52 protein-coding genes (2 of these 52 running past the window's edge) are annotated in these 55813 nt (G+C 68.1%); 21 read left to right on the plus strand and 31 right to left on the minus strand.

Annotation, left to right across the window (positions count from 1 at the left end):
• The 6 genes from RHCRD62_RS07600 to RHCRD62_RS07625 all read right to left on the minus strand — a co-directional run.
• Nucleotides 1-509, minus strand: the 5' portion of a protein-coding gene (locus RHCRD62_RS07600; protein ID WP_050064089.1) for a PaaI family thioesterase. Its footprint begins 148 nt before the window's first position; 509 of the gene's 657 nt are visible here — the first part of the coding sequence; its start codon is at nucleotides 507-509; its stop codon lies beyond the left edge, outside the window.
• Entirely contained in the window at nucleotides 506-1375 is an 870-nt protein-coding gene (locus tag RHCRD62_RS07605; RefSeq protein ID WP_050064090.1) for a MaoC/PaaZ C-terminal domain-containing protein, read from the minus strand. Before RHCRD62_RS07605 ends, RHCRD62_RS07600 begins: the two co-directional genes overlap by 4 nt.
• A gap of 5 nt (nucleotides 1376-1380) precedes the next feature.
• Nucleotides 1381-2586, minus strand: coding sequence for a lipid-transfer protein (locus RHCRD62_RS07610; RefSeq protein ID WP_050064091.1), 1206 nt, complete (start codon nucleotides 2584-2586; stop codon nucleotides 1381-1383).
• Between the two features lie 10 nt (nucleotides 2587-2596).
• Entirely contained in the window at nucleotides 2597-4786 is a 2190-nt protein-coding gene (locus tag RHCRD62_RS07615) for an acyl-CoA dehydrogenase family protein (protein ID WP_050064092.1), read from the minus strand.
• A gap of 81 nt (nucleotides 4787-4867) precedes the next feature.
• Nucleotides 4868-6031, minus strand: coding sequence for a steroid 3-ketoacyl-CoA thiolase (locus RHCRD62_RS07620; protein WP_050064093.1), 1164 nt, complete (start codon nucleotides 6029-6031; stop codon nucleotides 4868-4870).
• Between the two features lie 105 nt (nucleotides 6032-6136).
• A complete protein-coding gene (locus RHCRD62_RS07625) occupies nucleotides 6137-6739 on the minus strand; it encodes a TetR/AcrR family transcriptional regulator (RefSeq protein WP_050064520.1) in 603 nt (200 codons plus the stop codon).
• Between the two features lie 154 nt (nucleotides 6740-6893).
• On the opposite strand from RHCRD62_RS07625, the gene RHCRD62_RS07630 reads away from it, so the two are divergent.
• Nucleotides 6894-8417, plus strand: coding sequence for an FAD-dependent oxidoreductase (locus tag RHCRD62_RS07630; protein ID WP_050064094.1), 1524 nt, complete (start codon nucleotides 6894-6896; stop codon nucleotides 8415-8417).
• Between the two features lie 101 nt (nucleotides 8418-8518).
• On the opposite strand, the gene fahA is transcribed toward RHCRD62_RS07630, so the two are convergent.
• Genes fahA through RHCRD62_RS07645 form a run of 3 tightly spaced genes read right to left on the minus strand, consistent with a single transcriptional unit; the run spans nucleotide 8519 to nucleotide 11777 of the window.
• On the minus strand, nucleotides 8519-9694 hold the full coding sequence (fahA, locus tag RHCRD62_RS07635; RefSeq protein WP_050064095.1) for a fumarylacetoacetase: 1176 nt from the start codon (nucleotides 9692-9694) through the stop codon (nucleotides 8519-8521).
• Entirely contained in the window at nucleotides 9691-10569 is an 879-nt protein-coding gene (locus RHCRD62_RS07640; RefSeq protein WP_050064096.1) for a hypothetical protein, read from the minus strand. Before RHCRD62_RS07640 ends, fahA begins: the two co-directional genes overlap by 4 nt.
• Entirely contained in the window at nucleotides 10566-11777 is a 1212-nt protein-coding gene (locus RHCRD62_RS07645) for a homogentisate 1,2-dioxygenase (RefSeq protein ID WP_050064097.1), read from the minus strand. Before RHCRD62_RS07645 ends, RHCRD62_RS07640 begins: the two co-directional genes overlap by 4 nt.
• A 297-nt stretch (nucleotides 11778-12074) precedes the next feature.
• Between RHCRD62_RS07645 and RHCRD62_RS07650 the strand changes: the two genes are divergently transcribed.
• Nucleotides 12075-12845, plus strand: a complete 771-nt coding sequence (locus RHCRD62_RS07650; protein ID WP_050064521.1) for a thioesterase family protein — start codon at nucleotides 12075-12077, stop codon at nucleotides 12843-12845.
• Between the two features lie 15 nt (nucleotides 12846-12860).
• Here RHCRD62_RS07650 and RHCRD62_RS07655 read toward each other — a convergent pair whose 3' ends face one another.
• Nucleotides 12861-13427 carry a MarR family winged helix-turn-helix transcriptional regulator gene (locus RHCRD62_RS07655; RefSeq protein WP_050064098.1) on the minus strand — a complete coding sequence of 189 codons (567 nt, stop codon included), beginning with the start codon at nucleotides 13425-13427 and terminating at the stop codon, nucleotides 12861-12863.
• Nucleotides 13428-13639: 212 nt separating this feature from the next.
• Here RHCRD62_RS07655 and RHCRD62_RS07660 point away from each other — a divergent pair, with 212 nt between their 5' ends.
• The 4 genes from RHCRD62_RS07660 to RHCRD62_RS07675 all read left to right on the plus strand — a co-directional run bounded on the left by RHCRD62_RS07660 (nucleotide 13640) and on the right by RHCRD62_RS07675 (nucleotide 18765).
• Entirely contained in the window at nucleotides 13640-14317 is a 678-nt protein-coding gene (locus RHCRD62_RS07660; RefSeq protein ID WP_050064099.1) for an IclR family transcriptional regulator, read from the plus strand.
• Between the two features lie 162 nt (nucleotides 14318-14479).
• Nucleotides 14480-16798, plus strand: a complete 2319-nt coding sequence (locus tag RHCRD62_RS07665) for a cytochrome P450/oxidoreductase (RefSeq protein ID WP_050064100.1) — start codon at nucleotides 14480-14482, stop codon at nucleotides 16796-16798.
• A gap of 42 nt (nucleotides 16799-16840) precedes the next feature.
• Entirely contained in the window at nucleotides 16841-18181 is a 1341-nt protein-coding gene (locus RHCRD62_RS07670) for an MFS transporter (protein WP_050064101.1), read from the plus strand.
• A 164-nt stretch (nucleotides 18182-18345) separates the two neighbouring features.
• Nucleotides 18346-18765 carry a pyridoxamine 5'-phosphate oxidase family protein gene (locus tag RHCRD62_RS07675; protein ID WP_172671025.1) on the plus strand — a complete coding sequence of 140 codons (420 nt, stop codon included), beginning with the start codon at nucleotides 18346-18348 and terminating at the stop codon, nucleotides 18763-18765.
• 21 nt (nucleotides 18766-18786) lie between these two features.
• On the opposite strand, the gene RHCRD62_RS07680 is transcribed toward RHCRD62_RS07675, so the two are convergent.
• The 6 genes from RHCRD62_RS07680 to RHCRD62_RS07705 all read right to left on the minus strand — a co-directional run bounded on the left by RHCRD62_RS07680 (nucleotide 18787) and on the right by RHCRD62_RS07705 (nucleotide 24347).
• Entirely contained in the window at nucleotides 18787-19275 is a 489-nt protein-coding gene (locus RHCRD62_RS07680) for a nuclear transport factor 2 family protein (protein WP_050064102.1), read from the minus strand.
• A 71-nt stretch (nucleotides 19276-19346) separates the two neighbouring features.
• On the minus strand, nucleotides 19347-20702 hold the full coding sequence (locus RHCRD62_RS07685; RefSeq protein ID WP_253277238.1) for an MFS transporter: 1356 nt from the start codon (nucleotides 20700-20702) through the stop codon (nucleotides 19347-19349).
• Between the two features lie 42 nt (nucleotides 20703-20744).
• Nucleotides 20745-22205: an FAD-dependent oxidoreductase gene (locus tag RHCRD62_RS07690; RefSeq protein WP_050064104.1), complete on the minus strand. Its 1461-nt coding sequence runs from the start codon at nucleotides 22203-22205 to the stop codon at nucleotides 20745-20747.
• Entirely contained in the window at nucleotides 22202-22999 is a 798-nt protein-coding gene (locus RHCRD62_RS07695) for an SDR family NAD(P)-dependent oxidoreductase (protein ID WP_050064105.1), read from the minus strand. Before RHCRD62_RS07695 ends, RHCRD62_RS07690 begins: the two co-directional genes overlap by 4 nt.
• The gene (locus tag RHCRD62_RS07700; RefSeq protein WP_050064106.1) at nucleotides 22992-23828 is read right to left on the minus strand and encodes an SDR family NAD(P)-dependent oxidoreductase; all 837 of its coding nucleotides are present in this window, start codon (nucleotides 23826-23828) and stop codon (nucleotides 22992-22994) included. The genes RHCRD62_RS07695 and RHCRD62_RS07700 overlap by 8 nt, the downstream gene beginning before the upstream one ends.
• A gap of 69 nt (nucleotides 23829-23897) precedes the next feature.
• Entirely contained in the window at nucleotides 23898-24347 is a 450-nt protein-coding gene (locus tag RHCRD62_RS07705) for a nuclear transport factor 2 family protein (RefSeq protein WP_050064523.1), read from the minus strand.
• Nucleotides 24348-24558: 211 nt separating this feature from the next.
• On the opposite strand from RHCRD62_RS07705, the gene RHCRD62_RS07710 reads away from it, so the two are divergent.
• Nucleotides 24559-25224: an IclR family transcriptional regulator gene (locus RHCRD62_RS07710; RefSeq protein ID WP_253277239.1), complete on the plus strand. Its 666-nt coding sequence runs from the start codon at nucleotides 24559-24561 to the stop codon at nucleotides 25222-25224.
• A 52-nt stretch (nucleotides 25225-25276) separates the two neighbouring features.
• Here RHCRD62_RS07710 and RHCRD62_RS07715 read toward each other — a convergent pair whose 3' ends face one another.
• Complete coding sequence (locus RHCRD62_RS07715) at nucleotides 25277-25738, minus strand: hypothetical protein (RefSeq protein ID WP_050064108.1); 462 nt, start codon at nucleotides 25736-25738, stop codon at nucleotides 25277-25279.
• Between the two features lie 204 nt (nucleotides 25739-25942).
• Between RHCRD62_RS07715 and RHCRD62_RS07720 the strand changes: the two genes are divergently transcribed.
• The 4 genes from RHCRD62_RS07720 (at nucleotide 25943) to RHCRD62_RS07735 (ending at nucleotide 29232) form a co-directional block, all read left to right on the plus strand.
• Nucleotides 25943-26590, plus strand: coding sequence for a DUF998 domain-containing protein (locus tag RHCRD62_RS07720; protein WP_050064524.1), 648 nt, complete (start codon nucleotides 25943-25945; stop codon nucleotides 26588-26590).
• Between the two features lie 42 nt (nucleotides 26591-26632).
• Entirely contained in the window at nucleotides 26633-27001 is a 369-nt protein-coding gene (locus tag RHCRD62_RS07725) for a YciI family protein (protein WP_050064109.1), read from the plus strand.
• A complete protein-coding gene (locus tag RHCRD62_RS07730; RefSeq protein WP_050064110.1) occupies nucleotides 27001-28269 on the plus strand; it encodes an RNA polymerase sigma factor in 1269 nt (422 codons plus the stop codon). Before RHCRD62_RS07725 ends, RHCRD62_RS07730 begins: the two co-directional genes overlap by 1 nt.
• A gap of 120 nt (nucleotides 28270-28389) precedes the next feature.
• Nucleotides 28390-29232 (plus strand): MerR family transcriptional regulator, encoded by an 843-nt coding sequence (locus RHCRD62_RS07735; RefSeq protein WP_050064111.1) that lies wholly within the window; start codon nucleotides 28390-28392, stop codon nucleotides 29230-29232.
• 83 nt (nucleotides 29233-29315) lie between these two features.
• Here RHCRD62_RS07735 and RHCRD62_RS07740 read toward each other — a convergent pair whose 3' ends face one another.
• The 4 genes from RHCRD62_RS07740 to RHCRD62_RS07755 form a co-directional block, all read right to left on the minus strand.
• Nucleotides 29316-31232, minus strand: coding sequence for an FAD-dependent monooxygenase (locus RHCRD62_RS07740; RefSeq protein ID WP_050064112.1), 1917 nt, complete (start codon nucleotides 31230-31232; stop codon nucleotides 29316-29318).
• A gap of 4 nt (nucleotides 31233-31236) precedes the next feature.
• A complete protein-coding gene (locus tag RHCRD62_RS07745; protein ID WP_050064113.1) occupies nucleotides 31237-32568 on the minus strand; it encodes an MFS transporter in 1332 nt (443 codons plus the stop codon).
• 156 nt (nucleotides 32569-32724) lie between these two features.
• A complete protein-coding gene (locus RHCRD62_RS07750) occupies nucleotides 32725-33660 on the minus strand; it encodes a LysR family transcriptional regulator (protein ID WP_050064525.1) in 936 nt (311 codons plus the stop codon).
• Between the two features lie 90 nt (nucleotides 33661-33750).
• Nucleotides 33751-35181, minus strand: a complete 1431-nt coding sequence (locus RHCRD62_RS07755; RefSeq protein WP_253277240.1) for a DUF1254 domain-containing protein — start codon at nucleotides 35179-35181, stop codon at nucleotides 33751-33753.
• A gap of 175 nt (nucleotides 35182-35356) precedes the next feature.
• Between RHCRD62_RS07755 and RHCRD62_RS07760 the strand changes: the two genes are divergently transcribed.
• A complete protein-coding gene (locus tag RHCRD62_RS07760; RefSeq protein WP_050064114.1) occupies nucleotides 35357-37291 on the plus strand; it encodes an acyl-CoA dehydrogenase family protein in 1935 nt (644 codons plus the stop codon).
• A 5-nt stretch (nucleotides 37292-37296) separates the two neighbouring features.
• Here the strand turns inward: RHCRD62_RS07760 and hsaA are convergent, their stop codons facing one another.
• Nucleotides 37297-38463 carry a 3-hydroxy-9,10-secoandrosta-1,3,5(10)-triene-9,17-dione monooxygenase oxygenase subunit gene (hsaA, locus tag RHCRD62_RS07765; protein ID WP_050064115.1) on the minus strand — a complete coding sequence of 389 codons (1167 nt, stop codon included), beginning with the start codon at nucleotides 38461-38463 and terminating at the stop codon, nucleotides 37297-37299.
• A gap of 152 nt (nucleotides 38464-38615) precedes the next feature.
• Between hsaA and RHCRD62_RS07770 the strand changes: the two genes are divergently transcribed.
• The 4 genes from RHCRD62_RS07770 (at nucleotide 38616) to RHCRD62_RS07785 (ending at nucleotide 41762) form a co-directional block, all read left to right on the plus strand.
• A complete protein-coding gene (locus RHCRD62_RS07770; RefSeq protein ID WP_050064116.1) occupies nucleotides 38616-39761 on the plus strand; it encodes a 3-ketosteroid-9-alpha-monooxygenase, oxygenase component in 1146 nt (381 codons plus the stop codon).
• Nucleotides 39742-40002 carry a hypothetical protein gene (locus RHCRD62_RS07775; protein WP_050064117.1) on the plus strand — a complete coding sequence of 87 codons (261 nt, stop codon included), beginning with the start codon at nucleotides 39742-39744 and terminating at the stop codon, nucleotides 40000-40002. The genes RHCRD62_RS07770 and RHCRD62_RS07775 overlap by 20 nt, the downstream gene beginning before the upstream one ends.
• A 25-nt stretch (nucleotides 40003-40027) precedes the next feature.
• Nucleotides 40028-40816, plus strand: coding sequence for an SDR family NAD(P)-dependent oxidoreductase (locus tag RHCRD62_RS07780; RefSeq protein WP_050064118.1), 789 nt, complete (start codon nucleotides 40028-40030; stop codon nucleotides 40814-40816).
• Between the two features lie 103 nt (nucleotides 40817-40919).
• Nucleotides 40920-41762: an alpha/beta hydrolase gene (locus tag RHCRD62_RS07785; RefSeq protein ID WP_253277241.1), complete on the plus strand. Its 843-nt coding sequence runs from the start codon at nucleotides 40920-40922 to the stop codon at nucleotides 41760-41762.
• On the opposite strand, the gene RHCRD62_RS07790 is transcribed toward RHCRD62_RS07785, so the two are convergent.
• The 7 genes from RHCRD62_RS07790 to RHCRD62_RS07820 all read right to left on the minus strand — a co-directional run bounded on the left by RHCRD62_RS07790 (nucleotide 41751) and on the right by RHCRD62_RS07820 (nucleotide 48902).
• A complete protein-coding gene (locus RHCRD62_RS07790) occupies nucleotides 41751-42137 on the minus strand; it encodes a VOC family protein (protein WP_253277242.1) in 387 nt (128 codons plus the stop codon). The two genes, RHCRD62_RS07785 and RHCRD62_RS07790, sit on opposite strands and share 12 nt — an antisense overlap.
• Before the next feature lie 104 nt (nucleotides 42138-42241).
• Nucleotides 42242-42973, minus strand: a complete 732-nt coding sequence (locus RHCRD62_RS07795; protein ID WP_050064120.1) for a flavodoxin family protein — start codon at nucleotides 42971-42973, stop codon at nucleotides 42242-42244.
• A 194-nt stretch (nucleotides 42974-43167) separates the two neighbouring features.
• Nucleotides 43168-44088, minus strand: coding sequence for a VOC family protein (locus RHCRD62_RS07800; RefSeq protein ID WP_050064121.1), 921 nt, complete (start codon nucleotides 44086-44088; stop codon nucleotides 43168-43170).
• Nucleotides 44089-44123: 35 nt separating this feature from the next.
• The gene (locus RHCRD62_RS07805; protein ID WP_050064122.1) at nucleotides 44124-45302 is read right to left on the minus strand and encodes an acyl-CoA dehydrogenase family protein; all 1179 of its coding nucleotides are present in this window, start codon (nucleotides 45300-45302) and stop codon (nucleotides 44124-44126) included.
• 66 nt (nucleotides 45303-45368) lie between these two features.
• Nucleotides 45369-47060, minus strand: coding sequence for an FAD-binding protein (locus tag RHCRD62_RS07810; RefSeq protein ID WP_050064123.1), 1692 nt, complete (start codon nucleotides 47058-47060; stop codon nucleotides 45369-45371).
• A complete protein-coding gene (locus RHCRD62_RS07815; protein WP_050064124.1) occupies nucleotides 47060-47929 on the minus strand; it encodes an alpha/beta fold hydrolase in 870 nt (289 codons plus the stop codon). Before RHCRD62_RS07815 ends, RHCRD62_RS07810 begins: the two co-directional genes overlap by 1 nt.
• 88 nt (nucleotides 47930-48017) lie before the next feature.
• On the minus strand, nucleotides 48018-48902 hold the full coding sequence (locus RHCRD62_RS07820) for an IclR family transcriptional regulator (RefSeq protein WP_050064125.1): 885 nt from the start codon (nucleotides 48900-48902) through the stop codon (nucleotides 48018-48020).
• A gap of 214 nt (nucleotides 48903-49116) precedes the next feature.
• Between RHCRD62_RS07820 and RHCRD62_RS07825 the strand changes: the two genes are divergently transcribed.
• Nucleotides 49117-49986, plus strand: coding sequence for an LLM class F420-dependent oxidoreductase (locus RHCRD62_RS07825; protein WP_050064126.1), 870 nt, complete (start codon nucleotides 49117-49119; stop codon nucleotides 49984-49986).
• A gap of 38 nt (nucleotides 49987-50024) precedes the next feature.
• Complete coding sequence (locus RHCRD62_RS07830) at nucleotides 50025-50507, plus strand: nuclear transport factor 2 family protein (RefSeq protein WP_050064127.1); 483 nt, start codon at nucleotides 50025-50027, stop codon at nucleotides 50505-50507.
• 82 nt (nucleotides 50508-50589) lie between these two features.
• Here the strand turns inward: RHCRD62_RS07830 and RHCRD62_RS07835 are convergent, their stop codons facing one another.
• Nucleotides 50590-52191, minus strand: a complete 1602-nt coding sequence (locus tag RHCRD62_RS07835) for an acyl-CoA synthetase (protein ID WP_050064128.1) — start codon at nucleotides 52189-52191, stop codon at nucleotides 50590-50592.
• Nucleotides 52192-52386: 195 nt separating this feature from the next.
• Between RHCRD62_RS07835 and RHCRD62_RS07840 the strand changes: the two genes are divergently transcribed.
• Nucleotides 52387-53307, plus strand: a complete 921-nt coding sequence (locus RHCRD62_RS07840) for a 3-oxoacyl-ACP reductase (RefSeq protein WP_050064129.1) — start codon at nucleotides 52387-52389, stop codon at nucleotides 53305-53307.
• Between the two features lie 18 nt (nucleotides 53308-53325).
• Nucleotides 53326-54069 carry an SDR family NAD(P)-dependent oxidoreductase gene (locus tag RHCRD62_RS07845; protein WP_050064130.1) on the plus strand — a complete coding sequence of 248 codons (744 nt, stop codon included), beginning with the start codon at nucleotides 53326-53328 and terminating at the stop codon, nucleotides 54067-54069.
• A gap of 61 nt (nucleotides 54070-54130) precedes the next feature.
• Here RHCRD62_RS07845 and RHCRD62_RS07850 read toward each other — a convergent pair whose 3' ends face one another.
• Entirely contained in the window at nucleotides 54131-55288 is a 1158-nt protein-coding gene (locus tag RHCRD62_RS07850) for a lipase family protein (protein ID WP_050064131.1), read from the minus strand.
• A gap of 109 nt (nucleotides 55289-55397) precedes the next feature.
• On the opposite strand from RHCRD62_RS07850, the gene RHCRD62_RS07855 reads away from it, so the two are divergent.
• Nucleotides 55398-55813, plus strand: the 5' portion of a protein-coding gene (locus tag RHCRD62_RS07855) for a TetR/AcrR family transcriptional regulator (RefSeq protein WP_050064132.1). It continues 175 nt past the right edge of the window; only the first 416 of its 591 coding nucleotides appear in the window; the start codon lies at nucleotides 55398-55400; the stop codon falls past the right edge of the window.

A 55813-nucleotide genomic window follows, 5' to 3' on the forward strand; every position in this document is an offset into this window, starting at 1 on the left:
AGCGGCGTCGGACGGTGGTAGCGGACGTTCAACTGCGCGGTCGCGCCGCTACGCCCGGACCAGGCGTTCGCGACGCCGAGGAGATGGTCGAGCAGCAAAGCCGACACGCCTCCGTGCACGTGCCCGGGCGGACCCTGGTACGGCATGGTCAGACTGACGACGCTGCGCACCGACCCGTCGTCGTGACCGGTGACGACCAGCGGCGGCGCGAGCGCATTCTCGGGTCCGGTGACGGGGTCGTGACGGGTGACGCCCTCTCCGGCCCACATGTCGACGAGCCGTTCCGCGACGGCAGGCGCATGTTCCTCGAGGTGTTCGGCGATGCTGTTGAGTTCCTCCGCAACGCGTTCGAGGTTCGCGTTGGACCGGTCGGTGCGCAGCAGCGCATCCACGACGCGCCGCGCGGCGGCGGCGGCGTGGTCGACGGCGGTGTCCTGAGGAGCCGACGTCAGAACGGTGCCGTCCGGCGCATTCCCGACGGTCGGGTGGGTGCTCGGATCTACTCTCATCGGATCTCCATGCTCGCGTGGGTCAGCACCGGCTGCCCGTCCCGTTCGGGGCAGGTGGCCCGCAGGGTCAGGCGGTCGCCGTCCTGCCAGACGGCGGTCTCGATCGTCTCCCCCGGATAGAGAGACCCGGCGAACCGAACCGAGAACGACTGCACACGAGAGGGATCGCCGTCCAGGACGCCGTCGACGACGGCCTTGCACACGACGCCGTACGACGCGAGTCCGTGCAGGATCGGCTGGTCGAAACCAGCCATCTTCGCGAACGCCGGGTCGGCGTGCAACGGGTTCAGGTCGCCGCTGAGCCGGTACACCAGCGCCTGCTGCGTCGATGTCGGCGAGACCAGCACCTTGTCGGGGGCATGGTCCGGTGCCGCGGCGGGCACCTCCGGTCCGGCGTCCCCGCCGAATCCACCCTCGCCACGGGCCCAGATCTGCATTGCGCTGGTCCACAACGGATTTCCGTCGGCATCGGTTGCCGTCTGTTCCAGCACGACGACTGCCGCCTTGCCCTTGTCCCACACCGCGGGGATCCGCGACGAGATCGTCACGGTCCCCGAGGCCGGGATCGGTGCGTGCAGCGTCAACGACTGCCCGCCGTGCAGGATCTTGCGGAGATCGACGTCGATACCGGGCAGGTTCATCCCGGCCGGCTTCACCGTGCCGGCCGAGACGCCCTGCCCGGCGACCATCGCGAAGGTCGGCAGTACGCGCAGGTCCTTCTCGTACACCCATCCGAGTTCGGCGGGGTCGAGCGAGGCGGTACCCGCCCCCAATCCCAGGTGGTACAGGATCACGTCACGTTCGGTCCAGCTGACCTCGCGGACGGTGGGGGCTGCGGACAGCGCGGCCTTCACGTCGATCGGCATTGTGGTTACGACTCCTTGGAGATGGTTCCGGACTGGTAGAGCGTGACGACGCACGCGCCGCCGAGGCCCAGGTTGTGTTGCAGGGCAACGGAAGCACCGTCGACCTGTCGTGCATCGGCCAGACCGCGCAGCTGCCAGTTCAGTTCGGCACACTGGGCGAGGCCGGTGGCGCCGAGCGGGTGGCCCTTGGAGATCAGTCCGCCGGACGGGTTGACGACCCACTTGCCGCCGTAGGTGGTGGCGCCGGATTCGACGAGCTTGCCGCCCTCACCGGGCGCGCAGAGGCCGAGGCCCTCGTAGGTGATGATCTCGTTGATCGCGAAGCAGTCGTGCAACTCGATGACGTCGACGTCGTCGACGGTCAGGCCGGACTCCGCGAACACCTGCTCCGCGGCGGCGCGGGTCATCGGGGCACCGACGACGTCGATCATCGACTTCTCCGAGAACGCCTCGGTGGTGTCGGTGGTGATCGCCTGCGCGACGATCTCGATCGCCTGGTCCTCGAGTCCGTGCTCGCGGACGAACTTCTCGCTCACGACGATCGCGGCGCCTGCGCCGTCCGAGGTCGGCGAGCACTGCGACCGCGTCAGCGGCGCGTGGATCATCTTGTCGGCCAGGACCTGCTCGAGGGTGTACTCGTCCTGGAACTGCGCGTACGGGTTGTTCACGGAGTGCTTGTGGTTCTTCACGGCGACCGCGGCGATCTGCTCGACGGTGGTGCCGTAGCGCTCCATGTGCTCGACGGCGGCGTTGCCGAACAGCTGCGCCGTCATCGGGCCCTTGGCCCAGCCGTGCTTGCCGACCATCACCTTGAGCTGCTCGTCGAGAGTGGTGACCTTCGGCATCTCACCGGTTCCGGTCATCGACGTCTTCGTCATCTTCTCGAAGCCGACGGCCAGCGCGCAGTCCACGAATCCGGCCTGGACCCACTCGCGGGCCATCAGCAGCGCCGTGGAGCCGGTGGCGCAGTTGTTGTTGACGTTGACGATCGGGATACCGGTCAGTCCCGTCTCGTACAGGGCACGCTGACCTGCGGTCGACGCACCGAACACGTAGCCGGCTGCGGCGCGCTGGACCTGCGAGTAGTCGATGCCCGCGTCCGCGAGCGCCTTGCCGACGGCCTCGGTGACCATGTCCGGGTACTCCCAGTCCCGAGACTCGATCTTCTCGAACTTGGTCATGCCGACGCCGACGACGAAGGTGCGGTTCATGCTGTGGTGCTCACTTTCCGGGTTCTGGATCGCGAGGCAGACCGAGGATCCGCTCGCCGATGATGTTCAACTGAACATTCGTCGTACCACCGGCGATGGACATGCATTGGGCGTTCAGGAACATCTGTGTCGCGGATCTCCGGTCCTGCTCACCGAGCAGCGCCGTCGGACCCGCCCAGTCCATCGCGACCTCCCACACCTGCTGGATGTGCTCGACCCCGAGCAGCTTGGCGATCGACGACTCGGCACCCGGCTGCGCGCCCGACAGGGACCGCAACGTGGTCCGCAGACCCATCAGCCCGCCCGACTGGGCGTCGCAGAGCACCTTGCCGAGGACGGTGAGCTGGTCGTCGTCGAGGCCGCCCGGCACCGTCTCGGCGAGGCGCAGCAGAGCCTCGCCACCGGAACCGAGCGACGAGTCGTGCGAGAGCGAGACCCGCTCGTTGGCGAGGGTCGTGCGGGCGAGCTTCCAGCCGTCGCCCGGCTCGGCGACCAGGCAGTCGTCGGGGACGAACACGTCGTCGAAGAACACCTCGTTGAAGAGCGCTTCACCGGTGATCTCACGCAGCGGACGGATGTCGAGTCCGTCGGAGTTCCTGATGTCGATCAGGAAGTACGACAGGCCCTTGTGCTTGGGCACGTCGCCATCGGTGCGGGCCAGGCAGATGCCCCAGTGGGCGTCGCGGGCCATCGACGTCCACACTTTCTGTCCGTTCAGCCTCCAGCCGCCGTCGACCTTCGTGGCCTTCGTGGACAGGCCCGCGAGATCGGAACCGGCGCCCGGCTCGGAGAACAGCTGGCACCAGACGATGTCACCGCGCAGCGACGCGGGCAGGAATCGTTGCGTCTGCTCGTCGCTGCCGTGCGCGATGAGGGTGGGCACCACCCAGTTGCCGATGATCATGTCGTGCGGCGTGATCTTCACGGCCCGCAGTTCCTCGGCGATCACGAGTTGGGTGACGGCATCGGCGCCCTTGCCCCACGGGGCAGGCAGGTGCGGTGACGTGTAGCCCTTCTCGGCGAGGTAGCTCGTGCGCTCGGCACCGTCTAGTGCCACGGCCGCACCGAGTTCGGCGCGGACGTCCTCGCGGATCCGGTCGGCTTCATCGGGCAGGTCGATGCCGAGGACGCGACGTGCACCCTGGATGGTCAGGTTCGCGACGCGGCGCTTCCAGGAAGCGGTCGACCCCAACAGGATTCGCAGCGACTGTGCGCGCCGCAGGTACAGGTGCGCGTCGTGTTCCCAGGTGTAGCCGATGCCGCCGAGGATCTGGATGCAGTCCTTGGTGACCTGGAATGCGGCCTCCGGCGCGACTGCCGCGGCGACGGCGGCCGCCAGCGACGACTCGGCATCGGTGACGTCCTCACCGAGGGCACGGGCGGCGTCCCAGGCCGTGACGCGGGCCTGCTCGGTGAGGCTCAGCATGCGGGCGGCCTTGTGCTTGACGCCCTGGTACTGCCCGATGACCCGACCGAACTGCTGCCGGACCCGCGCGTAGTCGGCTGCGGTGGTCGTGGCCCAGTCCGCGAGGCCGGACGCCTCGGCGGCGAACAGCGTTGCGGCAATGTCGAGAATCCGCTGCGGGTCCAGCGTCAGGATGTCGCTGTCGACGAGGGGCAGGGTACGTGCGGTGATCTCGGCGTTGCGGCGCACGACGTCGTGGCTCGGCAGGTCGGTCACGTCGAGGCGGTCGCGGCCCAGGACCACGAACGCGAGCGAGCCGCGGTCGTCGGCCGCGAGCAGGAAGACGTCGCCGACCTGTCCGCCGAGGACGAGGCTCGACGTACCGGACAGGGTGAGCGCGTCACCGTCGCGATCGATGCGCAGCGAACCGGACTGCAGGGCAGCCGCGCCGGTCAGGGTGCCGTCGGCCAGGGCTGCCAGTTCGCCGGTGCGGCCGGCCTCCTGCAGAACGGCGGAGACGAGCACCGTCGGCAGGAACGGTCCTGGCACCATGGAGCGTCCGAGTTCCTCTGTCACGACAGCGGTTTCGAGGAGGCCGTATCCAGCGCCGCCGTTCTCCTCCGAGAGGTGCAGGCCGAGCATGCCGAGTTCGGCGAGGGAACCCCAGTACGACGGGCGCGTCTCGACCTTCGCCTCGACGGCGTCGCGGATGACGGTGGGGGTCGCGTGCCGGGCCGCCCAGCCGCGCACGGAGTCGCGGAGTTCGCGGTCCTCGTCGGTCAATCCAATGGTCACGGTATGTCCTTACCGGCGCTCCACGCATGTGCGCCTTTGGTAGTAGGAGCTGCCACAAAGGCGCACATGCGCCGTGGGCGCCTAGATGCGTTCGATGACGGTGGCGGTGGAGAGGGCGCCGCCTGCGCACATGGTGATCAGGGCGGTCGAGCGGTCGGAGCGCTCGAGTTCGTGCAGTGCACTGGTGATCAGACGCGCGCCGGTGGAGCCGACGGGGTGACCGAGAGCGATGGCGCCGCCGTTGACGTTGACCTTCGCCATGTCCGCACCGTGCACCTGCGCCCACGACAGCACGACGGACGCGAACGCCTCGTTGATCTCGACGATGTCGATGTCGGACAACGACATTCCGGTGCGATCGAGGACCGCGCGCGTGGAGTCGATCGGGCCGTCGAGGTGGTAGTACGGGTCGGAGCCGACGAGGGTCGATGCCAGGATGCGCGCCCGCGGACGCAGACCCGCCTCGCGGGCCTTCTCCTCGCTCATCAGCAGGACCGCGGCCGCGCCGTCGCTGACCTGCGACGAGTTGCCCGCGGTGTGGATGCCGCCCTCGATGACCGGCTTCAGGCCGGCGAGACCGTCCGCGGTTGTCTCGCGCAGCCCACCGTCGCGGGTGACGGTCGCGATCTCGCCGGTCGGCTCGCCCTCCTTGGTGACGACGGGTGCCTGCACCGGCACGATCTCGCGGTCGAAGCGCCCTTCGGACCAGGCGAGGGCGGCGCGGCGCTGCGACTCGAGGCCGAACGCGTCGACGTCACCGCGCTTGATGCCGCGCTTCGTGGCGATCCGCTCGGCAGAGGTGAACTGGTCGCCCATGTCGATGGTCCAGTCGTCCGGGTAGGGGTTGCCGGTGCCGGGGGCGTTGGCCTGCCCGAGGAACACGCGGCTCATCACCTCGACGCCGCACCCGATGCCCGCGTCGATCTGCCCGGACGCGATCAGTCCCGCGACCATGTGCACGGCCTGCTGCGAGGATCCGCACGCGCAGTCGATGGTGGTGGCCGCGGTCGTGTACGGCAGGCCTGCGTGGAGCCATGCCTGGCGGGTGACGTTGTTGGACTGCTCCCCGGCCTGCGTGACGGCGCCTCCGACGAGCTGGCCGACCTGGTCGGCGGGGAGTCCGGTGCGGTCGAGGAGCGCCTGCTGAGCGGCGCCGAGCAGCACTGCGGGGTGCACCCCGGACAGTTGGCCACGGCGGCGTCCGATCGGTGTCCGGGCTGCCTCGACGATGACGACGTTGCTCATTCCTGCTCCCCTGCCGAATACGATTTCTGAAACGTATTCTATTTATGGGGAGAGACCTGTCCGGCGATGTCCCACCGAGCGGGACCGGCACGCCGGGGGCGAGTTCTACAACTCGCCGAGCAGCAGGTCGCAGGCGACACGCAGGTCCGAATCGAGGTCCGGAATGGAAGTGCGATTGTTCAGCCCGGCCTGGATCAGGCCGAACCACAGCGCCACGACCAGTCGGATGACCGTGGCCTGCCGCACCGTCGGCTCGTCGATCCCGGCGGCCCCGAGGAGCAGGTTGTCGAAGTGCCGATCGATCTTCCCGACATCGGGGATCGTGGCTGCGTTCGAGGTCGCGTTCGACTGGATCATCGCGGTCGCGAGCAGCGGGGTCCGCAACAGCGCGCGGGTGGCGTGCTGCAGGGCGTCGTAGACGGCATCGGCCGGCGTCGTGCCCGCACGCGGATTCCGGGCGAGGACCGCACCCATCCGGTCGATCTGATCCACCATCACGGCCACGAACAGGTGCGACTTGGACGGGAAGTACCGGTAGAGCGTGCCGATCGCGACGCCGGCGAGCTTCGCGACCTCCTGCATCTGCACTCGTTCGAGGTCCTTCTCCGCGCCGAGCTGGGCGGCCACCTGCAGGATGCGGCCATGCCGGGCGCGCTGCTCGAGCGAGCTCGGCTCGGCGGCGTCGCGTGCCTCCGCAAGTCTCGGCATGTCGGTCCCCCAGTTCTTCACACGTCTACAACGAGCCTAGATCCTGACACCCGCGATGGTCGCCCGGTCCCGTGTTCCGCTCAGTGGGAGCACATCTGCCCGCATCGCTCCCCCTGCGATTGCCTGTGACCACATTCGATGCGATGGAGGGCACATGACGGAGTGGACGGACGAATACGACGTGGTCGTGGTCGGGTCCGGTGGCGGCGCACTGACGGGCGCGTTCACCGCGGCCTCGGCCGGCCTGCGGACGGCGATTCTGGAGAAGACCGGTCTGTTCGGCGGCACCTCCTCCTACTCGGGCGGGTCGATCTGGCTGCCCGGAACCCAGGTGCAGGAACGGGCAGGACTGCCCGACTCCACCGAACTCGCCCGCACCTACCTGCGCACACTGCTCGGTGACGCCGAGTCCGCCAGGCAGGATGCCTACGTCGACACCGCCCCCGCAGTCGTCGAGTTCCTCGAACGCGACCCGAACATCGAGTTCGAGTTCCGGGCGTTCCCCGACTACTACCGAGCCGACGGACGCCTCGACACGGGCCGTTCGATCAACGCCCTCGACCTCGATCCCGCCGACATCGGTGACCTCGCCTCCCTGGTGCGACCCGAGCTGGACCAGGACCGCACCGGTCAGGGGCACGTGCCCGGCCAGCTGATCGGTGGCCGCGCCCTGATCGGACGGCTGCTTTCCGCGATCGTGGGCACCGGCAACGCCGATCTGCGCCCGGACACCGCGCTGACCGAACTCGTCGTCGAGGGCGGTCGCGTCGTAGGCGTCGTCGCCACCCACCAGGGCGAGACCGTCCGCATCAAGGCGAACCGCGGCGTGCTGATGGCGGCCGGTGGCATCGAGGCCAACGACGCCGCTCGCGGCGAACACGGAACTCCCGGCAAGGCCGACTGGTCGATGGGCCCGATCGGCGCCAACACAGGCGACGCCATCGCAGCCGGTGTCACGGCGGGCGGAGCAACGGCACTGCTCGATCAGGCGTGGTTCTGCCCCGGCGTCGCGCAGCCCGACGGTACGGCAGCGTTCCTCGTCGGCATCCGCGGCGGCATCGTCGTCGACGCGAACGGCGACCGGTACCTCAACGAGTCGCTGCCCTACGACCAGTTCGGCCGGGCAATGCACGCGCACGGTGCGGACGAGAGTTCGTGGATGATCTTCGACTCCAGGGAGGGCGGCGGACTGCCCGGCATCAGCATCCCGAACACGGCCCCGGCCAAGCACCTCGAGGCAGGCACCTGGGTGCAGGCCGACACTCTCGAGGAGTTGGCGGCGAAGGCCGGACTGCCCGCGGATTCGGTGCGCGCCAGTGTCGAGCAGTTCAACGACTACGCGAAGCTCGGTGTCGACGAGTCCTTCCACCGCGGCGAGGACCCGTACGACAACTTCTTCTGCCCGCCGAACGGCAATCCCAACAGCGCGCTGACCGCGATCGAGAACGGCCCGTTCTTCGCGGCACGGATCGTGCTGTCGGACCTGGGCGGCAAGGGCGGCCTGGTCACCGACGTAGACGGCCGCGTCCTGCGCACCGACGGCACCGCGATCGCAGGCCTGTACGCGGCGGGCAATACGTCCGCGTCGCTGAGCGGGAAGGTCTACCCGGGACCGGGCGTGCCCCTCGGCACCGCCATGACGTTCTCCTACCGCGCCGCCCGGCACATGGCCGGCTAGGAAACCCGGCCCCCACCGGATCCGAAACGACCCCGCTCGACCGTGTCGGTCGAGCGGGGTCGTTCTGCCTTGTTCCGCGGTCGGATCGGCGCCGCGGCAGGTCACGTGGCGGGGAGGATGCGAGCGCGTACCTCGCCGAACCCGATACGTCCGCCGTTGACGCCGGGCGCTGTGGCCGAGATCGCCACCTCGTCGCCGTCCTGCAGGAACGTGCGCTCCTCTCCCGCAACGGTGACGGGTTCCTTTCCACCCCAGGTCAATTCGATGAATGCACCCCGCTGGTCCTTCGCCGGGCCCGAGATGGTTCCGGAGCCGAACAGATCGCCGGTGGACGCGGCGGCGCCGTTGACGGTGGTGTGCGCCAGCATCTGCGCCGGCGACCAGTACATCTGCGCGTACGGCGGACGGGTGACGACCTCACCGTTCCACTCGACCGCGAGATCGATGTCCAGGCCCCACTTCTCGTCGCCCTGCAGGTACGGCAGCGGCTCCGGATCCTGAACGGGCGTCGCGATACGCGCTGCCTCCAGCGCCGCCAGCGGCACCACCCATGCAGAGATGGACGTCGCGAAGCTCTTGCCGAGATTCGGGCCGAGCGGCACGTACTCCCACGCCTGGATGTCACGCGCGGACCAGTCGTTGAGGATCACGGCGCCGAAGCAGTGCTCGGCGAACCGGTCCGGGGTGATCGACGATCCCATCGGCGAGCCGACACCGACGATGAAGCCCATCTCGGCCTCGATGTCGAGGCGCACGGACGGCCCGAAGACAGGAGCCTCGTCGTCCGGTCCCTTGCGCTGGCCGCTGGGTCGGACGATGTCGACGCCCGAGGCCACGACGGTGGACGAGCGACCGTGGTAGCCGACGGGCAGGTGCTTCCAGTTCGGCATCAGCGGATCGGGGTTCTGCGGGCGGAAAAGCCGACCGAGGTTGGAGGCGTGATTCTCGGACGCGTAGAAGTCGACGTAGTCGGCCACCGCGATCGGCAGATGCATCGTCACCTCGCCGATCGGCAGCACCGCGTCGTCGGCGATCTCCCCGGCGACGAGTTCGGTGATCTGCGTTCGCACCTGCATCCAGCGATCGCGGCCCTGCGCCATGAACGCGTTGAGGGTCGGCTGCGCGAACACGTCGTCGCCGAGGGCCTTCGCGAGGTCGACGACGTGGTCTCCGACGCGGACACCGACACGCGGTTCGGTTCCGTCGGTGGAGAAGACGCCGTACGGGAGGTTGTCGACGCCGAACAGGGAGTCGACGGGAATGGAGATGACGGTCATGCTGGGTTTCCTTCGTCGACTGCGGGGGTTTCCGGGGCGCCCATCAGACCGAGCGCGGTCAGGTCGGTGAGGGGGTCGCCGATGCTGCAGGTTCCGTACGACCGGAATTGGTCGCGCAGCGACCTGGCGGCCTCGTCGGGCAGCGCTGCGAGTTCCTCGGCGAGCCGCACACCGTCACGCTCAGCGAGGACGGCGGCGACGGCGTCCGCGCCCGCACCGGATGCCGCCCGATGGGTGGCCAGCATGAGGTTGAGGAAGCCGTGCTGTTCGAAACCGGTGTCGGGTGCGGTGTTTCGCACCGCGTGATGGAGCCCTGCCGTGGCCTTGAACGGCACGCCGAGCGACACGGCAGCCTCGATCGCGGCAGCGAGCTCCTTGTCGTCCGGGTATGCCTCGGCGACGACACCGCCGGTGCGGAACTTCGCCCGGTAGGGGGTGTCCGCGAGGCCGGCGAGAATCTCGGTGCGCCGCGCGTCGCGGGGCACCTCGACGTAGATGTCCACTCCCCCTGCAATGAACGCGATCTCACGAAGACCGGTGAACAGGTCGGAGACCGTCTGCTCCTCGGGCACGGCGATCTCCAACGCGACCAGGCGGGTGCCCGCGATGCCGCGCAGACGGTCGATCGCCGCTGGTGCGGCGCCGGTGCCGGCGGGAACGGTCAGGCTGATCTCGAGCACGCGGTCGCCGTCCACGACGGCGGCGAGCTCGTCCAGTCGCGGTGCCGGGAACACGAACGGCCCGACGAGGTCGGCGTGGACGCTGTCCAGGTGCGCGAAATGTGCCGGGACGGCGGACGTGAGCGGCGCGTTACCGGGCGGGAACAGTGCCGCGTCGTCGCACAGGCCGGTCAGCAGCGGCGACACGGCCGTCATTTCGCCTCCTCCGACTCGGGTCCGCGCCCGGCCCAGGACCACGGGTACTTGGCGTCCTCGCACGCCAAGGCGCCCTCACCGAGTTCGAGCGGACGGAAGGTGTCGACCATGACGGCGAGTTCGTCGAAGAACTCGACGCCGATGCTGCGCTCGTAGGCACCGGGCTGCGGTCCGTGGGCGTGACCGCCGGGATGGATCGAGATCGACCCCTGCCCGATACCGGAACCCTTGCGGGCCTCGTAGTCGCCGCCGCAGTAGAACATGATCTCGTCGGAGTCCACGTTCGAGTGGTAGTAGGGCACCGGGATCGACAGCGGGTGATAGTCGACCTTGCGGGGCACGAAGTTGCAGATGACGAAGTTGTTGCCCTCGAACGCCTGGTGCGCGGGCGGCGGCTGGTGCACGCGGCCGGTGATGGGCTCGTAGTCGGAGATGTTGAACGTGTACGGGTACAGGCAGCCGTCCCAGCCGACGACGTCGAACGGGTGCGTCGGGTACACCATGCGAGTGCCGACGATGCCGTGCGACGTGCGGTGTTTGACGAGCACCTCGACGTCGGTGCCCTCGGCGAGCAGCGGCTCGGTGGGCCCGTGCAGGTCGCGCTCGCAGTACGGTGCGTGTTCGAGGAGCTGACCGAACCGGGACAGGTACCGCTTCGGCGGGACGATGTGACTGTTGGCCTCGATCGCGTACGCGCGCAACGGTTCTGGGCCCTGCGGCAGCCATCGGTGCGTCGTCGACATCGGCAGGAGGACGTAGTCGCCCTGGCGGGCGTGCAGCGCGCCGAACACCGTCTCGACGATCGCCTCGCCGGACTCGACGTACACCATCTCGTCGCCGATCGCGTTGCGGTACAGCGGCGACTCCTTCGCGGCGACCACGTAGGAGAGGCGTACGTCGGCGTTGCCGAGGATCAGCCGACGGCCGGTGACGACGTCGGTCTCGGCCCAGGTCTGCTCGGGGAACAGGTCGTGGAGCTTGAGGTGCCGCGGCTTGAGCGGGTGGTTCGGGGTGGTGGACTGGTCGGGCAGGTCCCACACCGTGGCGTCGACGATCGCCGACGGGATCTCGCGGTGATAGAGCAGCGACGAGTCGGAGGAGAAGCCCTCCTCGCCCATCAGCTCCTCGAAGTACAGCCGACCGCTGTCATCGCGGTGCTGGGTGTGCCGCTTCGGCGGTATCGCGCCGAGCTGTCGGTAGAACGCCATGGCCGGCCTCCTGGGTGTGAGTTCTCCCCGGTTTCCACGCTCGTGTCTCCACTGTGGCGGCACCGGTCTGCCTTGTCGACGTCCGGCGGAGCGCTTACGCGGCAGGTACCGCGACTCACGAACGGGACATTAGTAAACACATTAACTACTTTCCGGAGGAGAGCGCAACCATCTGCACGCCTCCCCCACCCCGATCGGGGGTATCCGCGGCCTCGACCTATCAGTACTGTGATGCACTGTTCAGTACTGTTTTGCGGTACCGGCCCGATTCGGCGCCGCACGCGGAGGGAGAGACCCATCCACTACTTCGACCGACTGTCCGACTCGGCGTTTCGCGCGACGAGCCACACCGGTGGCGCCTGGAACACCGCAGAACAGCACATCGCGCCCTCCCTCGGCCTTCTCGCGCACGTCGTGGACCTCGACCGGGAACAGCGCGGGCAGGGCTCCCTGCGGATCGGCCGGCTCTCCTACGACATCCTCGGCACCCTCCCGATCGGCGAGGTCACGACGTCGGTGCGGGTGCTGCGGGCAGGCCGGACGATCGAACTGGTCGAGGCGACCCTCTCCCACGACGACCGCGTCGCCGTCGTCGCCAGGGCCTGGCTGATGGGCGCCTATGACACCGAAGGCCTCGCCGGGACGTCGTTCCCGACCATCCCCGGGCCCGAGGGGATGTCGGCGTGGGATCCCACAACGGTCTGGCCCGGCGGCTTCATCGCCGGCGTGGAGGTCCGTCGCGCGCAGACCGAACCCGGTCGCGCCGCATTCTGGGTACGGACGCCGATCGCCCTGGTCGGCGGCGAGAAGGTCGGCGCCGTCGCCCGTACCGCGGGCCTGCTCGACATCGCCAACGGGATGACCACCCGCGCCGATCCCCGCGACGTGGCCTTCCCCAACCTCGACCTGACGATGCACCTGTTCGGTGAACCGCGTGGCGACTGGGTCGGGTTCGACACCGCGGTCAGCTTCGGCTCGGACGGACTCGGGTTGACGCACAGCGTCGTCAGCGACGCGTTCGGGCCGATCGGGACGTCGTCGCAGATCCTCACCGTCCGCCCGTCCTGAGGACGGACAGCCGAGTCAGTTGCGGCCGCGGACGTCGAACTGGCTGCGGTTGGTGATCAGCTTGTCGAGCAGCATGACCAGCACGTGTTGCTCGGCCTCGGTGAGCACGCTCGCCCACGCGTATTCGCGCTCATTGTGTTCGCGGTAGGTGTCGGCCATCTCGGTGCGACCCTTGTCGGTCAGTGACAACTGCACCGAACGGCCGTCCCGCTCGTCGGGTGTGCGGTCCAGCAGTCCGGCCGCGACCAGGGATTTCGTCAGGTTCGACACGGCGGCGCGGCTCATCCCGGTGAGGCTCGCCGCGGTCTTGGATTCGACGGGCCCGGCGAGCCAGGTGACGAACAGCAACCGGAACGCGGACCACGACAGTCCGCGAGGCCGGTGCACCGAGGACTCCAGGTCGTAGGTCACGACATTGGCGGCGCGGTTGAGGGTGAGAAGCACCTGCGTGGCCAATTGGTGCGACGACCCGTACTCGGTGCTCAGGCGCTGGTTCGCGAGGTCGATGAAGGACCAGAAATCGAGGGGGCCGGGTTCCGGTTCCGACCCGTCGCGCACCGTCCGCGCACCCTGCCCTGTCATGCCGCAACCCTATCCCGCCGTTCACCCCGCGCCGGATGCTTGGCACCCCACCGACGGGGCGATATTCAATACATCTCTGAATTATATTCCCTCGTTGATACGACCCACCCGACCAGCCTCGCGCGGCCACTCTCCCGAGATGTCGGCAAGTAAGGTCGGGGCTCGGCGCGATCCACCGCCGAAGACCGACGAGACCGCGCGAGGAACTTTCGATGAGCACCCTGCAGACACTCGACCGTGGCCTCCGTGCGCTCGACGTGATCGCCCGCTCTTCGGATGGAATCACGGTCGCGGACCTCGCCCGCGAGCTCGATGTCCACCGCGCCATCTGCTATCGGATCGTCGCCACCCTCGAGGCCCACGCCCTGGTAACCCGCACCGAGGACGGTCGCCTCCGTCTCGGAGTCGCGATTCCGGTGCTCGCCTCCCGTTTCGAACCCCAGTTGGCCCGGGACGCGCGACCGCTGCTCCAGTCGCTGGCCGACACCACCGGCGCCACCGCCTTCGTCTCGGCCGCGCAGGGCAGCAACTGCGTCGTGATCATGGTCGCCGAACCCGAGGGAGCACTGCTACGAGTCGGGTATCGGGTGGGCAGCAGCCATCCCCTCGACACGGGCGCGGCAGGCATCGCGATCCTGGCCCTGCGCCCCGAGCAGCCCGGCGACCCCGAGTCGGTGCGCGTGGCACGCCGCGACGGGTACAGCCTCACCCGGGGTCAACTCGAACACGGAGCGGTCGGGATCGCCACCGGCGTCGCGCTCCCCGCCACCGTGACCGCCGGACTCGAGCGCAGCGTCGGCGTCGTCGCCATCGACGGCCTCGACACCGCGCAAGCGGCCGATGCGGTGATGCGTGCCGCCCGGGCGTTCGAAGGCCTCGTCACCGCCTGAGCCGGCCCGACACACCCCCACGCCTGCCGGAACGGCCGCGCAGGGTCGGCACCGCATGCCCTTCTTGACCTCGATTGTGACGGCGCTTACCCTGACCGAAGTTCGCTCACCGCAACACAGTGTGCGTTATTAGTAACTTCGCAGTTCAGGACGGTCAACACCATGTCGCAGACCCTGACCGGATGCCCGGTCGACCACCGCACGCTTCAACCCGACGGCTGCCCGGTGTCGGCGCGGGCGGCCGCGTTCGACCCCTTCGGAGGCGCCTACCAGCTCGATCCGGCGGCGTCGCTGCGCTGGTCTCGTGACGAGGAGCCGGTGTTCTACAGCCCCGAGATCGGCTACTGGGTCGTGACCCGGTACGACGACGTCAAGGCCGTCTTCCGCGACAACATCCTGTTCTCGCCCTCGATCGCGCTGGAGAAGATCACCCCGGTCTCCGACGAGGCGACAGCGACGCTCGCGAAGTACGACTACGCGATGGCACGCACCCTGGTGAACGAGGACGAGCCCGCGCACATGCCGCGTCGGCGCGTGCTGATGGACCCCTTCACCCCGAAGGAACTGGTCCACCACGAACCGATGGTCCGCCGCCTGACCCGCGAGTACGTGGACCGCTTCGTCGACACCGGCCGCGTCGACCTCGTGGACGAAATGCTCTGGGAGGTCCCGCTCACCGTGGCGCTGCACTTCCTCGGGGTCCCGGAGGAGGACATGGACACGATGCGCGAGTACTCGATCGCGCACACCGTGAACACCTGGGGGCGTCCTGCCCCCGAGCAACAGGTCGCGGTCGCCGAAGCCGTCGGCAAGTTCTGGCAGTACGCGGGCCAGGTGCTCGAGAAGATGCGGCAGGACCCGAGCGGACACGGCTGGATGCCGTACGGCATCCGGATGCAGCAGGAACTGCCCGACGTCGTCACCGACTCCTACCTGCACTCGATGATGATGGCGGGAATCGTTGCGGCACACGAGACCACGGCCAACGCTTCGGCGAACGCCTTCCGTCTGCTGTTGGAGAACCGCACCGTCTGGGAGGAGCTCTGCGCCGATCCGAGCCTGATCTCCGGCGCCGTCGAGGAGTGCCTGCGTCACTCCGGATCGGTTGCCGCCTGGCGCAGGCTGGTCACCGCGGACACCACGATCGGTGGCATCGAGATCCCCGCCGGTTCGAAGCTGCTGATCGTCACGTCCTCCGCGAACCGCGACGACCGCCATTTCGAGGGCGCGGACGATTTCGACATCCGCCGCGAGAACTCCAGCGACCACCTGACATTCGGGTTCGGCGGCCATCAGTGCCTGGGCAAGAACCTCGCCCGGATGGAGATGCAGATCTTCCTCGAGGAACTCACGACCCGGCTGCCCCACCTGGAGTTGGTCCCGGATCAGGAGTTCACCTACCTGCCCAACACGTCGTTCCGCGGACCGGATCACGTGTGGGTGCAGTGGGATCCGGCCGAGAACCCGGAGCGCCACGACCCCGCCCTGCTCGGCAAGCGGCACCCGGTCACGATCGGCGAACCCTCCAAGGCCGCCGTGTCCCGCACCGTGACCGTCGACGCGATCACCCCGGCCGCCGACGGCGTGGTACGGGTGACGCTGTCCGATCCGTCCGGTCGGCCGCTGCCGCGGTGGACTCCGGGCTCGCACATCGACGTCGATCTCGGCGAACTGTCGCGGCAGTACTCGCTGTGCGGTGACCCGAACGACCTGTCGGTCTACGAGATCGCCGTGCTGGAGGAACCCGAGAGCCGTGGCGGGTCGCGGTACGTGCATCGCACCCTGAGGGCCGGGGACACCCTGGCCCTGCGCGGGCCGCGCAACCACTTCCGGCTCGACGCCGACGCCGAGCGCTACGTCTTCGTGGCAGGCGGAATCGGCATCACCCCGATCATCGCGATGGCCGACCATGCCAAGGCGACCGGCAAGGACTACGAGATCCATTACTGCGGGCGCGATGTCGCGACGATGGCGCTGCTCGACCGGGTCGGCACGGACCACGGGGACCAGCTGGTCGTGCATGCGAGCGCGGCGGGCAACCGCCTCGACATCCCGGCGCTGCTCGCCGACCCGGTTGCTGGCACCCAGATCTACTCGTGCGGCCCGGAGCGTCTGCTCGCCGCGCTGGAGGAGGCCACCGCGCACTGGCCGGAGGACTCCCTGCACGTCGAACACTTCACGTCGAACCTGCCCACGCTCGATCCGGCCAACGAGCACGCCTTCGAGGTCGAGCTGCGCGACTCCGGCCTGACCGTCACGGTCGCCGCGGACCAAACGGTGCTCGACGCCCTGCGGGCGGCGAACATCGACATCCAGAGCGACTGCGAGGAGGGGCTGTGCGGATCGTGTGAAGCGCCCGTCCTCGACGGCGAGGTCGACCACCGCGACGTCGTACTGACCAAAACCGAACGTGCCCAGAACAAGTCGATGATGACCTGCTGCTCGCGCGCCTGCGGATCCAAGCTCACCCTCGCGCTCTGAGCCGCGCACCCCCACGCTCTTCAGCACCCGAAAGGATCCGTCATGGGATCACCCACCCTCTCGCCACCTGCCGGGGCGGCCGGTACCACCACGCCGACCCGCTCCAGCTTCAAGCGGGTTCTCACCGGCAGCATGGCCGGTGCCGTGCTCGAGTGGTACGACTTCGCGATCTACGGCATCCTCGCCGCGACCGTGCTCGGTCCGCTGTTCTTCCCCGGCGACAGCGGCGTCGCGAAGCTGCTGCTCGCGCTCGCCACACAGGGCCTCGGCTTCGTCGCCCGGCCGCTCGGCGGCATCGTCTTCGGCCATCTCGGTGACAAGTTCGGTCGCAAACCGATGCTGGTGGCGACGTTCTCGATGCTCGGTGTCGCGACCGCGGCGATCGGCCTGCTGCCCACCTACGACCAGATCGGCATCTGGGCGACGGTCGCACTCGTCGTCCTCCGCATGATCCAGGGATTCGCGCTCGGCGGCGAATTCGGCGCGGCGGTGCTGCTCGTCAGCGAGTACGGCGAACCGCGCAAGCGCGGATTCTGGGCATCCTGGCCGCAGGCGGGAGCCCCGATGGGCACCGTCCTCGCGACCGTCGTCGTCTCGACGCTCGGCCTGCTGCTCAGCGACGACGCGTTCGACCAGTGGGGCTGGCGTGTCGCATTCCTGTTCGCGATCCCGCTGCTGATCGTCGGCTACTGGGTGCGGCGTGGCGTCGAGGAGTCCCCCGTCTTCAAGGCCGCGCAGGAGCAGGCGGCGAAGAACCCTGCGGCGCAGGAGCGGTCGAGCATTCTCGAGGCCCTCTCCCGTCCGCGCGCGGTGCTGATCGGCCTCGGGATGCGACTGGGCGAGAACATCGCGTTCTACGTCTACACGGTCTTCGTCATCGCCTACGCCACGACGTACCAGGACTTCCACCGCGGCGACGTCATCCTGGCCGTCACCTTCGCCTCGCTGTTCCAGTTCGTCGGCATGATCGGCGGCGGCGCCTGGTCCGACCGGGTCGGTCGGCGGACCGCGATGCTCGTGCCCGCGGTGATCCTCGTGGTCTGGGCGCCCGTGTTCTTCTGGCTCGTCCAGCAGCAGAGCCTGTCGATGCTCTGGATCGGCGTCTGCGTCGGCGCCTTCTTCCACGGCATGCTCGCCGGACCGGAAGCCGCCTGGATCACCGAACTGTTCCCGACCCGGTACCGCTACGCGGGCTCGTCACTGGTGTTCCAGGGCTCGTCGATCATCGCAGGCGCACCCGCACCGTTCATCGCCGTGTGGCTGATCGAGAACCACGGTGTCGGCACCGTCATCGGGTACCTGGTGGTCACCATGGCGATCACCGTGACCGCCCTGCTCTTCAGCAAGGAGACGAAGGGCGTCGATCTCGACGAGATCGTGTGACGACGTCCGCCTTCGTGCGGACGTGAGCACACGGGTGAGGGGAACCCATTGCCGGTCTGACCGGCACTGGGTTCCCCTCACCCTGTTTCGCGAGTGTGGCCGGGAACACCTCGGCCACACTCGTCGTTGTCGCCAAAGACGACCCCAACCGAAAGGATCGTGCGATGCCGACGATGACTACCGCGGAGCGTCAGACCTTCCTCGCCGAGCCACATGTCGGGGTGATCGCGGTCGAGAGACCCGACCGGGCACCGCTCGCGGTACCCATCTGGTACGGGTACGAACCGGGCGGCGATGTACTGCTGTGGACCGAGACCGACACCGTCAAGCACGACCTGCTGAAGGCCGCCGGGCGGTTCGCCATCACCGCACAGGTGGAGCAGGTGCCGTACAAGTACGTCACCGCCGAGGGCCCGATCACCACGATCGAACCGATCACCGCGGATCAGGCCGCCGCGATCGCGGTGCGATATCTCGGCGAGGAGGAGGGCACGGCGTTCACGGCGCAGAACGTCACGCCACGATCGATCCTGATCCGGATGCGGCCCCAGAAGTGGCTGAGCACGGACTACTCGAAGGAGTAGGACGGCAGGCGCCGACGCCGGTCACGGCTTCCCGGTGAACACCGGGTCATCGAGAGACCGGCGGGACCGGACCCAGGCGGCGTCGAGGCCGTCGACGATCTCCTCGGTCACGGACTCGTCGAACACGACGATGCGGTCCGCGATGCGCCACTGCCCGTCGCGCCGTTCGAACCGGTCGACGTAGCGGCACTTGATGGTGGCCCGCGACTGCGGGCCGCCCGGAACCTGCGGCGCCTGCCGCAGATAGCACAGGCAGTACGACTCGACGTTCGCCGTGTCACCGTGGAGGTCGATCAGGACGTTGGTGACGTAGTGCAGCGACGAGTCGATGGTGGCGTGCCGGGACTTCATGTCCTCGATCAGACCGTCCACCTTGCCGACGTAGCCGCCGTGGTTGTCGATCGCGTCGGGAAAGTAGCACTCGGCCACGCGGTCGAAGTCCTTGCGATCCACCGCCCGTGCGTAGCGGTACAGGACCTCGGTGATCTCCTGCTTGTCGCTCAGCGACATGGGTGCTCCTCTCAGTACGAACGGGCCCCGGCGACGCCGTTGTCGCCGGGGCCCGTGGTCGGTTCGGGTGTCTAGTCGACCCGCAGTTCGATGCCCTTCGTCTCCTTGACGAAGAAGATCGCGCCGAGGGTGAGCAGCGCGCAGAACACGAAGTAGAAGGCCGGCGCGAGGTTGTTTCCGGTGACGTCGATCAGCCACGTCGCGATGAACGGGGCCGTGCCACCGAGAGCCATGTTGGTGATGTTGTTGCCCAGCGCGAGTCCGCTGTAGCGGACCGATGCCTTGAGCATCTCGACGTACGTCACGTAGGACGCACCGTTGACCACCGACACCGCGATGAACAGGACCGACTGTCCGAGGATCGCCTGCCAGATGCTGCCGCCCGCCATGAGCATGAACATCGGGACACCCAGCACGACCGCGGCGATGGTGCCGGTGAACAGCACGGGCTTGCGGCCGTACTTGTCGGCGAGGTAGCCCGCGATCGGGAGCGTGATGACACCGAGGACCAGTGCCAACGACGTGGACAGGAATGCGACCGTCGACGACTGTCCGCCGGCCTTCTGCAGGTAGGTGGCCGCGTACACCGAGGCGATGTAGTAGCCACCGGTGATGAGCGCACCGAGGAAGATGATCTTGACGAGCGACGAGCCCGAGGTGGTCAGCAGTTCCTTGACGGGCACCTTCGCGGTCTCGCCCTTGTCCTCGAGTTCCTTGAACTGCGGGGTGTCCTCCATGTGGTTCCGGATCCAGATGCCGACGACACCGATGACGACCGAGAGCAGGAACGGGATACGCCACGCCCACGACATGATCTGGTCGTGCGTGAAGACCGAGGTCAGTGCCAGCGCGGTCAGTGATGCGACCAAGGAGCCGATGTAGGTTCCCGAATTGACCATCGACGTCTGGAAGGCACGCCACCGGGCCGGCGCGGACTCCGACACGAACGCGTTGGCACCGCCGAGCTCACCGCCGGCCGCGAAGCCCTGCAGGCAGCGCGCCAGCACCAGGATCGCCGTCGCCCACACACCGAGCGTGACGTAGGTGGGCATCATGCCCATTGCCGCCGTCGCGACGACCATGAGCAGGATGGTCCAGGACAGGGCGTTCTTGCGGCCGTACTTGTCGCCGATGTGCCCGAAGAAGATGCCACCGGGCACCCGCAGGAAGAACGCGACGGCGAACGTCGCGAACGTGCCGAGCAGGGCGGCGGTGTCGTTCTCCGAGACGAAGAACAGGGACGCGATGATCGTCGCCATGTAGCCGTAGATACCGAAGTCGTAGTACTCGACGACGGTGCCGACGATGGCGGCGCGCACCACCTTCACGGTGGACTGCTTCGGCTGGGTCTCGGTCTGCACGGGATCCGGTCCTCGGGCGGGCCCGGAGTTACGAACCGCGGGCTCCACAATGTCGTTCGTTGTCATGGATGGTCCTTTGTGAGTGTCTGGTACGCAACACGCTCGGTGTCAGTTTCCTGCTGTTGTCAGTGCCGTCGATGTCGTCGACTCGCCGCGTGCGGTGCGCGCAGCGCCTATTCCTGCGATCCGGCCCATCGTGAGGGCGTTCGCCACGGCGTTGCCGCCACCCACGTACCGGAGGCCGAGGATGCCGGCTCCGGCCTCGCCGGCCGCGAACAGTCCGTCGACCGGACGTCCGGTCCGATCCAATACCGATGCGTTGCCGTCGATCTCGACGCCCGCATGCGTGCACACGAGTTCGGCGGGCAGCAACCGGGCCGCGTAGAACGGGCCCTGGTCGATCGGATCCGGATGTGCGGTCGACCCCTTGTTCGAGAGGGTCCGATGACGCAGGAAGTCGTCGTCGACCCCGTTCGGGAGTTGATCGTTCCACCGCGCGACGGCCGACTCGAGTGCATCGGCGGGGACGTCCATCGCGGCGGCGAGACCCACGAGCGTGTCCGCTCGGAGAGTGCGCCCGGCGTCGGCCTCGTCCTGAACCCGCTCGGGAACCCAATCAGTATATCCCGCAGGGAGATTCAGTCTGGCCTTTTCGTCGAACACAACCCAGGCGCCACCCTCCTGCGCATCGATGATGCCGGTGGACACCGCATACGACGCGTCCTCGTCCATGAATCGACGCCCAGCGCCGTTGACGTAGATGCGCGACTTGGGCGGGAAGCCCGACTGCCAGTGGTGGTGGCGCTGGAAGTAGACCGTCGGGAGCATCAGTCCCCAGCCCTCGCCTGCAACGGCCGCGCCGACCTGCTCACCGAAGGCCAGGTGGTCGCCCTGGCTGCCCGGCGCGGCCACGACGAAGAGGGAGTCTCCGCCCTTGTTCGCATCCGGGTACAGCCGGTCGACCAGGTCCTTGTTCTGTGCGAACCCGCCGCTGGCGATCACCACCGACGACGCACGGACCTCGATGTCGTCGGCGACGACACCGGCGACGCGGCCGCCCTCGACGAGCAGCGACTGCACCCGGGTGTTCACGACCACCTCGACGCCCCGCTCACGGCGGGCCTTGTCGAGCACCTGCACCAGGCCGTAGCCCTGATCCTTGGGCACGTGACCACGCCAGACGTCCTCGACGCCCGCCTGGGCCAGGCCCGGCATGTGCGCGTTGGCCGACTCCCGGGCCGGGATCTCGACACCCAGGTCGAGAAGCCATTCGAGGGTGGGACCGGCGTTCTCGCAGAACGCCCGGACCAAGCCCGGCTTGAGCATCCAGTGGTTGAGGTCCATGTAGTGCTGGAAGAACTTCTCCGCGGAGTCCTCGATACCGAGGCCACGCTGGACGCTCGTTCCTGCGGCGGTGAACAGTCCCGCCGACAGCTGCGTCGAGCCGCCCAGTTCGGTCTGTGACTCGAACAGCAGCACCGATGCGCCCAGCTCGGCCGCGGACACCGCGGCCGCGAGCCCCGCACCGCCACCGCCGATGACGACGACGTCCCAGGTGTCTTCGCTCATGAGAGGACTCCTCCCGTTTCGGCGAGGATGCGGTGGTACAGCCCGTTGGACACCAGGCCGCCGTCGACCGTCATCTCACTGCCGTTGATGTACGTGGACCGATCGGACAGCAGGAACAGCACCGCGTTCGTGATCTCGTCGACGGTGCCCATGCGTCCCGCCGGAATGCTCTCCAGCGAGGCCTTGACGAACGCATCCGCTCCTCCGACGAGCGCCGTGCCCACCAGTCCGGGGTGGACGGAGTTCACCCGGATGCCCCACTGCGCGAACTGTCCGGCCGCCGACTTCGACAGCCCGGTCAGGCCCCACTTGCTCGACGCGTACGCCGGTGAGAAGTATCCGACCTGCCCGGAGATCGACGAGATGTTCACGATCGATCCGCCGCCGCTCTCCCGCATCAGCGGCGCGACGGCCTTCATCCCGTAGAACGGCCCGAACAGGTTGATCCGCATGGTCAGTTCCCAGATGTCGTCCGGGGTGTCCATGAACTCGCGCCGACGACTGATGCCGGCATTGTTGACAAGACCACCGAGTTCACCCTTGGTGGAACGGATCTCGTCGATCACTTCGGTCCACGCGGCCGAGTCTGCGACGTCGAGGCGGTGCGCCGACGCACTGCCGCCCGCGGCCTCGATCTCCGACATCACCGCGGACGTGTCCGCGACGTCGGCGACGCACACGTGCACACCCTGCGCGGCAAGCGCTTTCGCATGATTGGCGCCCATACCGCCTGCGGCGCCGGTGACCAGGACGACGTTCGGGTAGCCGACCCCTTCGGGAGTGGACTCAGACATGGCGCGAACCGCCGTCGACGGCGATGGAGTGACCGGTGACGTAGCGGGCACTGTCCGACAGCAGGAACAGCATCGGACCGAAGACCTCCTCGGGCGAACCCAGCCGGTGCAGCGGCACGGAGTCCAGGGCGTTCGCCAGTGCGACGGGGTCTTCCTGGACCCAGCGGGTCATCTCGGTGTCGATGTACCCGGGGGCGATCGCGTTGACGCGGATTCCCTTGTCTCCCAGCTCGACCGCAAGCGACTGGGTCAGGTGCGCGACAGCCGCCTTGGACGTGCAGTAGGCGGCGCGGCCACGGCGGTTGCGTACGGCGGAGACCGACGACATGTTGACGATCGCGCCGCCGGGCACCATGTGCCGGGCCGCGGCCTGAGCGCCGAACAGCACGCCCTCGACGTTGACGTCGAGCACGGCGGAGATCTGCTCGGGCGAGATGTCCTCCACGAGCCCGAACGGGAAGATGCCGGCGTTGTTGATCCAGAAGTCGATGCGGCCGAACTCCTTCAACGCGATCTGCGCGAGGGCCTCGTGGTCGTCTGCCTTGGTGACGTCGATGCGCGCGCCGACGACGCGGCCAGGAGTTGCGGCGAGCGAGTTCGCGGCGAGCGTGGTGGTGATCTCGTCCGCGGTGGCCACCATTAGGTCTTCGTTGATGTCGGCGCCGAGGACGTTGACGCCGCGGGTGGCGAGACCGGCCGCGAAGGCCGCGCCCATGCCGCGAGCGGCGCCGGTGACGATGGCGACCTTGCCGGCCATCTCCGGGTAGAGGGCGCTCATCTGCGAGGTGTCGGTGCGGCCGGGATTCTGGGCGTCAGCGGTTTCGGTCATGATCGGGGTTCCTCCAAAAACGATGTTCTGCAATAAATTCGAGATACTCGTCGGCCGAGTCTCGAGGGATCAGGCCGGTCGGGCCTGATCGTCGCGGCGGACGACGCGGCGCGCGATGCGCCACCGCCCGCCTACTCGCACCACGCGGTCGGTGACGGTGGTGAACCGCACGAGGCGGGAATCGCCACCTGACGGAGTTGCAATGATCTGCAGGTAGGCGTTGACCTCGAGTTCGTCGTCGCCGACCTGGTCGACGGCGATGTTGGTGAGCACGTGGCGGTGTGCCTCACCCGCCGCGGAGGCGTTCGTGAAGAACGCGTCGGCGAACTCGGTGAGCGCGTCCGTCCCCACGACCGGGGCCGGGTAGCTGGGCGAGTGGAACTCGCCGTCGGCGGTGAAGGTTGCCGACCATTCGGCCGCGCGCCCCTGGTCGATGAGATGGCTCTGCCGGCCGTACAGCTGGTGGATCTCCACGACCACCGTCGCGCCGACGTCGGCGCGGGCCTCGATCCTTGTCATGACGGACTCCTCGATCACTCTCCGGCACATCCCGATCGGGATTGCACCGCCTCGCCATGTGTGCGATAATCGAACGCATAGTGCGATTAAGGTGAACTTTAGGTGGCTCGCCTCACACACGTCAAGGGAGGGATCCATGCCATCGGCCCGATCCGATGAGGAAAAGCACGACAACCCGGGGATTTCGAGCGGCGTTCAACTCGATTCGCGGATGTCGAAAACCCTGCACAACGGGCTGGAGATCCTCGAACTGCTCACCCAGCACAAGTACGGACTGACCATCACCGAGATCGCGGACGGAATCGGTGTCCACCGGACGGTCGCGGACCGCCTCGTGCGCACACTCGACGCGCACCGCCTGTGCCGGCGCACCGAGAACAAGCGCATCCTGCTCGGCTCGGGACTCGTCTCGCTCGCGAGTGCGGTGGAGCAGGACCTGAGGGAACTCGCACGGCCCGTGCTCGAAGAACTCGCCGAGACGGTCGAGGCCACCGCGCACCTCGCAGTACGCGAAGGCGAGGATTCGGTACGCGCGCTGATGGTCATCGAGCCACGGAACTCGCGCGCCCACGTCGGCTTCAATGCCGGCCAGGTCGACCCGATCAACCGCGGGTCGGCGGGGCTGGCGATGCTCGCGGCGCTACCTCCGCGTGATGGAGAGCGCCCGGAGGTCACCCGAGCACGCGAACGCGGATTCGCGGTGACGTCGGGGGAGGTCACTCATTCGGTCACCGGCATCTCGGCGGCAGTGCCCAATCGCCGCCCGTCCGACCTCGTCAGCATCGGTCTCTCGGTGTTCGATTCCTCGGACGAGCAGAAGCTGGGCGAGGCGGTCATGGCCGCGGCCCGCCGGCTGGGAGCGCTACTGCTGCGCTGACGGACGCGGCGGGGCGGGAGGTCGGCGGCAACCGGCCTCCGCGCCCCGGCAACTACCGGCGCGTCATCGTGGACGTGTATCCGCCCCCACCCGGGTAGACCCAGTCACCCGTCATCGTTCGATCACCGTCCGCGAAGCTGCCGCGGAAGTACGCCGGGCTCCCCTGCGCGCCGGCCCAGATGGTGAGCACGTCGCCTTCCAGTTCGTAGACGTAGTCGAAGGTGTTTCCTGCCGAGTCGTAGAACCGGGAGACGATCTCGTCACCGATCGGCTCCCCGAACGGATGCAGGTGTCCGATCACCTCGAACCCGTCGACGCACTCGCCGTACTGCTCGAGTTCGACGTGCTGGACGAGGAAGTGCCCGCCCGGCATCCACTCGTACCGCACGGTGCCCTCCGCTCCCCCGGTCACCGCCCAGGTACCGACGAGCCGGTCGAGCGCTCGAACCCGGTCGCTGGGCAGCGGCGGCTCGTTCCGGCCGACGTCGCTGCCGCTGGTAGTGGTGTCGCTCATGGTGTGCTCCTTCTCCGGTTCGGAGCAGCGTCGCAGTGGCTGCTCTCGTGGGGACCTCGGAGCCGCGGTCCGATTCTCGACATCCGAACCAAAGAATCTTCGCCGGTTTCCCGTCCGGTGATGTCGAAGGAGCGATCCCGGCTCCGTGGTGTCCGTGAAAGCCGTCCGAATCCGGACGGACGGACACGACGACCGGAGGACATCATGGCCACCACGGCACTTCACGGGCACGCGACGCATCGATCGGCCGAGCAGACACGGCACCTGCTCACCGCCGCCGCGATCGTCGGTCCGCTGTTCTACATCTCGTCCACGGTGCAGGCACTGACCCGGGACGGCTTCGACCTTCGCGTCCACCCCCTCAGCCAGCTGGCGACCGGCGACCTCGGTTGGATTCATGCGGTCACCTTCGTGCTGGCAGGACTGGGCGTCCTCGGCCTCGCGGTCGCGCAGGGCCGCGTGGTGACAGACGGTGTGGGCTCGCGCGTCGCGCCAGTGTTCCTCGGCATCTTCGGAGCGGCTTTCGCTGTCGCCGGATGCTTTCCGATGGATCCCCAGAACGGGTTCCCCATCGGGGCACCCGCAGGCGCGGTGGACATGTCCTGGCACGCCGTCGTCCACTCCGCCGCAGCGATCCTGTCGTTCGTCGCACTCGCCGCGGCGTGCATCACGCTGCTGATCCGTGCGCTCCGCGCCAGGCACATGAGGGCTGCGGTCGGCCACGGGATCACGGCCCTCGTGATGCTGTTGCCGGTGTCTCCGTCGGAGGCGAGTCTCCAGATCGCGGCGACCGGCCTGGTCGCGTTCACATGGGTCACGGTGTACTCGCTCGCCCTGCGCCGCGCGCAGTGAAACACATAGGCTGACAAAGCAAACGAGCCACGGAGGAATGCGATGAAGTTTCTGCTACTGAGCTACACCCCCGCGGATTCCTGGGACGCCGAGACCGCCGACACCCCCAGCGACGACGCGTTGGCCGCGTTCGCCGCCTATCAGAAGTTCGAGGCAGAACTTCGGGAGACCGGCGAGTTCGTCCTGAGCGAGGGCCTGGGCCACCCGGCCGTGTCGACCACCGTCCGGAAGACGGATGGTGGTGTCATCGCCACGGACGGACCCTACGCCGAGTTGAAGGAGGTACTCGCCAGCTTCGCAATCATCGAGTGCTCGAGCCTCGAGCGCGCCCACGACATCGTCGCGCGAATGGTCGATGTCCTCGGTGAGCCGATGGAGATCCGACCGATAATGGGCGATGACTTCGCCTGATGGACCATCCGGCCGCTGAGGTGCGAACCGGAAATCGGCGTATCGAGGATGTGCTGCGCGCCGAGACGCCACACGTACTCGGTGCGCTGGTGCGCCGGTTCGGCAGATTTGCTCTGGCCGAGGACGCCACACAGGAAGCCCTCCTCGCGGCCAGTCGCACGTGGACAGCGGCCACCGTCCCCGAGGAGCCGCGCAGCTGGCTGATCCGCGTCGGCTACCGGAAGATGATCGACCTCATCCGCTCTGAGCAGGCATCCCGGCGTCGTGAGGAGGAGTTCGCGTACAGCGCCGCCGTGCACGTCGACGCCGATCAGACGGGGCCCGTCCTCGACGAGTGCGACGACAGCCTGCACCTTTTGTTCCTGTGCTGTCACCCGGCACTCGGCGAGACCTCCCAGGTCGCTCTGACACTCCGGGCAGTCGGCGGCTTGACCACGGCCGAGATCGCGCACGCCTACGGCACAACCGAGGCCACGATGGGGACACGGATCAGCCGCGCCAAACAGACACTGAAGCGGGCCAGAGCCCGGTTCGAGATTCGTGCCGACGAGGATCTCGCGGCACGGACGGCAACGGTCATGCGCGTGCTCTACCTCGTCTTCAACGAGGGGTACACCGCCAGCGCCGGTGACGAACTCTCGCGTGCCGATCTCACGGCGGAGGCGATACGGCTGACGCGGATGCTGTGTACGCAAGTGCCCGACGATCCCGAGGCGATCGGTCTGCTATCTCTGATGCTGTCGACCGAGGCGAGACGAACTGCTCGCACCGACACCGACGATGAACTCGTCCCACTCGCAGAGCAGGATCGTTTCCGGTGGGACACACGACTGACCGTCGAGGGCACTCGGCTGATCGAACAGGCCTGGGCGCACAACCATGTTGGGCCGTATCAACTTCAAGCCGCAATTGCCTCGACTCACACACAGGCGAAGACTGCCGCCGAGACGGATTGGCCCCAGATCGCCGCGCTGTACCTGTGGCTCGAACGGTTGCAGCCCACCGCACCTGTCCGACTCGGTCGCGTCGTCGCCGTCGCACACGCCTTCGGTCCACGTAGGGGCATCGCACTTCTCGACGAAATCGATCGAACCCACCACATCACGGACGATCCACTCGTCGCACAGCGAGCCCGAGCCGTCCGGGCACACCTACTCGATCAACTCGGCGACGGCGCAGGAGCCCGCAAGCAGTTCCGTGCAGCGGCGGAACTCACCGCCAACGACAGAGAGCGACGCTACCTGTTGCGCCGCGCGGGCGACCGGTAGCAGCACGAGGCGGATCCAGCGTCAACGAAGGACTGACTCAAGGGGAGCGCGCACTCCCCTGTCCGGCGACCGCCGCGGCGGATTGACTCTGACATCGTGTGAGGCTGCAGACTCTTTTCCGTGACCGACCCCTCGAAGCTGATGTCCATCGGCCGCTTCTCCTCGTTGAGCAGGATCAGCGTGCGGATGCTGCGGCACTACGACGCGAGCGGCGTGCTGATTCCCGCCGCGGTCGACGGTGCCAGCGGATATCGCTGGTATTCACTGGAGCAATTGGGTGATGCCGGCCGGATTCGGCAGCTGCGTGACATCGGGTTCGGCGTGTCCGCCATCGGAGCCCTGCTCGCCGTCTTCGGCACTCCCGCGTATCGCGCTGCGCTGCGATTGCAACGCCAGACACTCGTGGACGAGGCCGCCTCGGCCCGGCATCGGCTGACCCTCATCGAGCACATGCTCGACCAAGACGAACTGGAGAACACCATGTCCGACATCGACGTTCACTTGATCGACATCCCTTCCCAGACGCTGGTGACGCTGCGCGGGACAGTGCCCGACTACGCCGCCGAAGGGCAGCTGTGGAGGCGCTTCCTGCCCGAACTCGAGCGGCAGAAGGTCGCGATGACCGGTCCGAGCGGCTGCATCGAACACGACGGCGAGTTCCGGGAAACCGACGTCGACGAATCTGTGTTCGTGGAGACCGCTGGCGGCGTCGAGGTCCAAGCCCCGCTCCTCGCACTGCACTTCCCGGCTCGCCGCGCGGTGCGCGCGATCGTGACGGGTCCGTTCGCCGAGGTTATCCCGCAGGCACACGAGCGGATCGCGGCCTTCATCAGTGACAACGGTCTACGGGTCGCTCGCACCGACGACGATGCCTCGACCCACCACTTCAACGTCTACCTCAACGACCCCAACCAGGTGCCCGAAACGGAGGCCGTGACGTCGGTGACCGTCCCGGTCGTCTGACTCGGCCGGTCGCGGAGCGTTGCGGGTCGGCGGGAAACCCTGGCCCGCAACGCGACACCGGCCGCTACGTCGCCGAGGCCCACTCAGCCACCGACGGTGGCGCCCGCCTTCTCGTCGGCCGGAACGGTGAGCGCCAGGTCGGTGGCGGCCGCGACGGCCTCCTCGAACTCACGCCGCCCCACCTGCGATCCGAGCACGAGCGCCAACCGGGTGAGGAAGCCCTCGCGGTCCGTCTCGCTCACCTGATCGAGCGCGTCGGACAGGCCCATCCACACGTTCTCGCGGCGCGACTCGGCCGGATCGATCGCAGGCCCGTTGTCGACCGTCACCGACGCACCGGCCGGCGCGTCGCCCAGGATCAGGTGCCGCACGACGTCGTCGATCCGGTCGACACCGTCGATGCGGCACAGCAGCACACCATCGGGGCGAATCACGAACACCTCGCCGTCGCGCGCGCCGAGGGCCGCGACGACACCACCGTCGGCGTCAGGCACGACAGCGACCGACGCCGACGCGCTGTCCGACCCGATCAGAATCGCCCGAACCGACTCCGGCGCCAGCGCACCGGCCAGTGCGCCGGTGGCGGAAGCCAGCGCGGTGGCATCGACGTTCACACCAAGCACCGCGAAACCGGTGCCACGCAGTACGTTGAGGGACGTTTCGCCACCGTCGTCGGCAACCACGCGGCGGTCCTCGACAGGGTCCCCCGGGGCCACGCCGGAGAGTTCCGCGGGAGACGGCCACGTGAGCGGTGAGAGCCGCGCGTTGGTGGCACTGGACTGACGCGGGTTGATCAGATGACTGAACTCGGGGCGGGTCACAGACAGCGCAAGGATGGCGTCGCGCGTCGTCCGGTAGCCGTGGCTGCCGGGCGACATGATCAGCGTGCTCTTGCCTGCGTTCGCGATGTTCTGCCGCCACGCGTCGTGCCGCTCCACCGAATACGACTGCAACAGATCTGGATTCGCTTTGCCGTTGACGACGGCGGCGAGCTGCCAGGCGAGGGTCTCGGCGTCCTCCATGCCCGAGTTCAGGCCGCGGACACCGAAGATCGGAACCAGGTGCGCGGCGTCACCGGCGAACAGGATGCGGCCGTGGGTGAAATCCTCGAGTGCGAGCGCGCGGGCACTGTAGAAGCCGTGCCACTCGAGTGTCCACGGCAGGTCGTTCCGGAGCCACTCCAGGTGCCGTGTGATGCGGTCACGGATGCGGTCTTCCTGCGTCTCGAACTCGGCGTCCTCGGAGGCATCGAGCTGGTAGTCGATGCGCCAGATGTTGCGCGGCTGCTTGTGCATGATGATCGTGGAGCCCGGATTGGACGGCGGATCGAACCACACCGTCCGTTCCGCGGGCAGTTCCGATTCCCAGTGGATGTCGGCGATGACGTAGCGACCGTCGTAGTTGTTGCCCTGCATGCGGATTCCGGCGAGTTCACGCATCCGGCTGCGCCCGCCATCGGCGGCGACCACCCAGCGGGCCCGCAGGTGCCGCTTCCCGTCGACGGTGTCCACCTCGAGGGTGACCTCGTCGTCGGACCGCAGCACCCCCGCGATGCTCGCCGCCCAGTGCAGGGTGATCAGCGGGTTCGCCTCGATTGTGTCGACCATGATCTGCTCGAACTCGGACTGCGAGACGTTGATCATCGGCGGCCGGACGTCGTGGTCTGCGTTGCGCATCTGGAAGTGGAGCACCTGCCGGTCGCGGTACAGGCTGCGGCCGCCGACCCACGGCAGCACGATCTTCTCCAACTCGGCGCCGAAGCCGAGGCGCGCGGCGACCTCGAGGCTGTGGCGGGAGATGCAGATGGCGCGGGAGCCGAACGACACCTGGTCGGCCGCTTCGAGGACGGTGACGGGGATGCCGCGCTGCGCGAGTCCGAGCGCGACCCCCATGCCGACGGGGCCTGCACCGACGACGACGACGGGCAGGGCGTCGTCGGTGGCGGTCATCGACTCGAAGGTCGAGGCCGGGTACTTCGTGGGCTGGTAATAGGTCGACATCGGTCTAGACCGCTTCCTGCTCGATCGGACGGGTGGACGGGGTCGGCACCTTCAGCAGCAGGATGCTGGCGAGGCTGATCAGGGCGATCAGCACGAAGTAGCCGGTGATCGCGAGCGATGTGCCGAAGCTCGCGTACAGCGCGGTGGCGACGATCGGGGCGAGGCCGCCACCGAGGATGGCGCCCACCTGGTAGCCGAGGGAGGCACCCGAGTAGCGGATGGCCGGGGGGAAGAGCTCGGCGAAGAGCGCGGACTGCGGTCCCGCGCAGCAGCCGAGGACGAACCCGAGCGCGATCATCGCGGCGGCCATGATCGGCAGCGCGGCGGTGTCCATCAACGGGAAGAACGCGGCGGCGATGATCACGAGGGCGATCGAACTGCGCACGTAGACCGTGCGGCGTCCGAGGGTGTCGGACTTCCACGCGCTGAAGGCCATGCCCGCCATCCAGAAGGGGCACGAACCGATCAGCAGGAACAGCATGGCGGTCTTGCTGAACCCGAGTTCGGTCTCCCCGTACTTGAGTACGTAGACCATGTACGCGTAGGCGATGCCGTTGGTGGCGATGAACGTTCCGCCTGCGAGCAGGACGGTCTTCCAGTGCCTGGTCAGGACCTCGAGGATCGGCAGCTTGCCCGGCTGTTCCGACTCCCTGGCTGCCTCGAACTCGTCGCTCTCCTCGAGGCCGAGGCGGATCCACATCGCGACGAGCACCAGGACCGAGCTGAGCAGGAACGGGATGCGCCAGCCCCATGAGTTGAACGCGTCCTCGCTCATGAAGGCGGTGAGCGGCAGGTACACGAGGTTCGCCACGAGAACACCTGCGGGAACACCGATCTGGGGCGCGGCGCCGTAGAGCCCCTTGCGACCCTCCGGCGCGTTCTCGGTGGCGACGAGCACCGCGCCACCCCACTCGCCGCCGACACCGAGGCCCTGGACGAAGCGCAGCGTCACCAGCAGGATCGGGGCGAGCGCACCGATCGCGTCGTAGTTCGGCAGCAGGCCGATGCCGACGGTCGCACAACCCATCAGCAGCAGGGAGACGACGAGCATCGACTTGCGGCCGACCCGGTCACCGAAGTGGCCCATCACGATGCCACCGATGGGGCGCGCGACGAATCCCACCGCGAGCGTCGCGAAGGCGGCGAGGGTGCCGGCGAGATCGGAGGAGCCGGGGAAGAACTGGTGGCCGAGCACCAGGGCGGCTGCGGTGCCGTAGATGAAGAAGTCGTACCACTCGATCGCCGTACCGACGAAGCTGCCGAGCGCCGCTCTCCGGGCACGCCGGTGTCGCTGCGACCCGAGGGTGGCAGCGGGAGTCGACACGGTTGAGGTCATGGTCGGGACCTTTCACTACTCGAAAGCACGCGATGAGTTCGGTCGCCGGTGACTGCACAGGCCGACTCGTCCGGCGTTATGACCGTCGTCGCGGTCTCTCAAGCATCTTGACGCCGATCACAACCCGTGAAAAGCGCAAGATCCGAGGGTGATTGTTCACAAATCCTGAGGTTGGGCATCCGACTCCGCGGTCGCGAAGTCGACGAACGCACGCGCGGCCTTGCTGAGCAGTACGGTCGGCGACCACACGAGAATGATGTCGACGGGCGTAATCGGCGGGTTCACCTCGTTCCGCACCACGAGACCGAGACCCTCGTAGGTGACGTCGTGGTGCGGGCGCTGAATCAGCAGTGTCCACCCGAGACCCCGACCCACCAACGCGCGTGCCGTCTCGAAATTCTTGGGCCGGTATCGAATTCGCGGCGTGAACCCCGCTCGGTCACACACCTGCAGTGCATGGAACGAACTCGGTGGCACGTCGAGGAGAACCATCGGTTCCTCGGCGAGTTCGGTGAGATCGAGCGCCGGTTCGTCGGCCAGCCGGTGCCCGGCGGGCAGCAGCACGGCTGGCTGGCGGGTGTCCATCCGTGTCCGCCGCAGTTCCGGCGACAGGTCGAGGTCGTACACGATGGCGAGGTCGAGTTCGCCCGACGTCAGTCGCGCGGTGAGACGGTCCTGGTTGTCCTCGACGAAGTCGACGGTGACCCGCGGGTGCTGTTGGGCGAACTCGTACAGCAGCCGAGGCAGCAGCGTCGGCCCCAGCGAGGAGTAGCAGCCGATCGCCAACGGCCCGGTCAGTTCCCCCTCGGCGCCGCTCGCCGCGGCGGCGAGGTCGCCTGCCTGTTCCAGCAGGACCCGGGCCCGGACCAGCACCCGCTCCCCCGTCGGGGTTAGCTGGACGCCGTGCGCGCGGCGTCGTACACAGAGTTGGGTGCGCAGTCCCCGTTCCAGCTCGGTGAGCGCGAGGGAGACCGCGGACTGGGACACGTGCAGGCGTTCGGCCGCCGCACGTATCGTTCCCGTCTCCGCGACGGCGACGAACACGAACAGCTGTCGCATCGTGTACGCCGGGGGTCTCGCCGAGCTCGTCATCGTCACCGATTCTCGCACCTCGACGGCCCGATCAACGTGCCGGAACTCGGACTCCGGTCAGGCAGGCGGCTCCTGTCACCGGGACCGGCATCAGCTGCGTGTCGGCTCGACCTCCACCAGTTCGCCCGGTTGCCACGCCCCGTCGAACCACGGCTGCAGGGGGCCGTAGAGTCGGAGCACAGGGAACCAGCTCTTGTCCGGGACCGTGCGAATCCAGTTCGCGTCCCGCCCTGCGGGAGGCGTCGGCCCGAACCACAGGACGATCGAACCGTCGGATTCCGGCTCCACCGTGCCCGTCAGGCTCATCAGGCTCGGGTACGGGTTGTCGGTCTGGAGCAGGGATCGTGTCTGGGTGTCGTAGAGATCCACCGACCAGAAGTTCTTCGCGGGCGCGTCCGGTGGAAGCGTAAGCCGGTAGTGCTTGCCACCGTCGAGGATCCGCCCCTGGTCGTCCTCCGCCGTGTAGACATAGGCCGAACCGGCGCCGACCTGCGCGTGCGCCATCGCCGGGGTGATCACGGTGGCGAAGTAGTGGAACTGGGTGCGCGCGTCCAGCAGCCGGGCGTGGTTGTGCAGGAACTCGTAGCTGCCACCGACGAAGGCCTGCTTCCACGAGGAGCCCTCGGTCAGGAAGGCGTCCGGGTCGCGGGGAAAGTAGACGAGTGCCCGGCTGATGCCCGCGGCGGTCTGGGCGGCGGTGTCCAGGATGCCGCGGAGGCGTTCGTCCGGGGCGAAGGGGCTGCCGTGCCTGATCCCGATCGCCGCCAACTGGCCGGCGCGTTCCGGGTCGAGCGACTCCGCGGGTTCCTCCTGAACCAATTCGTGGACTTCCTCGAAGAAGGAGAAGTCGTTCGCGTGCACCGTGTTGAACTTCTTGTCGGCGACGTTGACGAACGTCATGTCGGGTGGATTCCCGGCGTCGGCGAGCCGGTAGACGCGGGTCTGCTTGATCGCCTCGACCCCACCCAGTGCCCTGAAGACGGCCCAGTTGGTGAAGGTGGGCGTGCGGTAGACGTAGTAGCCGTCCGGCTCGGCGCCGTCGTAACCCGGCGGCAGGAACAGGTACTTGCCGCCCTTCCCCTTGTCCGGTCCGGCGATGCCCATGTCCGCGACGTAGCGGAACCAGAAGTCGTCGACCACGCACAATGATTCGGTCGGCGGTTCGATGACGACGGGGCCGTCACGCAGGTCGAGGAACATCGTGGCGTAGGTGGTCTCGGTGTTGGGAGTGAGGAAGAGGCTCCCCGAGTTGGCCCGAGGGTCGGTGTACGCGAGCGTGCTCAGGCCGTCTATGCCCACGCTGCGAAAACCGCGCCGCATCGCGACGAGCGAGGCCCCTGGCACGGCATTGAGGAAGACCTCGACACCCCGCAGGAAATCGAGCCCGTCGTACAGTCGGCTCGTGGTGTCGGGCAACGGCACGCCGTCGAAGAACTCGAACGTCCCGATCGGGGTCCGTAGCTGGTCCGGTAGACCGATTCGTGCAACAGCCTGAGCGAAGGCGTCACCTGCGTCGTTCACTCGATCTCCTCATGACGGATTCGGCGGGTTCGGTGCCGACGCTAAGCACGCACGGGCCCTGCCGCCTCATCCACGCGGGGTGATCTCCGGACCCGACGAGAACTACCGCAAACACGCGACGAGGGGAATACTCGCCAGTAGGTTCATTCTGATTCTCCCGTCGAGGAGGCGGATCATGGTCGCACCGGCCCATGTCACGGAAGAACAGGCGCGAGCGGTCGCCGAGGAGGCCCGCGAATCCGGATGGGAAAAACCCTCGTTCGCGAAGGAGCTCTTCCTCGGGCGGTTCCCACTCGACCTGGTCCACCCGTTCCCACGCCCCGGCCCCGACGACGCCGACCGAACCGCACGGTTTCTCGTGAAACTGCGCGACTACTGCGCGACCCTCGACGGGTCCGTGATCGAACGTGACGCGAACATCCCCGACGACTACGTCCGCGGGTTCGCCGAACTCGGCTGCTTCGGGCTCAAGATTCCCGAGGAATACGGCGGTCTCGGGCTCTCGCAGGTGGCCTACAACCGGGTGTTGATGCTCGTCGGGTCGGTGCATCCGAGCCTGGGCGCGCTGTTGTCGGCACACCAGTCGATCGGCGTCCCCGAACCCCTCAAGCTGGCGGGCACCGACGAGCAGAAGCGCGCGTTCCTGCCACGCTGCGCGGCCGGCGCGATCTCCGCGTTCCTGCTCACGGAGCCCGACGTCGGGTCCGACCCGGCCCGCCTCGCGTCGACTGCCGTCCCCACCGACAACGGCAGCGCCTACCTGCTGGACGGCGTGAAGCTGTGGACCACCAACGGGGTGGTCGCGGAGCTGCTCGTGGTGATGGCACGGGTGCCGAAAGGTGAGAACAACCGCGGTGGGATCAGTGCGTTCGTCGTCGAGGCGGACTCCCCCGGCATCACCGTCGAACGGCGCAACGCGTTCATGGGCCTGCGCGGCATCGAGAACGGTGTGACTCGGATGCACCAGGTGCGGGTGCCCGCGGAGAACCTGATCGGGCGCGAAGGCGACGGCCTCAAGATCGCCTTGACGACACTCAACGCCGGACGCCTCGCGCTACCCGCGATGTGCGGGGGCGCGGGCAAGTGGGCGCTCAAGATCGCCCGCGAGTGGTCTGCGGAACGGGTGCAGTGGGGGCGTCCGGTCGGCGAGCACGGGGCCGTCGCGTCGAAGCTCTCCTTCATCGCCGCCACCACCTACGCCCTCGAAGCGGTGCTGGAACTGTCCGGGCAGATGGCCGACGAGGGCCGCAACGACATCCGCATCGAGGCGGCACTGGCGAAGTTGTGGGCGAGCGAGATGGCCTGCCAGATCGCCGACGATCTCGTTCAGATTCGCGGTGGACGCGGCTACGAGACCGCCGAATCCCTCGCCGCCCGCGGAGAACGCGCGGTGCCCGTCGAACAACTGCTGCGGGACCTTCGCATCAACCGAATCTTCGAGGGGTCGAGCGAGATCATGCGACTGCTCATCGCGCGCGAAGCGGTCGACGCGCATCTGCGCGCCGCGGGCGACCTCGCCGATCCGAAGGCCGACATGCAGCACAAGGCGAAGGCGGCACTCGGCGCGAGCGGGTTCTACGCCAAGTGGTTGCCCCACCTGGTGTCCGGCAAGGGACAACTGCCCAATTCGTTCGGCGAGTTCGACTCCCTGGCAACGCATCTGCGGTTCGTGGAGCGCAACGCCCGCAAGCTCGCCCGGTCCACGTTCTACGGGATGGCCCGGTGGCAGGCGGGCATGGAGAAGCACCAGATGTTCCTCGGCCACGTCGTCGACATCGGTGCCGAACTGTTCGCGATGTCCGCGTCCGTGGTGCGCGCCCAGTCCGAACGCGACTCCGGCCACGGTGCGAGCGGCGTCGCGCTGGCGGACGCCTTCTGCAGGCAGTCGCGGCTGCGGATCGACCGCCACTTCGCCGCACTGTGGGAGAACACCGACGACGTCGACCACCGCGTCGCCGGCCAGGTTCTCGGGGGCGAGCACACGTGGCTCGAGGACGGCATCCTCGACCAGAGCGAGGGCACGGGACCGTGGATCGCGTCGTGGGAGCCCGGGCCGTCGACGGAGGAGAACCTGGCCCGCAGGTTCACTGCTGCGCCTAAGGAGCAGTGACCGCGTCAGATCATGTTGTCCTCGACGGGCAGCCCGAACGCCCCGCGCCCGTACAGCGCGAGGGCACGTTCGACGTCGTTCGCGACGTGCACGCCGCCTGCATGGGCGTCGCGCCAGCCGCGTTCGATGGGATTGCCGGTGTCGAGCGAATTGCCGCCGGACATCGTGAACAGCCGGTCGATGGCGTGCAGCGCCCGTTCGGTCCCCAGGACCTGATCGCGGCGGGCCCGCAGACGCAGCTGCATCGGGATCTCGCCGCCGGCGGATGCGACATCCATCAGGGCCCGCACATTGCGGTCCATCTGCAGGATCGCCGCGTCGATCTCGGACGACGCCCGGCCGACCGCGACCTGCGCGAAGGGGTCGTCGGCGAACCGGCCGCCGCCGAGGCTGAGGCGAACCCTGTCGCGCATCCGGCCGAGGAAGTGCTCGTAGCAGCCCGCGACGACACCGACGACGGGGGCCGCGATGGCGGAGCTGAACACAGTGGCGAACGGAATTCGGTACAGCGGACCGGGATTCACCTTCTGCCCCGGCCCCCGCAACTGGGAGAACTCGTAGTTGCGCATCACCCGGTGGTCGGGGACGAACGCCCGCTCGACAACGATCTCGTTGCTGCCGGTGCCGCGCAGTCCGACGCTCTCCCACACATCGCGGATCTGGTAGTCGGAGCGGGGAACGAGCAGCGTCGCGTTGTCCACGATGTCGCCGCGGTCGTCGACGATCAGTCCGCCGAGCAGCGCCCAACCGCAGTGGTCGACGCCGGACGAGAACCGCCAGCTGCCCATCAGCTCGTATCCGCCGTCGACGCGCACCATCGTCCCGACCGGGGAGTACGACGACGCGACGAGGACGTCGGGGTCCTCGCCCCACACCTCGGCCTGTGCGGCGTCGTCGAACAGCGCCAGATGCCACGGGTGGACACCGAGTACCGCCGTCACCCACCCGGTGGAACCGCAGGCCGCGGCGATGGCGCGCACCGCCTCGTAGAAGTGCACGGGATCCGATTCGAGTCCGCCGTACCGCGCCGGCTGCAACATGCGGAACACCCCGGTGGCGACGAGCCCGGCGATCGTCTCGTCCGACACCCGGCGGGCATCCTCGGTCGCCCGAGCACGCTCGGTGATCGTGGGCAGCAGGTCACGCACCCGTCCGAGAACCTCGTTGTCCATTTGTCCGATGTTAGCTGCGCCGGCTCTCGACTTGGCGGCGCGCGGTCCCGGCCAGTGAGATCGGCAGCGATACGCCGCCATCGGCCTCGTTAGCGTCCGAATTCACAGACCATGCCGCCGGTGTCGGCACCGTTCGACGGAAAGGAACGACCGTGACCAGCACTGAGGAAGTTCGTGTGATCGAGGCCGGCGCCGCGCCGACGAGGTTCGCGCGGGGCTGGCACTGCCTCGGACTCGCCGAGCCGTTCCGGGACGGGACACCGCACAGCGTCGAGGCGTTCGGCACCAAGCTCGTCGTGTTCGCCGACAGCGAGGGCAAGCTCAACATCCTCGACGCATTCTGCAGGCACATGGGCGGCGACCTCAGCCAGGGCACCGTCAAGGGCGATTCGGTGGCGTGCCCGTTCCACGACTGGCGGTGGGGCGGCAAGGGCAAGTGCACCTCCATCCCCTACGCCCGCCGCGTCCCGCCGCTGGCCCGGACCCGCGCCTGGACCACCCTCGAGCAGGACGGCATGCTGTTCGTCTGGCACGACCCGGAGGGTCAGGCGCCGGGCGAGGACGACATGTACATCCCGCGGATCGAGGGCGCGCTGTCCGACGAGTGGTCCGACTGGGTCTGGTACACCACCGAGGTCGACACGAACTGCCGCGAGATCGTCGACAACATCGTGGACATGGCGCACTTCTTCTACGTGCACTACTCGTTCCCGACCTTCTTCAAGAACGTCTTCGAGGGCCAGGTGGCGAGCCAGTTCATGCGCGGCGTGGCGCGTGAGGACATGCGTCCGCACGCGTCGGGAACCCCGCGCATGCTCGGAAGCCGTTCCGACGCCTCGTACTTCGGTCCGTCCTTCATGATCGACGACCTCGTCTACCAGTACGAGGGCTACGACGTGGAGTCGGTGCTCATCAACTGCCACTACCCGGTCTCGCCGGACAAGTTCGTCCTGATGTACGGGATCATCGTCAAGAAGTCCGAGCAGTTCCAGGGTGACGCCGCCGAGAAGATGGCGAACGCGTTCGGCGGCTTCATCGCCAAGGGCTTCGAGCAGGACGTCGAGATCTGGAAGAACAAGACCCGCATCGAGAACCCGCTGCTGTGCGAGGAGGACGGGCCCGTCTACCAGCTGCGCCGCTGGTACGACCAGTTCTACGTGGACCGCGCCGCCGTCACCCCGGAGATGGTCGACCGTTTCGAGCACGAGATGGACACCACGAAGGCGGTCGCGTCCTGGCAGAAGGAGGTCGAGGCCAACCTCGAGAGGGCGCGTGAGAATGCAGCCGCTGGAGTGTGACGCCTGTGGAGCCTGTGTCCGGGCGCTCAAGTACAGCTGGGAACACACGGCCGTGCAGTGGGACGAGGCGTCCCAGCGGACCTGCCGGGAGATCGACACGTGGACCGGCCGTGAAGGCCGGCCGGGTGCACCCGTGATGCGCTGCGAGGCACTGGCCGCGACCATCGACCGCGCCGCACACGACGGCACGCTGCCGGTCGTCAACGAAGATCCCGTTCCGACACCCCAAGTCGCGCACTGAGACCGACCGAGGAGTACATCTCGCCATGATCGACACCACCCAGTACGGCCCGTGGGCCGTCATCGCAGGCGGCTCCGAAGGCGTCGGCTCCGCCTTCGCCGACGAACTGGCCGCCGCCGGAATCAATCTCGTCCTCATCGCCCGCAAGCCGGGACCGCTGGACGAGACGGCTGCGAAGGTCCGCTCGCACGGCGTCGAGGTCCGCACCCTGTCGCTGGACCTGCTCGCCGCCGACGCCGTCGACCAGATCCGCGCCGCCACCGACGACGTCGAGGTCGGATTGCTGATCTTCAACGCGGGCGCCAACTCGTACGGCCACGAGTTCGTCACCGGCGACCTAGACGGCTTCCGCGGCGTGATCGACCTCAACATCACCCGGCAGCTGGAACTCTCGCATCACTTCGGTGCGCGGATGAAGGATCGCGGTCGCGGCGGCATCATCCTGCTCGGCTCCCTGGCCGGCTACATGGGGTCCGAGCACCAGAGCATCTACGCGGCGTCGAAGGCGTTCAGCCGGGTGTTCGCCGAGAGCCTGTGGCTGGAACTGGAACCGCACGGCGTGCACGTCGTCGAGCTGGTCCTCGGCGTCACCCGTACGCCTGCGATGGTCCGCGCGGGACTGAACTTCGACGTCCCCGGCATGATCGTCCAGGAACCCGAGGACGCCGCCCGCGAGGGCCTCGAACACCTCACCGACGGCCCCGTGTGGGTGGCCGGCGGCAACTACGTCGCAGCGCAGAAGCGGGCCGGATTCCCCCGTGATCGCCTGGTCAAGGGCGCTGCGGAGATGATGCGCAAGCTGCTGAACCGCTGACGCGGCCAGACTGCTCGTGGGGCGTGACCGGTGTCGGTCACGCCCCACGGCCGTCCTACGGGGCCCGGAAATCGTCGGGGAGAAGCTGAAGTCGCCGCAGTGGGTGCGGTTCACCGTCGCCTCCCCTGCGCTCCGCCGCACGGTCGGCGTGGACGTGCTCCTGCCGAAAGACAACTCGGAGCCCCGACCCTCGATCTACGCCCTCGAGGGCGTCGACGCCCGGGAGACGTCGAGCGACTGGGCCGTGGGCGGCGGCGCGCGCGACTTCTTCGCGGACAAGAACGTCAACGTCGTCATGATCAACGGCGGTGTGTCCAGCATCTACTCCGACTGGGAGAACATCGATCCCGGTGTCGGACTGCACAAGTGGGAGACGTTCATCGTCGACGAACTGCCACCGCTGCTCGACGCCCGGTTGAAGACCAACGGCGCCAAGTCGCTGCTCGGCCTGTCGATGGGCGCGCAGGGCGCCATGATGCTCGCGCATCGACACCCCGGAATGTACAAGGGCATCGCCGCCATGAGTGGCTGCTACTCCACCACCGACGACGTGGGACGGATGTGCATCCAGCAGACCATCTCGTCCCGAGGCGGCAACCCGGCGAACATCTGGGGAGAGATCGGCGGCCAGGGCTGGGCCGATCACGACACCGTCCGGCACGCGGAAGCTCTGCGCGGCATGGACATCTACGTCTCGTCCATGACCGGCATCCCCGGCCGCTACGAGACCCCCGAGTCGGATCTGTTCAACCGCGTGGTCATCGGCGGACCCATCGAGGCCGTCTCCCGACTCTCCACCCTCCGCTTGGAATCCACGCTGAAGGAACTCGACATCCCGGCGACGTTCGAGTACCACGCCACCGGCGTGCATGCCTGGAACTACTGGAAGGACGAACTGCCGGACACGTGGCCTACGCTGGCCCGCTCCCTCGACCTACCGGCCTGATCCGTACGGCCGGGTGATGATCTCCAGGTAGTGGCCCGATGGGTCGAGGAAGTACGTTCCCCGACCGCCGTCGTTGCGATTGATGCCGTGCGCGGACTGGCGCGGATCGGCCCAGTGCTCGATACCGCGTTCGGTGATGCGCCCGTATATCGCGTCGAAGTCGTCCTCCGACACCAGGAAGGCGTAGTGCTGCGGCGCGATGTCGGCGCCGGGTGGCGGCTCCGCGAAGTCGAGGGTGACGCCGTGGTCGAGTTCGACGGCGAGGAAGTGCCCGGCGGGAACCGGGTCGGGCAGGCCGAAAAGCCAGGTGAGGAAGTACGCGGAATGCTGCTTGTCTTCGGCAGCGACGATGGTGTGGTTGAACGAGATGGTCACGAAGGAATCCTTCGATTTCGGCGCCTCCATGCCTGACGCGGTCCGCCACCGGCACGCGACGCTGCGCCCAGAATGCACGAATCTGTGCGGCGACGCAAGCAGATTCAGCGGTAGTCGGGATTCGGGAAGTCAGGTTTGCAGCCCGCGTCCCACTGCGAGCGCTGGTTGCCGTAGGCGGGAATTCCGCCCGCGCCCTTGACCATCGCCGCGAGGTGCATGAGGTTGTAGGTCATGAAGGTGGTGTTGCGGTTGGTGAAGTCGTTCTCCGGTCCGCCCGACCCCTCGTCGAGGTAGGACGGACCTGGCCCCGCCTCCCCGATCCACCCGGCGTCCGCCTGCGGCGGGATCACGTATCCGAGGTGCTGAAGGCTGTAGAGGACGTTCATCGCACAGTGCTTGACGCCGTCCTCGTTGCCCGTGAAGAGCGCGCCCCCGACGCGGCCGTAGTACGCGTACTGGCCTTTGTCGTTGAGGATCGCCGAGCAGCCGTACAGCCGCTCGATCACCTTCTTCATCACGGAACTGTTGTCGCCCAGCCAGATCGGTCCGGCGAGGACGAGAATGTCGGCGGCGAGGATCCGGTCGAACAGGTTCGGCCACTCGTCCGACTCCCAGCCGTGCTCCCGCATGTCGGGGTACACCCCGGTCGCGATGTCGTGGTCGGCGGCGCGGATCTGGTCGACGGCGACCCCTGCGTCGCGCATCAACTCGACGCTGCGGTCGATCAGACCCTGCGTGTTGCTCGGCTCGGGTGAGCGTTTGAGGGTGCAGTTGACGTACACCGCGAGCAGACCTGTGAAGTCGGGTCGCGGTTCCGTGAGCGAGAGACTGGACATCGGGCACCTCCGAGTGACGGCGGATCCGAGAATCCACGATAGGCCGGTGACCGGCACGCGGCAGCGCGAGAACGTCCGACAGGGAGCGCGAGTACCGGCCTGCCACAGCGGTTGGACCGCGACTGTCCAACCCGGGAATGCCGAATGCGGTGGTCACCTTGTCGGTGACCACCGCATTCGGTGCAGTCGGACTGTCAGCTTCCAGGCGTGAACGCCGCGAGCGGCTCCGAGCCGGACCAGTCGTGACCCCAGTAGCTGTCCGCGGTGATCTCCTCCGCGGTGAAGTGACTCTCGTCCACCAGCATGCCTTCGGTGCCGAACTCGATGTCCCAGCCGCCGGGAGCCCGGACGTAGAAGGACACCATCTTGTCGTTGGTGTGCCTGCCGAGCGTCGAGGACAGCGAGAATCCCAGCTTGTTGATCCGGTCCAGGGCCTGACCGACGGCGTCGAGGGTGTCGACCTCCATCATCAGGTGCACCATGCCGGGCGCGTCCGTCGGCGGCGCCGGGCAGATCGCGAGGCTGTGGTGCCGCTGGTTGATGCCGAGGAACCGCACCCGACGCGCGGGTCCGGGCGCGCCCGGACCACCGAGCCGGATGGCGCCACGAGGCAGGAACCCGAGCACCTCGGTGTAGAAGTCGTACGTTTCCTGGTAGTGCGGCGTCGGCAACACAACGTGCCCGAGCCCGGCAGCACCGGTGACGAACCGACCACCGTGCGGGGTGACGATCGGGCTGTGGTCGAGGACCGGCCCGAAGAACACCTCGAGCGCGGTACCCGCCGGATCGGTGAAGGTGATGCCCTGCTCGAACCGCCGCAGATCGGCCTCGTCCTGGGTCAGGTCCCTGACCTCGACACCCGCCTTCTCGACCTGCTCGCGCACGGCCCGCAACGCGAACTGGTCACGCACCTCCCAGCCGACGGCAACGACCTTGTCGACGTCGCCTGGAAGCACCTGCAGACGCGAGGTGCGTTCGTCGATGCGCAGGTAAAGCCCGTCCGGGTCGGGGCCCGTGCCGACGGCCATACCGAGGCCGTCGACCACCAGTTCGCGCCATCGCGGCACGTCCTGCGTCTGGACCCTCAGGTAGCCGAGGGATCGGATGTCGGTCATGTCCAGTCCTTTGCGAATGTCGGATTGCCCGATGGTCAGATCATGGAGCGGTGGATGCCCTGAGGCTCGCCACCGAGCTGGGTCAGCGCGGAAGCGTGGAAGATCGAGCCGGGCACGTGGATCGCGTGCGAGAGGCCGGCGTGCGCGTCACGCCAGAACCGCTGCAGCGGCGTCTTCATCTGCAGTGCACCACCACCGGCGCGAGCGAAGATCTCGTCGACGGCCCGCACCGCCCGCCACGCCGCCGCGGTCTGCGTGCGACGACCGATGGCACGCTGCTCGAACGTGACCTCCTTGCCCTTCTCGGTCAGGTCCCAGAAGCGGTCGACGGTCTCGAGGATCGCCGCGCGCGAGGCGGCGATCTCCGCTGCGGCGTCACCGATCGCGAACAGCACGTACGGGTCTTCCTTGATCGGCACACCGGTCACCGCGACNCGGTTCTTCTGCGCCGCGATGTGGCAGGCGAGNGCGCCTTCGGCGATACCGATCAGCGACGAGGTGATGCCGAGCGGGAAGATGCACGAGAACGGGAAGTTGTAGAGCGTCTCGGAGCGGCCGGCGATCTTCGGGGCGGTCCCGTCGTACACGGTGGCCGAGTCGATCGTCCGGTGCTCCGGCAGGAACGCGTTCTTGACGATGAGGTCCTTGCTGCCGGTGCCGCGCAGGCCGACGACGTCCCAGCTGTCCTGGTCGATCTCGTAGTCGCTGCGCGGNAGCAGCACGTGCAGGATCTTCGGCGGCATCTGCGGCTTGCCGCTCTGATCACCGACNAGCGCNCCGATCATCACCCACTGGCAGTGGTCGGTNCCGGAGGAGAACGACCAGCGGCCGTTGAGGATGTAGCCGCCGTCGGTGGGGACCGCGACACCCATCGGTGCGTACGGCGACGCCATCCAGGTGTCCTGGTCCTGGCCCCACACCTCGTCCTGCGCCTTCGGGTCGAAGAACGCCANCTCCCACGGGTGCACACCGACGATGCCGGTCACCCAGCCGGTGGCGCCGTCCATCGCGCCGATNGCCATCGCCGTCTCNGCGAACTCNCGCGGGTGGACCTCGAGTCCGCCGTGGTTCTTCGGCTGGAGCATCCGGATCGCGCCGGCCTCCTTGAGCCGCTTGGCATTGGCGTCGGTCAGGCGCATCAGCTTGTCGCCCTCGACGCCGTCGGCGCGGATCTCGTCCGCGTACTGCTCGATCCGATCCAGTACCTGCCCCATGACTTCCCTCGTCTTTCGCTGATGGTCCGGCGGATGACCGCCTGGTGGTTGTGAACGTCCCAGCCGTCAGGCGGACGCGCGTTCGGAGCTCTCGCTCAGTGGGAGCGTATGCGCGGCGGCATGCTTCGCGGCGAGATATCCGAAGACCATCGACGGACCGATCGTCGCCCCGGCGCCCGCGTACTCGTTGCCCATCACCGACGCGGTGGTGTTGCCCGTCGCGTACAGGCCGGAGATGGCGCTGCCGTCGCCGCGGAGCACCCGCGCGTCCTCGTCGGTGACCAACCCACCCTTGGTGCCGAGGTCGCCGGCTTCGCAGCGGATCGCGTAGAACGGTCCCTTCACGATCTCGTCGAGGTTCGGGTTCTTCATCGTCGGGTCGCCGTAGTAGCGGTCGTAGGCACTGTCGCCTCGGCCGAAGTCCTCGTCCTTGCCGCTCCGGGCGAACCCGTTGAACCGTTCGATCGTGGCGGTCAGCTTGTCCGCTGGAACGCCGATCTTCTCGGCCAGCTCAGCGAGGGTGTCCGCCTTGTGGATCACGCCGGAGTCGTAGAAGCCCTGCGGGAACGGCATGTTCGGCAGCACCTGCGCGAACGGGTACCGATTCTTCGCCTTCGTGTCCATCACGAACCACGCCGGGACGTGCCCGCCTTCGAGCTGGTCGTGCACGAAGTTCACGTACGGCGACGACTCGTTGGTGAACCGTTCGCCGTTCGCGTTGACGATCACCGACGGCGGGATGCACCGCTCCGACACCAGCGGGATCACCGCGCCCATCGGGTGGAAGACCGACGGCATCCACCACGCGTCGTCCATCAGGTCGACGGCCGCGCCGAGTTCGAGCCCGACGCGGATGCCGTCACCCTTGTTCTCGCGGGCGCCCGCGCTGATGTTCGCGCGGCCGTGCTCGGGCAGGTACTCATCGCGCATCTGCTGGTTGTGGTCGAACCCGCCGGTCGCCAGCAGCACGCCGCGACGGGCCCGGATCCGGACCGTGGTGCCCTCGCGTTCGGCGACCACGCCGATCACCGTGCCGTCGGGGGCGGTGACCAGTTCGGTCATCGACGTCCGCAGCCACAGCGGAACCCCGGCGTCCTTGAGAACCATCCGCAGGCGGGCGACCAGTGCGCGTCCACCGGTCGCCATGTGCCTGCGCCGCACCATGTTCGACGCGACCCGCCACGCCGCGACCATCGACGCCCGGCGGCCCGCCCAGGTCCGCTTGACCATCGCCAGGTCGTGGTAGTCCTTCGACGTCACCCACAGGCCCAAGGGGCCCTTCATGCTGTTCGGACGCTGGAACTGCTCGTCCTCCTTCAGCTTTCGAGTGTCGAAGGGAAGGCACTCGATGGTGCGGCCGAGTGCGCTGCCACCGTCTTCCTCCGGGTGGTAGTCGGAGTAGCCCTTCACCCAGTACAGCTTCATGTGCTTGCTGCGGTCGAGCAGCGTCATCAGCTTCGGTCCGCCGTCGATGTAGGCATCGATCCGGGAGTCGGGGACGGTGCCCGCGGTCAACGTCTTCAGGTAGCGGCGGATCGCGGCGGGATCGTCACCACCGCCCTTACGGGTCAGGGTGGGAGCGTTGGGAATCCAGATACCGCCACCGGAGATGGCGGTGGACCCGCCGAACTTCTTACCCTTCTCGATGATCAGGGTGTCGAGTCCGAGGTCGGCGGCCGCGATACCGGCGGACATGCCGCCGCCGCCGCTCCCGACGATGAGGAAATCGACCGTGGTGTCCCATTTCTGGTCGGTCATCAGGCGTCCTTGCGGGTGAGGAAAGCGAGCACCGCGGACGTCCAGGCTTCCTTGGCCTCGATCATCGTCCAGTGCCCGCAGTTCGGGAAGACGTGCAGTTCGGCGTTCGGGATGTCGCGCATCGGCAGCATCGCCATGTCGACGGGGCTGACGCGGTCGTCGCGACCCCAGGTGAGCATCGTCGGAGCCTGCACCTTGTGCAGCTGCGCCCAGTACGGGGTCACTCCCGACGCCTTCGCGGCCGCGGTGTTCGCGGCGAACGCCTTGCTGCTGTACATCCGGGCGGCGATCTCCAGGGTGAGCGGCTCGGTGGCCAGCGCCCAGCGCTCCTCGATCAGCTGCTCGGTGACCACGGCCGGGTCGTAGACCATGGAGTGCAGCCACCGGATCAGACCCTCGCGGGTGGGGTTGTCCGTGAACTCCATCAGCAGTTTGATGCCCTCACCGGGTGCGGGCGCGAAGACGTTCCTGCCGATGCCACCGATGGTGACCAGCTTGTTCACCCGCTGCGGCGCGTTGATGGCGACGTTGGTGGCGACGATGCCACCCATCGAGTTGCCGATCATGTGCACCGGCTCGTCGATGCCGAGCGCATCGAGGAACGTCCCTACCGAGGCGCCTGCCATCACCATCGGGTGACCGTCGCCGGGGTCGCTGACGCCGAAGCCGGGGAACTCGAGCACGAGGCACCGGAAGTGCTCGGCGAAGTCCCCGAGGATGCCACGGTAGTTGCGCCACCCGGTGACGCCGGGACCGGAGCCGTGCAGCAGCAACAGCGGCGGTCCGTCGCCGGCTTCGTGGTATCGCAGTACGCCGAGGTCGGTGGAGACCTCCCGCTTGGTGCCCTCGTAGGTCAGTTCGCTCGTCATACATCGACGCTTTCAGGTCGGGTCGCGCTGCGGGAGAATGGTTCCCGATCAGCGAGATGGTTTCTGGTGGTCCGTCGGTTTTTCGGGGTCAGATCCAGCCGCCGACGCGGCCACCGAGGACACGGGTGCGCGCCTCCGGCGACCAGGTGTCCACGGGAACGGGCGCAGCGGGCCGCACGGGTCGCCGCGCAGCGCCGAGCTCGGGGTACAGGGTGCGACCGATCTGCTGCGCGGCGTCCACGACGAGCGGTGCGACACGTTCGAGCGGCGCGGTGCGGACGTCGCCGCTGATCGAGAGGGACGCCACCGGCCCCTCCGGCCCACGGATCGCCGCTCCGACGCAGGCCACGCCTCGCGACGACTCCTCCCGCTCGAACGCGAGTCCACGGCGTTGCCGGATCCGGTTCAGTTCGAGGTGCAGGGTGGCCAGACCGGTGATGGTGTTCGGGGTGGTCCGGACGAGACGTCCACCGCACAGCGCATCGACCTGCTCGGGGTCGAGCCACGCGAGGAACGCCTTGCCTCCGGCGGTCGTGTGCGCGGGCGTGCGGCCACCCACCCTGGAAGGAATCGTGCTCGCCATCCGCCCGCCGACCTTGTCGAGGCACACCATCTCGTGGGCGTCGAGCACAGACAGATGCACGACCATGCCGGTCTGCATGTGCAGGTCGTGGAGCAGCGGTGCTGCGGCCTCGCGGATCTCGGACTGACCGTTGTCCCCGCCCGCACCGAGCGCGCGCCTGCCGAGCCGGTAGCCGAAGGTGGCGTGCTCGATCCAGTTGAGCTTGACCAGGGAGTCCAGGATGCGGTGCACGGTCGAGCGCGGCAGTCGGGACCGGCAGGCGACCTCCTCGAGGGTGAGGCGAGCGGCCCGGCCGTCGAAGGCGTCGAGGATCAGTGTCATCCGCTCGACCATCGAGGGCGGGACCTCGCGGGGGGCCTTGCGGGCGGGGGCGTCGGTGGTGACCGTCATGACGACTCCTCCAGGGGTCCGGCGGATCGAGGCTCGACTCCGCAAAACTGAAATCAATTCTGATACCGTACCTCATGAAAAGTGATCCAGGCCACCCCCCTGTGCACATTGGCGGTCCCGATCACCGGAAGACTTCCGCTCCGACCCCCTCGGGTGCGATACAAACGCCAGTCGGGCCGGAGAACGGTCCACCCAACGACGAAGGACCGCGGCCATGCGAATCGGGATCGTCACCCCCGTACTCATCCAGCACCCCGGAACCCGAGCCGACTGGGAGACCGGCGCAGGCATCGACGACGTCGCCGCGATCGCCGTCGCAGCCGACCGCCTCGGCTTCCACCACGTCACATGCAGCGAACACGTCGCCGTTCCCACCGACGTCGCCGCCGAGCGCGGCGGCACGTACTGGGATCCGCTGTCCACCTTCGGTTACCTCGCCGCCCGCACCACCCGGATTCGGCTCGTCACCCAGGTCCTCGTCCTCGGCTACCACCACCCCCTCGAGATCGCGAAGCGCTACGGCACCCTCGACCGGATCAGCGGCGGACGCGTCACCCTCGGCCTCGGCGTCGGCAGCCTGCGCGAGGAGTTCGACCTGATCGGAGCGGAATTCGAGGGTCGAGGCGCCCGCGCCGACGACGCGCTGCGCGCCCTGCGCGCAGGACTCGGCAGGTCCACCCCCGAGTACCACGGCGAGTTCTACGACTTCACCGACATGGTGGTCGAGCCGCACGCCGTCCAGGACCGCGTCCCGCTGTGGATCGGCGGACGAACTCGTCGCTCGCTGCGGCGGGCGGTCGAACTTGGCGACGGCTGGGTGCCGTTCGGCCTGCGCCTCGACGACCTCAGGGCGATGCTCGCGGCGACGCCGCCGCCTGCGGGAATGGACGTCGTGCTGGCCGCCGGGCGCCCCCTCGACCCGCTCGGCTCCCCCGACGCCGCGGCCCGCGCGCTGACGTGCCTGCGTGACGCGGGCGCCACGATCGCAGGCGTCACCCTCGACGCGTCCGGCGTCGACCACTACGTCGACCAGCTGGCGACGCTGGTCGAGCTGGCTCACCCCCTCGGCATCGAATTCGACTGATCGACCGCAGAACCGATCGACAACGGAGAGGACTCCATATGACCGACACCGCCGAGCTCGTCGCACGGCTCGCCGACCGCGTCCAGCTGCTCGAGGACAAGCTGGCGATCATGAACCTCATCAGCTCCTACGGCCCGGCCGTCGACAGCGGCCAGGCGGACAAGGTCTCCGGTCTGTGGACCGAGGACGGCCTGTACGACGTCGACACCGGCGCCATGCACGGCCGCGGCGAGATCGAGGCCATGGTCCACTCCCGCAACCACCAGTCCTACATCCATGGCGGCAGCGGCCATCTGCTCTACCCGCCGCACATCAAGCTGGAGGGCGACACCGCGGTCGCGACCTGCCATTCGCAGCTGGTGCTGCGCGACACCGAGACCGGTGTGTACGGGGTTGCACGGATCACCGCGAACCGATGGGAGCTCTCCCGCATCGACGGCGAGTGGAAGGTCACCCGGCGGGTGGGCCGGGTGCTCAACGGTGGTGACGAGGGCCGCGGCATCCTCTCCTCCGGCGTCTGACCTCGTCCCCCTGTCCGGCCGAAGGTCACCCTCATGCGCATCACGCGCACGAAGGTGACCTTCGGCTTTCCGGGGCAGAGGATCAGAGGCCGGTGGCCTGTTCCTGCAGGGTCGCCTTCGCCCAGCGGTAGTCGGCCTTGCCCGCGGGCGACCGGACGATCGCGTCCACCACGACCATCGTGCGCGGCGCCTTGTAGCGCGCGACCTGGGTGGTGACGTGCTCGATCAGCGCGTCGAGATCGGGCACGTCGTGGCCGTCACGGGGCTGCACGACCGCTCCGACACGCTGCCCGTAGCGCTCGTCGTCCACGCCGGCGACCAGCGCGTCCAGGACCGCGGGATGGCTCTTGATCGCCATCTCCACCTCCTCGGGAAAGACCTTCTCGCCGCCGGTGTTGATGCACATCGACCCGCGACCGAGCAGCACGATGCTGCCGTCCGCCTCCATGCGGCCCATGTCGCCGAGGATCGACATCCGCTCGCCGTCGACGACGGGGAACGTGGCGGCGGTCTTCTCTGGGTCGCCCCAGTATCCGAGCGGCACGTGGCCGGACCGGGCGATGTAGCCGACCTCGTCCGAGCCCGGCTCGATCGGCCGCATCCGCTCGTCGACGACCCGGACGGTGGGCTTGGCGGCGATCCGCATCAGCCCGTCGGCACCGATCTCGAGGTTGCCGTCGACGCCGGATTCGGACGCCCCGAAGCCGTCACGGACCGTCAGCTGCGGCAGGTACGCGACGAGTTGGTCGCGCACCGACTTGGAGAACAGCGCACCGCCGGACCCGACCACCATCAGCGAGCTCAGGTCGTACTCGGAGCCGTGTTCGGCGATCGCGTCGGCGAGGGGCCGGGCCATGGCATCACCGACGACGGTCAACGTCATCACGCGCTCGCGCTCGACCAGCGCCAGCGCCTCACGCGCGTCGAACTTCGGCATCAGAACGTGGGTGGCCCCCACGCAGAACGCGGTGAACAGGGAGTACAGGGCTGCGCCGTGGATCAGCGGCGCGGTCAGCATCCACGTCATCTCCGGGATGTGCGGGACCGCGGCGGCCACCGCCTCCGGGCCGCTGTACGGCTCGCCGAACGGGTTGCCGCCGGTGAGCGCGGCGTGGAAGAAGTCCTCGTGCCGCCAGATCACCCCCTTGGGCATCCCGGTGGTGCCGCCGGTGTAGATGATGAACAGGTCGTCGTTGCTGCGCTGCGGGAAGTCGCGGTCGGCGGACTGCGCGGCGACGGCCTCGTGGAAGTCGACGGCGGTGACGGTGCCCCAGTCGACGTCCGCGGCGGCGCCGATCGTGACGACGTGCCGGACGGTCGGGGTGTTCGGCAGCACCGCCGCGGTGATGGCCGCGAACTCGCCGTCGGCAACCACCGCGACGAGTTCCGCATTGCCGAACAGGTAGGTCAGTTCGGCGTCGACGTAGCGGTAGTTGATGTTCACCGGCACGGCCCGGATCTTCAGGCATGCGAGCAGCGCTTCGACGAACTCGGTGCTGTTCCGCATGTACATGCCGACGTGGTCACCGGGTCCGACACCCGCGCCGATCAGGTGGTGGGCGAGCCGGTTGGCAGCCGCGTCGAGCTCGGCGTAGGTGCGGCGGACATCCCCGCACACGATGGCGGCGCGATCCGGGACGGCGTCCGCGGCGGCTTCGAACAGATCTGCAAGGTTCAGCGACATCCAGAGTCCTTCTGACGCGGGTGTGATCGGCGTAGCAGAAGGTGCCATGAGTCACAGGCAGTGGCGTGGGTCACTCCCGACCACCGGGACCGTCGCCGCAGTGGGACACACCCTTGCGGCGAACTAGAATGAATACTAATTTTCGGATCATGGGGCCGTGGACGAACCGCGGCAACCGAACACGGGAGAGACCTCATGGGTGAATCTGTCAGCTTGGCGGGCAAGGCCGCCGTCGTCACCGGCGCCGGAGCGGGTCTCGGCCGCGCCGAGGCACTCGCGCTCGCCGCCGCGGGTGCCGCGATCGTCGTCAACGACATGGGCCAGGCCGCACACGACGTCGCGGAAGAGATCGTCGCGGCCGGCGGCCAGGCCGTCGGAGTCACCGGCGACGTCTCCGACTGGTCGCTCGGCGGCCGCCTCGTCGAGGAGTCCCTGAAGAACTTCGGCACCTTCGACATCCTCGTCAACAACGCGGGCATCCTCCGCGACAAGATGGTCTTCAACCTCACCGAATCGGACTGGGACGACGTCATCCGCGTCCACCTCAAGGGCCACGCCGCGACCTCCCACGCCGCCGCCGTGCACTGGCGGAATGCGAGCAAGGCGGCGGGCGCACCCGTCTACGGCCGCGTGATCAACACGTCCTCCGAGGCCTTCCTGTTCGGTTCGGCCGGACAGCCCAACTACTCGGCGGCGAAGGCGGGCATCACCGCGCTGACGCTGTCCACCTCGCAGGGCCTGGCCCGCTACGGCGTCACCGCCAACGCGATCTGCCCCCGTGCCCGGACCGCGATGACCGCGGAGGCATTCGGTGAGGCCGCGCCTGCCGACGGACTCGACCCGCTCGCACCCGAACGCGTCGGCACCCTCGTCAGCTACCTCGCCTCCCCCGCGTCGCGCGAGATCACCGGGCAGGTGTTCGTGGTCTACGGGAAGATGGTCGCACTGATGGCACCGCCGAAGGTCGAGAACCGCTTCGACGCAACCGGTTCCGCGTTCACCGTCGACGAGCTCGACCAGCAGCTGTCGTCGTACTTCACCGGTCGCGGGCAGTACGAGACGTACTCCGCCTACAGCGTCGCCGAGTTGGAGAAGGCCGCACTCGCGGTCGACTGACACGAAGGAGAACGTGACATGAGGCTCGAGAACAAGGTCGCCGTCATCACGGGCGGCGCGGGCGGCATCGGACGCGGCATCGTCCGCGCATTCACCAAGGAAGGCGCGAAGGTCCTGTTCGTCGACATCAACGACGACGCGGGACACGCCCTCGAAGCCGAACTCGGCGGTGCCGCACGGTTCCTGAACGCCGACATCTCCGTGGAGGCGAGCGCCGCCGCCATCGTGGAGGCGGCGGTCGAGGCCTTCGGCAAGGTCGACGTCCTGGTCAACAACGCGCACGCGTCTCGGCAGGCTCCCTTGCTGCAGACCACCCAGGAGATGCTGGACCTGTCGTTCGGAACCGGCTTCTACCCGACGTTCTGGCTGATGAAGGCGGCGCATCCGCAGCTCGCCGCAAACCGGGGTTCGGTCATCAACTTCGCGTCGGGTGCGGGTATCGAGGGCCAGCTGACGCAGGGGTCGTACGCCGCCGCGAAGGAGGCGATCCGGGCGATCAGCCGCGTCGCCGCCAACGAGTGGGCCGCCGACGACGTCAACGTCAACATCATCTCGCCGCTGGCGCTGACCGAGGGCGTCCAGGCCTACATCGAGGCGAATCCCGGTGTCGAGGAAGCACTTCTCGCGAAGACCCCGCTGCACCGGTTCGGCGACCCCGAGTCCGACATCGGCCGGGTCGCGGTGTTCCTCGCCAGCGCCGACGCGAGTTACATGACCGGCCAGACCCTGATGGTCGACGGCGGCAGCATCAAGCTCCGCTGACACCCGTGCGCACTTCTGGTGGTGCGAGCCACCAGAAGTGCGCACAGTGATCGCTCCGCGTCTACCGCAGTGCCGCAACGAACGCCTGCGCATCCTCCAGGGACGCCGCGACACTGGCGCGATGGTCTGCGCCCTCGTAGGTGCGCAGATCCACCTGGGCACCCGAGTCACGCAGGCTCTTCACCACGACGTCGGTCGCGGCAGGCGTCACCAACTGGTCGGTCGTCCCCTGCGCGACGAGCAGCGGCACCTTCGGCTTCGCGTTGGCCGGCTCCTGCGCGGCGAGGTACTGCGTCCACGGCCCGAGATCGGCCTCGGGCCGGATCGCCTTGTCCACGGGCACCGACGGGATCGCAGCCCGGATGTCCGCGATGCAGCCGGTGCGCGCGGCGGCGATCAGCGGTTCGGCCTCCGGTGTCGCGATGTCCTCGGGCTTGATCGCGGGATCCGCCGCCGCGGCTCCGAGCAGGGTGAGCGGGAAGAAGGCCAGCGCGGGCGCAATCGCCGGGTTTCCGGACTTGATGTACGCGGGGGTCTGGCTCAGCCCGCTGCCGGGTGCGACCGAGATCGCTCCGAGCAGGGTGAGCTCCGGCGCGTAGTCGACGGCCAGCTCCGAGGCGCTGATCGCGGCGGCACCACCCTGACTGTGGCCGCCGACGACCCACCGGCTTCCGACGCCAGGGTCGAGATTCCTTGCTGCCCTGACGATGTCGGTCACTGCGTTCGACTCGGACTGCGCGTTGAGATAGGTGTGGTCACCGGGCGTGCCCATGCCTTCGTAGTCGGTCTGGACGACGACGTAGCCCGCCTTCACCCACTCGTCGAGGGTTGCGCTCACGGCGCCGACGTAGTCGTGAACCGGACCGTCGACAGTGTCCCGGGAGGGTGCGCACACGTCGGCGATGCCCGTGGTGCCGTGCGCCCAGCTGAGCACCGGCCAACCACCCTCCGGCGCGACGCCCTGCGGGATCGCCACGGTACCGGTGACGGCGATCGGCTTCCCACTGCCGTTCTCGGACAGGTAGGTGACGGCTTCGCTGCGGGCCGCGCTCGGCAGCACGGCCGCGTTGGTCAGCGGCTGCGCCGAGACCACGTCACCGGCTTCCGGGAGCAGCCCGGCGTCATCGGAGCCGGTCGAGATGGAGCCGGTCCATACCGTCGCGGCGGCCGCGAGCCCTCCTATCATTCGGAGCGAGACAGCGGAGAGGGACGGGTGCATAGTGCCTCCGAGCAGAGTGGCGAGGCGGGCATGCCTCACAGACAATTAAGAAGGTTTTCTTAGTACCGTGACAGAGACACACCAGTCAAGGGGTAAGGAGTCGCTCGTTGTGACTGCCGAGCGGCTCGTCGCCGAGCGCGGCCTGCACGGCGTCCGGGTCAGCGAGGTCGTCCGGGAAGCGGGCCACAAGAACAATTCCGCCGTCGTCTACCACTTCGGATCATGGGAAGGCCTGCTCCAGGCCGTGTGGCAACGGCACACCGAACCGGTCGCCGTCGACCGTGCCGTCCTCATCGCCGCCGCGATCGACCGCGGCGACTACGACCTGCGCGCGATGGTCGAGGCGTACGTGCGACCGATCGTCACGGAACTCGGTCGGCACCAACCGAGCTACTGGGCGCGGTTCAACGAGCAGTGGCTCGCCACGATCGCCCTCGACATCTTCACGCTCGACGACAAGACCATCGCCCGACAACCCCGCGCGGACACGACGACGCTCATCCACAACCTGCTCATCGACATCGC

It is taken from the genome of Rhodococcus sp. RD6.2 (assembly GCF_001040705.1).
GTDB lineage: Bacteria > Actinomycetota > Actinomycetes > Mycobacteriales > Mycobacteriaceae > Rhodococcus_G.

Excerpts from the sequence above, each read along its gene's own strand:
- RHCRD62_RS07605 (WP_050064090.1), bottom strand. The coding sequence starts at position 1,375 with ATGCCGATCGACGTGAAGGCCGCGCTGTCCGCAGCCCCCACCGTCCGC.
- RHCRD62_RS07610 (WP_050064091.1), bottom strand. The coding sequence starts at position 2,586 with ATGAACCGCACCTTCGTCGTCGGCGTCGGCATGACCAAGTTCGAGAAG.
- RHCRD62_RS07620 (WP_050064093.1), bottom strand. The coding sequence starts at position 6,031 with ATGAGCAACGTCGTCATCGTCGAGGCAGCCCGGACACCGATCGGACGC.
- RHCRD62_RS07625 (WP_050064520.1), bottom strand. The coding sequence starts at position 6,739 with ATGCCGAGACTTGCGGAGGCACGCGACGCCGCCGAGCCGAGCTCGCTC.
- RHCRD62_RS07630 (WP_050064094.1), top strand. The coding sequence starts at position 6,894 with ATGACGGAGTGGACGGACGAATACGACGTGGTCGTGGTCGGGTCCGGT.
- fahA (WP_050064095.1), bottom strand. The coding sequence starts at position 9,694 with ATGACCGTCATCTCCATTCCCGTCGACTCCCTGTTCGGCGTCGACAAC.
- RHCRD62_RS07640 (WP_050064096.1), bottom strand. The coding sequence starts at position 10,569 with ATGACGGCCGTGTCGCCGCTGCTGACCGGCCTGTGCGACGACGCGGCA.
- RHCRD62_RS07645 (WP_050064097.1), bottom strand. The coding sequence starts at position 11,777 with ATGGCGTTCTACCGACAGCTCGGCGCGATACCGCCGAAGCGGCACACC.
- RHCRD62_RS07655 (WP_050064098.1), bottom strand. The coding sequence starts at position 13,427 with ATGACAGGGCAGGGTGCGCGGACGGTGCGCGACGGGTCGGAACCGGAA.
- RHCRD62_RS07660 (WP_050064099.1), top strand. The coding sequence starts at position 13,640 with ATGAGCACCCTGCAGACACTCGACCGTGGCCTCCGTGCGCTCGACGTG.
- RHCRD62_RS07665 (WP_050064100.1), top strand. The coding sequence starts at position 14,480 with ATGTCGCAGACCCTGACCGGATGCCCGGTCGACCACCGCACGCTTCAA.
- RHCRD62_RS07670 (WP_050064101.1), top strand. The coding sequence starts at position 16,841 with ATGGGATCACCCACCCTCTCGCCACCTGCCGGGGCGGCCGGTACCACC.
- RHCRD62_RS07675 (WP_172671025.1), top strand. The coding sequence starts at position 18,346 with ATGCCGACGATGACTACCGCGGAGCGTCAGACCTTCCTCGCCGAGCCA.
- RHCRD62_RS07680 (WP_050064102.1), bottom strand. The coding sequence starts at position 19,275 with ATGTCGCTGAGCGACAAGCAGGAGATCACCGAGGTCCTGTACCGCTAC.
- RHCRD62_RS07685 (WP_253277238.1), bottom strand. The coding sequence starts at position 20,702 with ATGACAACGAACGACATTGTGGAGCCCGCGGTTCGTAACTCCGGGCCC.
- RHCRD62_RS07690 (WP_050064104.1), bottom strand. The coding sequence starts at position 22,205 with ATGAGCGAAGACACCTGGGACGTCGTCGTCATCGGCGGTGGCGGTGCG.
- RHCRD62_RS07695 (WP_050064105.1), bottom strand. The coding sequence starts at position 22,999 with ATGTCTGAGTCCACTCCCGAAGGGGTCGGCTACCCGAACGTCGTCCTG.
- RHCRD62_RS07700 (WP_050064106.1), bottom strand. The coding sequence starts at position 23,828 with ATGACCGAAACCGCTGACGCCCAGAATCCCGGCCGCACCGACACCTCG.
- RHCRD62_RS07705 (WP_050064523.1), bottom strand. The coding sequence starts at position 24,347 with ATGACAAGGATCGAGGCCCGCGCCGACGTCGGCGCGACGGTGGTCGTG.
- RHCRD62_RS07710 (WP_253277239.1), top strand. The coding sequence starts at position 24,559 with ATGTCGAAAACCCTGCACAACGGGCTGGAGATCCTCGAACTGCTCACC.
- RHCRD62_RS07715 (WP_050064108.1), bottom strand. The coding sequence starts at position 25,738 with ATGAGCGACACCACTACCAGCGGCAGCGACGTCGGCCGGAACGAGCCG.
- RHCRD62_RS07720 (WP_050064524.1), top strand. The coding sequence starts at position 25,943 with ATGGCCACCACGGCACTTCACGGGCACGCGACGCATCGATCGGCCGAG.
- RHCRD62_RS07725 (WP_050064109.1), top strand. The coding sequence starts at position 26,633 with ATGAAGTTTCTGCTACTGAGCTACACCCCCGCGGATTCCTGGGACGCC.
- RHCRD62_RS07730 (WP_050064110.1), top strand. The coding sequence starts at position 27,001 with ATGGACCATCCGGCCGCTGAGGTGCGAACCGGAAATCGGCGTATCGAG.
- RHCRD62_RS07740 (WP_050064112.1), bottom strand. The coding sequence starts at position 31,232 with ATGTCGACCTATTACCAGCCCACGAAGTACCCGGCCTCGACCTTCGAG.
- RHCRD62_RS07745 (WP_050064113.1), bottom strand. The coding sequence starts at position 32,568 with ATGACCTCAACCGTGTCGACTCCCGCTGCCACCCTCGGGTCGCAGCGA.
- RHCRD62_RS07750 (WP_050064525.1), bottom strand. The coding sequence starts at position 33,660 with ATGACGAGCTCGGCGAGACCCCCGGCGTACACGATGCGACAGCTGTTC.
- RHCRD62_RS07760 (WP_050064114.1), top strand. The coding sequence starts at position 35,357 with ATGGTCGCACCGGCCCATGTCACGGAAGAACAGGCGCGAGCGGTCGCC.
- hsaA (WP_050064115.1), bottom strand. The coding sequence starts at position 38,463 with ATGGACAACGAGGTTCTCGGACGGGTGCGTGACCTGCTGCCCACGATC.
- RHCRD62_RS07775 (WP_050064117.1), top strand. The coding sequence starts at position 39,742 with ATGCAGCCGCTGGAGTGTGACGCCTGTGGAGCCTGTGTCCGGGCGCTC.
- RHCRD62_RS07780 (WP_050064118.1), top strand. The coding sequence starts at position 40,028 with ATGATCGACACCACCCAGTACGGCCCGTGGGCCGTCATCGCAGGCGGC.
- RHCRD62_RS07795 (WP_050064120.1), bottom strand. The coding sequence starts at position 42,973 with ATGTCCAGTCTCTCGCTCACGGAACCGCGACCCGACTTCACAGGTCTG.
- RHCRD62_RS07800 (WP_050064121.1), bottom strand. The coding sequence starts at position 44,088 with ATGACCGACATCCGATCCCTCGGCTACCTGAGGGTCCAGACGCAGGAC.
- RHCRD62_RS07810 (WP_050064123.1), bottom strand. The coding sequence starts at position 47,060 with ATGACCGACCAGAAATGGGACACCACGGTCGATTTCCTCATCGTCGGG.
- RHCRD62_RS07815 (WP_050064124.1), bottom strand. The coding sequence starts at position 47,929 with ATGACGAGCGAACTGACCTACGAGGGCACCAAGCGGGAGGTCTCCACC.
- RHCRD62_RS07820 (WP_050064125.1), bottom strand. The coding sequence starts at position 48,902 with ATGACGGTCACCACCGACGCCCCCGCCCGCAAGGCCCCCCGCGAGGTC.
- RHCRD62_RS07825 (WP_050064126.1), top strand. The coding sequence starts at position 49,117 with ATGCGAATCGGGATCGTCACCCCCGTACTCATCCAGCACCCCGGAACC.
- RHCRD62_RS07830 (WP_050064127.1), top strand. The coding sequence starts at position 50,025 with ATGACCGACACCGCCGAGCTCGTCGCACGGCTCGCCGACCGCGTCCAG.
- RHCRD62_RS07835 (WP_050064128.1), bottom strand. The coding sequence starts at position 52,191 with ATGTCGCTGAACCTTGCAGATCTGTTCGAAGCCGCCGCGGACGCCGTC.
- RHCRD62_RS07840 (WP_050064129.1), top strand. The coding sequence starts at position 52,387 with ATGGGTGAATCTGTCAGCTTGGCGGGCAAGGCCGCCGTCGTCACCGGC.
- RHCRD62_RS07845 (WP_050064130.1), top strand. The coding sequence starts at position 53,326 with ATGAGGCTCGAGAACAAGGTCGCCGTCATCACGGGCGGCGCGGGCGGC.
- RHCRD62_RS07850 (WP_050064131.1), bottom strand. The coding sequence starts at position 55,288 with ATGCACCCGTCCCTCTCCGCTGTCTCGCTCCGAATGATAGGAGGGCTC.